The sequence below is a fragment of the Microbulbifer maximicatervae (SeqCode) genome (genome assembly GCF_056231245.1).
This window is the reverse complement of the sequence record NZ_CP174334.1, coordinates 1,576,200-1,633,870: the sequence shown is the minus strand read 5'-3', so window position 1 is coordinate 1,633,870 and position 57,671 is coordinate 1,576,200. Positions and strand designations below refer to the sequence as shown.

Genomic DNA, 57,671 nt, shown 5'->3' with positions numbered 1-57,671 from the left:
GATTCCGGTGAGCGTAAAATTGGCTAACCTGATTCGTCTAGATAAAGCGGTCAGCCAGGTCACCGACCTCTCCCGCACTGATGTAAAGCGCGCCGCTTGGGCGGGGCGCATTACCGTCAATGGTGAGGTGGTCACCAATGCGGCTACCAAAATACAAGTCAGTGATGAGTTGTGCCTGGATGATGAGCCCCTGCACGAGCCGGGGCCCCGCTACATTATGTTGAACAAGCCCCTGGGCTATGTCAGTGCCACCAAAGATGGCGAGCACCCTACAGTGCTGGACCTGATTGATGAGCCTAACAAGGAAAAGCTGCATATTGCCGGGCGCCTGGATATTGATACCACCGGCCTGGTGCTACTTACCGATGACGGCCAGTGGTCCCACAAAGTGACCTCCCCCAACCACCATTGCGACAAGACCTACTACGCTCTGTTGGCCGAGAAAATTGAGGAAGATGCCGTGGCCAAGCTTGCCAAGGGTGTCTGGCTCAATAACGAAAAGAAGAGAACCAAGCCCGCCAAGCTGGAGATCCTCTTTGCCAACGAAGTGCGCATCACCATCGGTGAAGGGCGCTATCATCAGGTGAAGCGTATGTTTGCAGCCCTGGGCAACAAGGTATTGGAGTTGCACCGGGAAAAGATCGGCGAAATCATCTTGGATGAAGAACTTCAGGAAGGTGATTACCGCCTCCTGACCCCTGAAGAAATTGCCTCTATCAATTAAAAAAAGATATGTCAGCCCTTCTACATCAGGAACTTATCCAGGCCCCAGAGGAAACCCTGTGGATCGCCGATGAAAACAGCAAGCCCCTCTTACACCAGGAGGGGTTTCATTTTGCCGGGGATTTAATCAGTAACCGCTGGGATATTGCCGAACTCGCCGAAAATACGGTGAAGCGGAGCTTCTTCAATGATTTCCACTTTGAAGAACTGGACCGCAAATACCGCCGTATTGTCTACGCCGTTTCGAAAGAGAAGGCCGTAGTTCACCATATTATTGATTGCGCACCCCACTTCCTCGGTGAAGGTGGCGAGTTGGTTCTGCTGGGTGAAAAGCAAAGCGGAATCAAAAGCTACGCCGCCAAAGTGGCCGAGCGCCTGGGTACCGCCAAGCACTTGCAAAAAAACGGCAACGACTACCTGAGCAGTAATGTTGTCGCTCACGAGGACACCGGCAATCCAGTCAGTGAGCTTCAGTACGCCCAGTTACAGAAGCTGCCCGAGCTTGGAGACCTCTACTCCAAGCCGGGATTGTTCGGCTGGAACAAAATCGATAAAGGCAGTGCTCTCCTCGCCCAGCAATTAACGACTGAGTTGCCTCAGGACGGTTCTCGTATTGTTGATCTCGGTTGTGGTTATGGCTACCTGAGTATGCAATTAGCCGCTTTGGGTAAATATCATTTTACCGCTACGGATAATAACGCCGCTGCTCTATTGGCCTGCCGCAAGAATTTTACCGAACAGGGAATCGAAGGCATCGTTGTGCCCTCTGATGCAGGCTCTGAACTGGAGAGTGAAATCGCCGATCTGGTGCTGTGCAACCCACCTTTCCACCAGGGCTTTCAGGTGGAGGGAGATTTGACCGATCGCTTTCTGCAACAGAGTGCGCGGATTCTCAAAGATTCCGGCGCTGCGATTTTTGTGGTGAATGAATTTATTCCCCTTGCGAAAAAAGGGCCCCGCTATTTTTCCCAGGTGGATTTGATCACTAAAGAGCAAGGATTTTGCGTATACCGTCTGCGCCCCTAAGAGCTAGGGGCGCAGGCCGGCAGCAGTCGCCTGGAAACTGGATTAAAGGCTAGTAATCGCGCAGATTAAACAAGTTCATCGACAGCGTATGCTCTTCCAACTCTTCGAGTTGTCGCAATCGTTCGAATGCATCTCGTGCCGATGGGGTTTCAGCGCCCTGGGCTAGATCCCGATATTGATCGGCCAGGTAGATCTCGATATCCATGGCCAACTTGGCAATCTGCTCCAAGTCTTCAATATCAATGCCGCGCAAGCGCTGCAAAAATTCTTTCTCTCGCCCTTCCGGGGCAAATTGCACCCAGGTATGTAGGGCTCCAGGGGGCAGGTCTGCATGGAAATTTTCCAGTGAGTGCTTCATGGAATCTTCCCGTCGTCGCAGCTGATCCAACAGCAACTCGACCCGTTCATTGGTGGCAAGCTGCTCATACTCTTCGTATTGCAGCGCCAACTTGGCATGAAAATCCCTTCCTTCCTGAATCACTTCCTCAACAGTTTTGTACCGCATCAATCGATCCCGGCAGAACACTTCGCTCACCTTGAGTATAGTCACGAGGTGACAAAGGGCGCCAATGAATATCACTATTAAAGTGACAGGGATTTTAGGAGCCGGCCTCTGTGGGGGCTATCGAGATCAGCGAAGCTGGCTCATGCGGAAATCCAGGCGCCGATTGGGGTTGGCGGGATTGATCTTTTCTGGGGCCCTGGCCGCCAGCTCACCTTTGCGCAGAGTTCCTCTGCTCACTGCCAGGATATGATTCTCATACTGGGGCATATAGGCCATCCAGGCGCCGCCGAGTCGCTCACGCATAGCTTTGTCGCGCCAAGCGCTGTTCAGTAGCTCGGGCCTATCCCCGAAGTTACTGACCAGCACGCCATCTTTATGAAGCAGGCGCATCAGGCTGGAGCACCAGGATTTATCGGCGGTAACCGCTCGCTGCGCTACGCCGTCGCAGTGCCCAAATAAGTCGTCGATTACCAGGTCGAAAGTGCTGTGAGAGGGTCGCTTCAAGTGGTCGCGCACAAAGTCACAGGCATCCGCACACACCAGCTCAACATCGCGTACGCCAAAGAAGCGACGGGCAATATCCAGGTGCACCGGGTCCAAATCTACGCCGACAATACGCTTAGCGGAGGTGAACGCCTGCAAAAGGCGAATCAGGGCACCACCACCGACGCCGAGTACCAATACCGAATTCAAGCGCTCTTCAGGGAGGAAGAATGCCGGTAGCAGCAATAACTCCCAAAGGGAGCCCTTGAGGGGATCGCGGGGATTCCACTGAGAATGGAAAACCCCATTGCTGTAGAGGCGCACACTGGCGCCATGGTTGCGCACCTGGTAGCAGGTATCGCCAACCTGCTTTTGCCAAAGCAGCGCCATCAGCTCGCCGGGAGGTCTGAGGACTCGAGCAATACCCGGGCAAATTCCTGTAGGCCCGCCAGGTCTTCCTCGCTAAAGCGCGCCACACTGGGGCTATCGATATCCAACACTCCCAGGCAACGACCCGCGTCATCATACAGTGGCACCACCACCTCTGAGGCCGACACAGCATCGCAGGCGATATGGCCGGGGAACTGATGCACATCGTCTACCAATTGGGATTCACCGGTCGAAACAGCAGTGCCGCAAACACCGGCGCCCACTGGAATCCGGGTACAGGCAGGCTTGCCCTGGAAGGGCCCCAAACGCAATTCATCACCGTAGAGGAAATAGAAACCGGCCCAGTTGATATCTTCCAACTCCATAAACAACAGCGCACTGGCATTGGCGGTGTTGGCCAGCCAGTCTCGCTCTCCAGAAAGCAATCCTTCCAGCTGCCCATTTAAGGTGGTGTAAAACTTGTTCAGCGACATACCTAGCGCCCCTTGCCCACTTATAATTTCAAATCGTGTCAGCTAAAACTGGCAAACCCGCAAAACAGTATCCTGCGGGAGGCAGGTATTTTGCGGGCTTTGGCGAGGGAATCAATATGCAGAGTGCAAAATTACTGGTAGGGATCGACCACTGCGGGTTCTTCACCGGTCTCACCACGATACTCATCGGCATCTACAGTTGGGCGAGACCACTCGCTTTCATCATTGTTGCTACGAGTGTTCGACTGGATAGCTGGCGGCGCGCTGGTAACGTCTGACTGCATCAGGTTGCGCGACTTTTCAAAGCGGTCTTCCACTTTCGGCTTGGGCGCAACTTGTGCGGAGTTGCCGCTACCTTCGCGGCGAATGCGGTTAGCCATAGCACTGAGATTAGGGCGGCGGCGCTCCGCAAGCTTCACGGCTTCCAATTCACTGTTCAGGCGGTTGATCTCCGCCTGTAAATCACCCATCTGCGCTTGAAGTTCAGTAATCTGGGTCAACACGCCTTTTACTTTACGGCTTTCCTTCTCGTACATCACGGCGGCGCCGCCAAAGGCCAACGCAAAAATGACCAGGATGGAAAACTGACGCATAGCAAACTCCGGAAACTGCACTTGTTATTCTGAGGGGCATTTTTACAGCATATTTTTTCTATCTTCCGAGAAATTGCGCATAAAAAACAAGTTCAAACGCCCGCCGACACCTTGATAGTCACCATTCCATAAAAACGAACAATTAAAATTTATCGAATAGCGACATATTCACACTAATGTCCCAGCCAACTCCCCAATCTCAACCGCCTCCTGATCCACATAGCGATTGCTGTCTGAAATTGCTGGCAGCAGAGTGCTGTCTGCGTATTGGCAACCAATCGCTTGCACCAGCTTTTGCCCCACCTTTTCCGCCTGCTCCGGAGCATGGGCTTTTCCCGTGCGCAAAAAATGCAGTAACAGATCGTAGCCCGGGCGCCAGCACTGCAAGTCGGGAAAGCTCTTTCTCAGCGCTGCGGCAATCCGCAATCCCTCATAGTCCAGATCCCCCCAGAAAAATGTTGGAACAGTTCGGGATTCCCCATCGTGCCACCAGCTTAGGAATTGTTGCCGGATATTTTCACTAACCACATTAATAGTGCTGAAGCGCACCCTCTCCCCATTGCGAATCCGTTCTGCACCGCCCTGGTAGCCCTCGCTATAAACCAGCGCAGCACGACTGGGTTGCAGCTCCGCCAAGCTAATAAAAGTGTCCTGGTTTTCGATAAAAATGACCTGCTCAAATTGCCTGGGCAGGTAGGCGTGGAGTAAAAGCTGGCGCTCCTGGATTTTACGGCTCAGGTCAGGATAGAGATTGCGCACCAGAGATTGACGGCTGGGTATTTCCAGGTATTTGGAATCCCCTTTAAAGCAGCGTGCAGCTAATTGTCGCCAGGAAATTTTATCGGCAAAGATCAGCTCTTTGCCGACGGAAACCCAGCAAGCAATAATTTCTTCGACGGAATCAAACCCCGGTTGGAGCTCCAAGCCTTCGAGGGGAAAAGCGGCGGGATTTTCAAAGCGATCGACATAGGGTTCCAGCAGGCTGGTCCAGGCGGATTGGCGAACGGTAGGGGATGGGCGATTGAGCCACAGCCGTAGCTGTTCCTCGCTGGCATCCCGAAAAATCAATTGGGCCCCCTGCCACTCGGCAATACCCGGCCGCCTTTTCGGATTCGGTTTTACCGTAAAACACTGGTATTCCCGCGCAAAGTGCTGCAATTCATTCCACAGCTCCTGCTCGTCTTGGTCGGGGTCCCTGAGGGGCTCCAACACTTCCAACCAGCGCTTGCTGCCAGCGCGCAAATCCAACCTGAAACTAATGCGGGCTTCCTTGCCGCGTTCCAGCTGGCTGTCCCGCCGATCCAGAATAAAATTCAGGATGCCGATTAACAGCGGGTTTTCCTCTACCCAATAGGGCAATGTCTTTTCCATCGGTTGCCTCCCTGCCAATGGAGGGGTTTCCCCCGAAAATACCTATCCCTCTACTTCTACCAGGTCCATAAAATCCAGCGATGCCTGTTGGCGAATCGTGCGGCGGTGGTTGGCCCAGAGTTCGGCGATACGCTCCTGGTTGCACACCTTGCGATCGACATACACTCGGGTATTCAGCTGGCCGATGGGCTTGGTACTGGGGCACTTGCTGAATACAAACTGATTCGAGATCAGATCCATAAAAGGCCCGGATTTACTGCTGGGCATAATAAACAGCAGCTGTAGCCCCAGGGTTTCAGTCAGGTAACGGATCACTTCCTTGGAGCGGGACTCATCCATTTTGGAGAAGGCCTCATCCACCAGCACCATTTGCAAATGGCTGCCGCTTTCACCAAAGCGGAAGGCCGAAGTGACCGCTGCGGAGCGGATAATATAAGCCGGCGTTTCCAACTGACCGCCAGAACCGGTGCCGTACTGGCTGAGCGCAATCGGCTCCTTGCCTTCCGGTTCCTTATAGATCTCATAGCTGCGGTAGTTGCGATAGTCGCTGATTCGATCCAGCTCGCGCCGCGCTACCTGCTCGTCTTCACTCAGCAGCATACTCAACAGGCGATCCCGCACCTTGCGGTGCTTGGGCGCCAAGTCCGTGTCGAACAGGCTCTGCTCCTCACCCAGATTCGGCAGTTCAATTACCGCCTTAAAGAAGCTCCAGTACTCCTTGAATTCCGCCACCCACTGGTAGTCGAAACGGAAGCGCTCGCGGTCGGCGCCAAAGCGGTGGTGTTCCAGCTCTTTGTTCAGATCATCCAACACGCGCTTACCATCGTTAATGGACTGGTAAATAGCGTGGCACAAGTGGGTTACAAAAGTGGTGTTAAAGGATTTTTTCAATCCCAGCAGTTGATCGTGGCGCTCCACCAACAGGTTATTCTTCAAGCGGTTGCGCAGGGTCTCTACCTGATCGCCGAGACCGCTGATCAACTTGAACAAACCATCTTTGTGGCCGCCACTCAAGTCTGGCTCAAATACCAGGGTATCGACGCTGGCACAGGTGGCGTTGTACTCCATCACCGCGCGATCCAACTGGCGACTGTATTTCTCCAGCTGCCCCTGCCAACTTTCGATATCCGCTGAGAAGTCGAAGTTGTCAGCTGCGCGCTCTACCTGCTCATCGGCAGTAACCAGTACTTGCTCGGCATCGAAAGTGGGGTCGATGGCGGTAATACGCCTTACCATTTCCTCGCTGTCACTGGCGGCATCGTCCAGGGACTCCAGCTCGCCAGACAGCGCGTATAAGAGTTTGTCGTTGCTTCTTAGCTTGGTCTCCAGAGAGCCATGTTTGCGCTGGAGGTCCGACAGCTGCTTTTGCTGATCTTTGAGCTGGGCCTTGAGTTCATCGACCTGCTGCTCGAACTGCTCGAAGTCCTTCAGGTCCAGGTTTTCCAGAGCCCGCTCGGCGCTGCGCCATTCCCGCTGGGCCGCCAGGGCGGAATCCACAATGGACAACAGCTTGATATTCGCCAGTCCGCGCACCGCGTTGGTGACTCGGCGGTAGAGCTGGTGGCGCTCGTTGACGTGGGCGGCCTCTTCCAGCAACTGCTCCATAGCGCGCTGCTGCGCCGCCAGTGCGCGGGCGCGGGCGCCCTGGCCGAATACCAGCTCGGCATCGTCCATATCGCAGCGCCACATGCTGTAGTTGCCACTGGCCATACCGTCGGCAGTCAGGCCCCGGCGGGTGCCGCGCAGCTCGTGTTCATCCTCCACCTGAACCACGGCACCGTAAGAGGCGCGCAAATAGTGCTCGGCAGTTTTATGGGTGAACTCCATCAGTTCGATAATGGAGCCCGACGGCATATCCAGGCGCTCCGCATCGCGGCGGGCTTTATCCCCCTGGATCACGCGGGCGCGGTTGTTGCGCCCGGGCAGGCTGCGCACGATGCGAATCGCGCGGGCCTCGTGTTCCGGCTCCACAATAATCGAGAAGCGCGCGCCGCCCAAATAGCCTTCAATCGCCATCTGCCAGCGCTCATCCAGCACTTCCACATAATCACACAGGACGCGGGGCTCCGCCTCTGGGCACTGCTCGCGAATTGCGGCCAGGGCCACTTCCACCGATTGGGGGTAGCGCACGCGGTTAGCCTGGAGATGCTGAATGCGGCTCTCCTGGGTGCGCAGCTGCTTTTGCAGTTGCTGCACTTTTTGCTCCCAGCGGGAGGCCTGCTGGGCAATCTGCTCTTTGGGGGAAACCTCATCACTGGCGCCAGCTTTACCACTGCTATCTAGCAGGTCGAAGAGGCGGTTCTGTAGGGCCTCACTGCTGGCGGCACGCTCGCGCAGTGGCTCCAGTGCGGCCAGATCGATCCAGTCCTTGCCCAGCAACTTGTGCAAATCCGGCAGGTCTTCCTCGCGGGCCACCTGCTTAATTGCCTGCACCAGTGCCTTATCGGAGAAGGCGGGAATTTCCAGCTCGGCGGAGGTGGAGTTGAGTAGATTTAATAATTCTTCGGCGGCCTCGCGGTTCTCGCGCCAGCGGGCCTCTTCGGCAGACATGGGGGTGTGCTGCTGGGACAGCAGGCTCAGGGCATTGCTAATGCGCTGTTCCAGTTCGTCCTTATTGCGCAGCGCATCGATACCCAGGCGCTGGGCTTGAAGCTCTACCAGCTGGCCATTGAGTTGCTCGACGCGCTCGGAAGCGACGCGCAGTTCGCGCTCATTGTTGTCCAGATCACTGCGCAGTTTTTTCTGGTCGTTCTTACCGCTCAGATAACTCTTTTGCACCCGCTGCTGGCGGTGGCGTGCGCACAAATATTCCTGCACCCGCAACTGCAACCACTGCTCCCGGTAGAGCTCTACCGACTGGGCGATGGCCTCCAGGGAACTGACCCGCTCCACAATCTGGCGGGCTTCCTGCTCCATGCTGTGAATGGTTTTCATCAGCTCGGATACGGAGCGGATGGCATCACCCAGATCGCGCTTTTCCAACACTTCCTGGGCGACAAAATCATTGATGCTTTTTACCGGCTTGTAGGCCATAAAATTGGCAAAGGTGCGCGCGGCGTGCATGGCCTCGCGATCGGAGACCGCATCGCGGCGTCCGCGCAGGGCACCGTAAAGGCGGCGCAGGTAGGCCTTTTTCTTGTCGTACTGCTCTACTTTTTCGAACTGCTTGCTCAGGACCTGGTTGAATTTATCCAGGGGCAGCAGGTGTTTGCCATCGGTGTAATCCCGGACAAAATCTCCCATCACCAACTGTTCGCCGGGGAATACGAAAAAGCGCAAATCACTTTGGCGAGCCTGGGCGGGTTTGCTGCTGTTATCCAGGTGTGCGCGAATCCCCATCACTGCGGTAAAGGGCTCAGCGTCGTCTTCACCGCTGGTGGGATGAAAAATACCGGCGATGTAACAGTCGGTGGGCTCGACACGGGCGTAACTGCCGTCGTCACAACCCAGTACATAGGAAGCTAGCGTCCGCACCTGCTTGCCACCGCGCCCGCGCTGGGTGGTTTCATCCTGTCCCGGGTTAAACGTAAACAGAGTATCGTGGGCGGCGGTCATCAATGTCTGGATAGCATCGGCCGCAGTAGTTTTACCGGAACCGTTGCCACCGGAAAACAGGTTGATCGGGCCGAAATCATATTCCAACTGCGGGATATTGCCCCAGTTAATCAGGATCAGTTTTTTTAGGAACATAGTCTTTTCAAAAAAACGGTCTTTTCAAAAGCAGGGTCTTTTGGCCGGCGGGAAGCCGACACCCTTCTCCGAGGCTACCGGGCGCGATTTACGCAAACCCGGGCGGTCGAATGTTTTCGATTTTTTATAGCCGCTAGTGCGGCCTCTATTTTCAACTAGGAAGCGGCTTCACTCTCAAACAGGCTGTTATCTTCGACTTCTGGAGTGATGCGTTCGAGCGCTTGCTCTTGTTCCACCTCTTCAACCTCATCAATTTCATCAGTTTGAATGGCCTCCCTCTCCACTACGGGCGGGGCTTCGCTGTCGATCAGCTGGTGCAATACCGACTCGCTGACAAAGTGGGCGATGGTCGGGCGCACGCGCAGCCAGACTTCCGCACTGGTCTCCACTTCTTCACTGCTGAACTGCACCAAACGCAGCTGGCGCAATTTCTTCAGCAGGTTTTTACGCTCGGCGTGCTTATCCGGCAGGGACATTTTCAGCAGGTTGCGCATGCCCAGTTCCAGGGCTTCCATCGATAGCGCGGCACAGCCGCTCTCATCCACCTGCCCTTCCCGCAGCGCTTTATCGTATTCCACGCGCAGGGCGAGAATCGCGGCCACTTCCTGTTGGCTGAGGCGGGCGCGGAAGCCGCCATGGTGCGGCTCTTCCTGATCCGGCAGTCCTGGCACTTCGGCGCCGGGCGGATACACGCGGATAAACTGGAAACGGCTGTCGTGCTGCAAACGCAACCCCAGCGGGGCCAACCACTCGCGCACCAGCTGCTCGCAGCGCTGGAAGCGATCGTAAAGGGTGGTCTCAATTACGCTTTCATCCCGGCAGATAACGCCGTAATCCAACAGGCGCACCAGCAGCTCGGAAAATTCGCTGCGGTTCAGGCGACACTGCGCCAGGGCCTCTTCCAAAGCCTGTTCAATCACTGTTTTTCAGCTCCAGGATATATTCGTCAAATTCGGTGAAATAGTCATTGCTGGCGATTTCACCGGTAAATTCCACCTGCAGGTCGGCGGCGCCGCTCTGGTTCACCGCCGCTGCTTCGATCACATGGCTCATAGCGAGCAGATCACGCGCATCGCGCAATGGCAGGTTGCGGCTGTTGATCTGGCGGCCGGTGCCGAGGGCATCACTCAGATAATCGCGCAGGTTACTGTTGTTGAAATTAAACGCCTGGTCGAGCAGTTGTTGCAGCTCGATCTCGCGGCGGTTTTCTTCACCGATGGGGGTTTCATCTTCGACCCGGGTATTCACCGGCTGGCGGCGATTGCGCTGCCACAGCTGGGTTTGTTTGGGGTCAAACAGGCGCAGCTGGAAGCCACCTAGCTGTTCGCCCAGCTGCTCGAGAATTTGTGTTTTTTGCTGGCTCTCGCCGAGGCGCTGGCACAGGTCCGCAAATTCACCTTCGGCCTGGCTGTGCAGGTAGCTGAGCTGGCGGATAATAATATCGGCACGCTTGGTAAAGCCCTGTAGTGCACGGCGCAAAGCGGGCAACTTCACCTCGCAGGCGCGGCGCATGCGGTCCTCGATGGTATCGAGCATCAGCCACAACAGGGATTGGCCCGGTTGTACCAACTCCGGCAGCAGCTGGCGCAGGCGCTTCTCCCACTCCGCTTTCTGCACATCCTCCTTGCGGCGAATGCAGTCAATCACCCGATTGATGGAATCGCGGTGTTTTTCCACGCTGTCCGCAGACAAACGGATAGCCAGGTCCGGCTGGAAGCGGCTCTCCATAAAGGAGAAAAACTCATCGGTGGCCTGCTGCACCAGCAATTGAGCCTCCACTTCCCGCACCATTTCCCGCTTGCGCTCTTCCAGCTCGGCGATCATATCGGTGAAATCCGCCACGATACGCTCGGAGTATTCCCAGGCATCGATCAAGTCGTGGGTTTCACCTCGGCTGGCAAAGGCTTCCAGGGCATTTAAGGTGTTGCGGGTATTGCGGTGGCGGGTGCGCACGCGAGTGCCGTTCACTTCCACTAGCGGCTGAGTGAAAAGGCGGCCCCGGCGGCTAAACGGATAGGTGGCGGTGAGCGTGGCGCTGTCCACCTGCTTCTCCAGCCAACCGAACTCCACCAGGCTATTCAGTACCCAGACGGCCTGATCGCGCAGGTTGCGGAAGCGGCCCTCGGGGTCCTGCACACCATCTTCACTATCGAGTTGGGGCGCGCGGGTCAGGGCCTCGGCAAAAATTTCCAGGATCTGCTCGCGCAGCAAAGACTCACCGTAGTCGGCCTTGGCGGTGTACAGACGCTCATACAAAAGACGCAAGCACTCAACCACCTGTTCGCGGTATTTACCGGTCAGCGGGCGGAAGAAGTGCTGGTAGGAATCGACGAAGAACAACGACTATAGGCCCGCTTATTCCTCTTCCGGCTTTTGGTTGAAGACACAATATTTTGTGTAGTCGCGGGTATCGTCAAAAGTCCACTGCCCTTTGGGAATGCCATCCATTTTCTCGCACCAAGCATCGGAACCCCGTTTGGGCTCACAGCCGGTCAGTGCGATAAGGGCGATAACAGCGCTGGTCAGGACAAATACTTTTTTCATGGCTCGCTTCTACAAATGAAATTCGAATTTCACTTCCCCGGCGGCCGCAATGTGCCAAGCCGGGGAAAATCTATCGGTGTCTCAAGTCTATCCGTGTCTCGGAGTACGACCGCGCTATTCGCGACGCCACTTGGTCCCTTCACGGCTATCCTCAAGCACCACACCTTTGGATTTTAACTCTTCGCGAATCTCATCGGCGCGGGCAAAGTCACGGTTCTTCTTGCTCTGTGCGCGCTCTTCGATCAGTGCTTCAACTTCTTCGGCAGAAATGCCTTCATCTCCACCACGGGCCTGTTTGAACCAGGCTTCCGGGTCTTGCTGGAGAATGCCCAGCATATCTGCAGCGGCCAGCAGCAAGCCTTTCAGGCGTGCTTTATCCGCCTCATCGGCTTTGTTCAGGTCGCGGGCAATCTGGTGCAACTCGCTGATGGCGATCGGCGTATTCAGATCGTCTTCCAACGCCTTGATAAAGGCGGTGTCGTTAAGATCTACCGCTTCAGCCTCAACCGCTTCCGTTTCACGCAGTGCGCCATAGAGAGTATCCAGGGTGCGCCATGCCTGATCCAGCAAATCAGCACTGAAATTCAGTTCTGAGCGGTAGTGGGCAGACAGCAGTGCAAAACGCAGCACTTCACCGGGGTATTGGCTCAGCAGGTCTTTGACCATGCGGAAGTTGCCCAGGGATTTGGACATCTTTTCGCCATTGATATTTACATAGCCGTTGTGCATCCAGTAGCGCACAAAATCCACACCATTGGCGCAGCAGCTCTGGGCGCGCTCGTTTTCGTGGTGGGGGAAGGTCAGATCGCGACCGCCGCCATGGATATCGATAGTGTCACCCAGGTGCTTCTTGATCATGGCCGAGCACTCCAGGTGCCAACCCGGGCGCCCACGGCCCCAGGGGCTGTCCCAGCCGGGCTCGTCATCGGCGGACGGCTTCCACAGTACGAAGTCGCCAGCGTACTTTTTGTAAGGCGCTACTTCCACCCGCGCACCGGCGAGCATATCGTCGAGGGAGCGCTTGGACAGCTGGCCGTACTCCTGCATGGATTCCACGGCGAACAGCACATGGCCTTCGGCGGCGTAGGCGTGACCTTTCTCCAGCAGGCTTTCGATCATCGCGATCATTTCCGGCAAGTGCTGGGTGGCGTAGGGGACAATATCCGGCTCCAGGTTATTGAGCGCGGCCATATCCTCGTAGTAAGCCTGGGCATAGCGCGCTGACAGCACGCCGATTTCCTCGCCGTTATCCCGCGCGGTCTTCATGATTTTGTCGTCAATATCGGTGATATTGCGCGCGTAAATCACATCGCTGAAATTTCTTTTCAGTACCCGGTACAGGGTGTCGAACACCACCACAGGGCGGGCATTGCCAATATGCACGCGGTTGTACACGGTGGGGCCACACACATACATGCGCACCTGATCTTCCACCAGTGGTACGAAGGGTTCTTTCTTCCCGGAAAACGTGTTGTAGACCTGTAGAGACATCTTTTCTCTCGAATTCTTTTTGCTGTGTGGCTGGGCCAGTCATTGACCCCGCCGCGAAAACTGCCGCTCGGGCAGCCCTCCGCTTTGCTATTTGTTTTGCTCTTTGGCCCAGCTGTCGCGCAGACCAATGGTGCGGTTAAACACCGGCGCTTCCGCGCTGCCGTACTTGCTGTCGCGACAGAAGTAGCCGTTGCGCTCGAACTGGTAACCCTGCTCCGGCTCCGCTTTGGCCAGGCCGATTTCCGCCTTACAGCCTTTTAGGATTTGCAGGTTGTCCGGGTTTACGCAGTCGAGGAAGTTCTTACCGCCGGCATCCGGCGCCGCATCATTGAACAGGCGATCGTATAGACGCACTTCGCAATCGACATTGTTGTCCGCAGATACCCAGTGAATAACGCCCTTTGGCTTAACGCCGTCGGCCGGATCTTTGCCCAGGGTGTCCAGATCAACCGAGCAGATCACCTCAACAATTTCACCGGCATCGTTCTTCACGACTTCTTCAGCAAAGATCACATAGGCGTTGCGCAGGCGAACTTTTTTGCCCAGCACCAGACGCTTGTACTTCTTGTTGGCCTCTTCGCGGAAATCCTCTTTCTCAATATAGAGAGTGCGGCCAAAAGGAAGTTCACGGGCCGGCAGATCATCGCGGACCGGGTGGCCGGGTGCTGACAGCATCTCTTCCTGGCCTTCCGGGTAATTTTTCAGGGTAATCTTCAAAGGCTCCATCACGCACATGGCGCGCGGTGCATTTTTATCCAGATCGTCGCGAATGCTGTATTCCAGCATGCCCACATCGACAACTGAGTCGGAGCGGGTTACACCGATCATCTCGCAGAAGTTGCGAATGGAAGCCGGGGTGAAGCCGCGACGGCGCATACCGGAAAGGGTCGGCATGCGGGGATCATCCCAGCCGTCCACATGGCCTTCGTCTACCAACTGCTTGAGCTTGCGCTTGGACACCACGGTGTAGTTGAGGTGCAGGCGGGCAAATTCGTACTGACGCGGGCGCGAAGGCACCGGCAGGTTCTCGATCAGCCAGTCGTACAGGGGCTTGTGATCTTCAAACTCCAGGGTACAGATGGAGTGGCTGATACCCTCAATCGCATCACACTGGCCGTGAGCGAAATCGTAGCTGGGGTAAATGCACCACTTATCACCGGTCTGGTGGTGAGCCATCTTTTTGATGCGGTAGATGATCGGGTCGCGCAGGTTGATATTCGGTGCGGCCATATCGATCTTGGCGCGCAAACTGCACTGGCCCTCTTCCATTTCACCGTTGCGCATCTTTTCAAACAGCGCCAGGTTTTCCTCGACAGAGCGATCCCGGAAAGGGCTGTTTTTGCCCGGCTCTTTCAGCGTGCCACGGTAGTGACGAGCTTCTTCTGCGGACAGGTCGCAAACGTAGGCCTTGCCATCTTTAATCAGGTGCAGAGCCCACTCGTACAATTGATCAAAATTATCCGAGGAGTACTTCGCCTCGCCATTCCACTCAAAACCGAGCCAGGAGACATCGCGCTTAATCGCATCGACAAACTCTTCCTCTTCCTTGGCCGGGTTGGTGTCGTCAAAGCGTAAATTACAGGTGCCACCGAATTCCTGCGCCAGACCAAAATTCAGACAGATGGACTTGGCGTGGCCAATATGCAGATAGCCGTTGGGCTCCGGCGGGAAGCGGGTCGCGATCTGCGTAACCCGGCCCTCAGTCAGATCTTCACGGATAAGGTTCTGTAAAAAGTGAGCTGGCTTGCTCTCGGATGTCATAGGATTCTCTTAATTTACAGCTGTGCGAACGTAAACGGCGAATTATAACCTACTTGAGAGACAGAATATCGAATTTGAAGGAACGCTTTCCATAGAAATTCACTGCAAGCGTTTGATTTTTGTGCAATTGACACAGATATTCCGACACAGCATTTTACAGCTACAGACTACAAGGTATCATGCCGCCCCAAATCAACCCTCATAGGACATTTTATGATCACCCTTCACACAACCCATGGAGATATAGCCATCGAATTGGATTTCGAAAAGGCACCCAAGACTGCTGCCAACTTTTTGCAGTACTGCCGTGACGATTTCTATACCGGCACTGTCTTCCACCGGGTGATCAACAACTTTATGATCCAAGGTGGCGGCATGACTCCAGACATGCAGCAGAAGGAAACCCGCGACTCCATCGAAAACGAAGCCAACAATGGCTTGAAGAACGACACTGGCACCCTGGCCATGGCCCGCACTATGGACCCGCATTCCGCCAGCTCCCAGTTCTTTATCAATGTTAAGGACAACGATTTCCTGAACTTCCGCAGCGAAGATTCTCAGGGTTGGGGTTACTGCGTATTTGGTAAGGTTGTCGACGGCATGGACGTGGTCAACAAAATCAAAGACGTTAAAACCGGCAGCAAAGGCTTCCACCAGGACGTACCCCTGGAGACTATCGAAATCACCGGTATCAGCATCTCTGACGCCTACGCCGATAAGTAATTCCACGGGTCAGTACCGACTCTAAGGCGGGGACATTGTCTACTTATTTTATTTCTGACTTGCACCTCGACGAAAAACGCCCGGATATTACCCGGGCGTTTTTTGATTTTCTGCACGGGCGAGCTGCCGGTGCTGAGGCGCTATATATTCTCGGCGACTTTTTTGAGGCGTGGGTTGGCGACGACGACGATGCCCCGCTAGCCCGCGAAGTGATTGGCGAGTTAAGTCGCTATAGCGGTACCGGCGTAGAGTTGTACCTGATGCACGGCAATCGGGATTTCCTGTTGGGTACCGACTTCGCCCAGCGCGCGGGAGCCACTTTACTTCAGGACCCCACTGCGTTGTCCCTCGGTAATGAGCGCGTGTTGCTTATGCACGGCGACAGCCTTTGCACCCTCGACAAAGAGTATATGGCGTTCCGCCGCCAGGCCCGGGACCCCAAGTGGCAACAAGAGCTATTGGCCAAGTCCCTACAGGAACGCCACGCTATTGCCGCGCAGATTCGTATGGCATCCAAGAGTATGAACAGCCGCAAGGCCGAAGACATAATGGATGTAACCCAGGAAGAAGTGGAGCGAGTGATGCTTGAGCACAATGTGCTTCGACTGATCCACGGCCACACCCACCGGCCCGCCCGCCACACGTTGACGATCAACGGTGAACCGGCGGAGCGTATTGTGCTGGGAGACTGGGATAAGAATGCCTGGTGCCTGAAAGCGGACAAAGACTCACTGGAGTTGATTCACTGGCCGATCGGCTAGGAGCCGGCGTTTTGGATGAGGCTCTGCTGTTGTTGCACAGCCTCTACCAATTCCTCAAGCGTCTCCCGCAAACACTGCACACCCCCAAATCGAAAACCTATCCCCTGTAAATAAGCGCAATCCATCACTGCTGGCGGTTTCATTTGTGGCTGGGGAGGTAGCGGTCCCTGCTGTCCGGATATCGATCTTAGAATCTTCACCAACTCGCGACTGCTAACCAGGCAATCACTACAGTTTACTGCCCGCCCCCGGGCATCTTCGTGCTCCAGTAAAAGCTCTACCGCCCGCGCCACATCTTCTCCGTGCACTTCCGTTGAAAGCCCGGAATTTAAATAGGCTTCCCCAGATATCACTGCTCGAGCGATGTCATACCACTTGCTACGACTTAGCGGGCTCACCAGCCCGTAAACTCCAGTTAAGCGCAATGAAACTGTATGCCAGCCACGCTGATACGCCCAAGCAGACAGCATGGCTTCCACAGCCGCTTTATAGCCGCCGTAGAAAGTATCCGGCTGAACAACCTGCCCCTCACTTAAAGAACCGCTCAACTTTCCAGTGGCATAAACGGCACGACTGGAAATAAATACAAATTTTTTTACCTTCGCTGCATAGGCGAATTGGATTAATGCCAGGGTTTGACTGAGGTTTACATGTAAAAAACCCTCGAGATCGTCCCCCTCCCCTTTTCGATAGCGCCCGGGAAGATGCTCGAAAGCTGCATGTACCACCACATCCAGATTGCTGGTGAATGTCTGTAATGCTGTATCAGAAGTAATATCCCCGACGCTCCACGTCAATCTGGGTGAAGCAATACTGTGAAAAAGATCTACACTTTCCTCCCTGCGCAGTAATGCTCGCACTTCATAGCCCTGCCGCAAAAAATGCCTAACCAGAAATTGCCCCACATAGCCACTGGCGCCAGTAATCCCTATTCTCACAATTCCCTCTCTCGATTTTATTTTCTAAGCACGGGCCAGCTCATCCAGATCAACGGCAATATCTCGCCCTTCGTAAACAGCCCACCACAAGTCGATCAGGGGTTTGAGCTTTTCAACTTTTGAGTGCTGTTTTTGCCAGGGTTTTTCATATTGGTAGTGAATGACATGAATACTGTCCCACTGCCACAGCTGGGGTAAATTCAGGTAGAGGTATTGCAAGGCGTTATAGATATAAGGCAAACCGTGCCAACGAGGGAAAAAGGACTGCAAAAAAGTCTGGTCTGTGCGCCGCCAGAAAACTCCTGGTCGATCCAGTTGCTCAAGCATTTTTTGGTAAGTCGTTTCACTCGGTACCGCAGTAAACAATCCCGAATTCATGCGATGAAATCCATCCAAGTCTTCGTAAAGATTGGGCGCTGCGCAAAATTCCGGATAATTCATCAAGTGATCAATATTGCGCAAAACCAGGGTGTCTGCATCCAGAAAAACAAGCTTATCGAATTGGGTCAATTGCCACAGTGCCAATTTACAAAAGTTATTCAATGGGTCATGGAAAGCGGGCTTACTACCCTTATCAAAGGGCGCGCGCCGGTGCAAAGAATCGCGTTTATGGCGGTGGATAAACTCATCGGAAAAACGAGGCGTATAAACTTCTTTTATCTTACAGCCCGCCGCTTCCAATGGCGCTGCATCACAGCTGTTCGGTGGCACCATACAAATTAACGGATAGGCACTGGCCGTACGATCCAGTGAGTGTTTCAGTGCCTGCGCACCTATTACATAATCCGGACTATTGACCAGGGTCACAAAGGCACATCTTGACATAACAATTGGCTCTACAGTCCCTATACAGCGTTATTTACAGCGGCGGTAGAATATCTTCAGGCCCGCACAATAATCTGTCACACCAGCGACTTACCATTTCCTCTACTTGTTTTTGTTCGAAGCAATTCTCATTGTAGATAAAGCTAGAGCGCAACTTCTTTCCAAAGACAGTAATAGAAAGATAGATGCCATATGGCGTTAAGCGCGTCGCCAGGGGGACAATGCGAATTTTCAAACTGTCATTCAATTTGACCCAGTCAGAAGTTTCACCGGTATAAACCGCAAAAAAACCTTCCCGGTGCTCCTCTGTTTGCAGGAAAGTCACCAGGTAGCAATGGGATGCATCGAGGTGGTGGCCAATCAGGCCGTGAGGCCCAATTGCATCAGCAGCATAAACCGTGCGCATGGCATACTTTATCTCCGAAGACAGGCGCGAGAGCTTCTCCTCCCAGGACTCATCCCTACGAACCGTCAAATTAACATACCGGCACATGGGGCCAAACACTTCCCGATACTCCCTCTTAAGCCGAAGGGATAAATTGCCATTCATCCAAAAAGAGTGAGGTATGAATTCACATAAAACTTGCTGAAATGCGGCTGCCAGATAGGCGAAGAGGCTCACATTCTCCGAGCTGGCCAATGTCTTTATCTGCTCCAGCTCAATCTCATCTATATGCTGGATTACTTCACTACAAATAACCGAGGTCTCTTCCGATTGAGGCAACTGCTCTATCTCATCTTTTTGGGATTGCAACTTTTTTTGCCAAAGATTTCGCGCCTTATGCCCCCTCGGCGATCTCAGATAGGTATTTTCATAATTTACATAATCAGCAAAGTCTGCAGTTTCCACCCTGGGTTTATAATCCTTACCCTTCGCACTATCCAAATAGTGAGTCAAGGATTCAGACCAGAGCAGTGACAAGCTAATCCCATCGGCAATGATGTGGTGACACTTGGTCAAAAAAATGTATTCATCCTCTCCACTGCGAAGAACACTGAGCCCCAACAATTGATCCTGCGTCAAATCCATTGGCGAGCTGCCAAATTGACGCAAAAAGCTCGTGAAGTGAGTATCACTTAAGTGGCGAATGTCGATGTAGTCCAGCTCAATATCTACAAAGGAGCGGACAGCCGGTTCCCCGCTATAACGACAGCGAAAAATCGGATAGGTGTTTACCACCTCTGAAATGGATTTCTTAAACAGTTCAACATCGAATTTTCCTTTGAAAACCATGGCGCGGGTAATCAGGTCGACCAGATCCTTGCGGTGATGCAAGTCATAAATACGCTGCTCAGTGATCGATAGGGGGACCTGAGTCGATAAACTCCAACCGGTCATTCTGATCTCCAAAAATCATTTGCCCGACATGAGATCACTAATGAGACTGATAAAACTGCACAAGATCATCGGGAACGTTACTTTTAGAATATACAAAACGGTGAAATGACAACGGCGGTATGCTGAAGGCACAGACAAGATTCTCTTGATTTAAGTCACCGGCACGATGCATGATCTCTACAAACTATAAGGGGCAGGAGTTCCATCCAGGTGATCAATAACCTGAATAAACGCGTATTGATTCTCGGAGGCTACGGCAATTTTGGCGCACGTATTGCACAAATGCTGAGTTCTGAGCCCAATATCCAACTGATTATTGCCGGCCATAACAAATCGTTGGCCGACCGTTGCGCCCAATCACTCGGTGGCCTCGCCGAGGGGTTACGACTGGAGCGGGACTCCATCAACTTGGCTGCGCAATTGAAAGCCTTGCACCTGGATTTATTGATCCACTGCGCTGGCCCCTACCAGAGAGAAACCGATTACCGGGTGGCCAAAGCCTGCATTGAAGCCCGTACCCCCTACATCGATATTTCAGATGCGCGCCGCTTTGTATGTGATTTTCACCGTCTCTCCCCGGCCGCCGAGGCCGCCGGTATCGCCATGGTATCCGGTGCCAGCAGTCTACCCGGCCTCAGCTCAGCAGCCATAGCTGAGATCCAAAAAGAGCTGCCGGTCATTCACTCTGTACAAGCGGCAATTGCTCCGGCACACAAGGTAGAACGCGGCCTTGCCACCGTGCGCTCCGGTTTTGAAGCGCTGGGGGAGAGCTTCCCCCAATTGCGGGATGGGCGCTGGAGAGAATCATTTGCCGGCAATCACCTGCACTCGGTAACTCTTGCCCATCCAGTGGGAAAACGCTGGCTGTGCGACTTTGAAGTACCCGACCTGGAGTTGTGCCCAAGACACCTGCCAAATTTAAACACAGCACTATTTTCCACGGGGACAGAGCCCCTGATTCTCCAGGCCGGCCTGTCTTTGTGCGCCCAACTCTCGCGCCTAAATTTGCCCGCCACGAGTTCCCGCATCGCACAGATTGCCCATAAATTGAGTGCCCGCTGGCCTGGTGGCAGCTCTCACGGCGGCATGATTGTCCGCGCACTGGGTGAAGATGCTGAGGGTAGGATAGCTGGTAGGCAGTGGCAAATACTTGGAATGGATGGCGATGGCGTCTGGATTCCTGCAGCACCCGCAGTGGCTTTGGCGAGAAAATTCCTTCGCGGTGAAATTTCAGACAGTGGCGCGCGCGCCTGCTGGCAACTATTAAAGCTGGATGAAATTCTGGATGAACTAAAGGATTACTCTATCGTCACTGCCATCGAGTTTTTACCTGCAAAGCAAAATTCACTGCCTGCATTAGCGGCAAGTTAGGGGAAAAAGCCCTTTAGTTGACCTTATCAAGGCAGAACCCTTACAAATGATCTAGGTTCAGTATCGGAACTTTATGTAACGATGCTGAACCTGATTTTATGAGTAGCTCCAACCCCTGGTGCGCCTATTCCGGCCGGAATGGTATAAAGCGCGCGATTATTCCCATTACCGCTCTTATCCTGACCCCATTCTTCTTGGTGCTCACGTTTACAAACAGCGCCTGGTGGCTGGTGGCTCTACTGATTAGCGTTTCACTGGTACTACTGGGAATCTACGATATGCTCCAACCCCATTGGAGCATTACGCGGAACTTCCCGGTTGCCGGCCGCATTCGCTGGATATTCCTGAACCTGCGTCCCTATTTCCGCGCCTATATGGTCGAGGGTGATGAGGAAGGACGCCCTTACAGCATTGAAGCCCGAAGGCTTGTGTATGCCCGCTCCGAAGGTTTTTCTGATATGCATCCGTTCGGCACTGAAAAAGATGTGCAGAGTGAGGAATATACCTGGCTCACTCACTCGGTGAAGCCCGAAAAACATGCAGACACCTCCTGCCGTACTGAAGTGGGCACGGGCCGCTGCAAACAGCCCTACTCCGCCGCCCTGTTAAATATCTCGGCCATGAGCTTTGGCGCTCTGTCCGCCGCCGCAATAGAAGCTTTGAATAAAGGAGCCTCAATTGGCGGCTTCTATCACGATACCGGTGAGGGGGGTATCAGCCCCTATCACCGCAAACATGGCGGCGATCTAGTGTGGGAATTGGGTACCGGTTATTTCGGTGCGCGCAACGATGACGGCAGCTTTAACCCGGATCTATTCCGCGAGGCCTGTAACGACCAGGTTAAAATGACGGAAATTAAATTGAGCCAAGGAGCGAAACCCGGGCACGGTGGAGTATTACCTGGCACCAAAGTAACTCAGGAGATCGCCTCCACCCGGAAGGTTACGCCCGGCCAGGACTGCGTATCCCCCCGCGCGCACTCCATGTTCTCCACCCCCATTGAAATGCTGGAATTTGCCGAACAAATGCGTGAACTGTCCGGCGGCAAACCGGTAGGCATAAAACTCTGTGTAGGGCATATCTACGAGGTGATGGCCATAATGAAGGCCATGCACGAAACCGGGAAACTGGTGGACTTTATTGTTGTAGACGGCGCCGAAGGCGGTACCGGTGCAGCGCCGCTGGAGCTTTCCAACCACGTGGGTATGCCGCTGCTGGAAGGGTTGATTATCGTACGCAATGCCCTGGTGGGGGCGGGCCTGAAAGATAAGGTGAAGCTGGCTGCCAGCGGCAAGGTTTATTCCGCATCCGGACTAGCGCAATGCTTGGCCATCGGCGCCGACTGGTGCAATGCGGCGCGGGCCTTCATGCTTTCCGTAGGCTGTATTCAATCCCAACGCTGCCACACGGATACCTGCCCAACTGGCGTTACCACCCAAGATCCTCGGCGTCAGCGCGGGCTAGTGGTAGATGTGCAAAGCAAGCGAGCGGCGGCCTTCCAGGCAAAAACCCTCGAAGCATTGGAGGATATTGTGGCCGGCGCGGGGCTTACCGACCCCCGAGACCTAAAACCCTATCACATGATTCACCGAATTAATGGCGCAGAATCCAGGCCGATAGATCGTATCTGGCATTTTCTTGACACCAACTCGCTGATCGACGCACCAGAAGATACGCCCTACTGGCACTGGTGGCTGGCCGCACAGGCAGACAGTTTTCAGCCTGCGATCAAGCTCGAAGAGGGCAAGTACGCGTCGATCCGCCGCGCTATTAACCGCTAGCCTCACCCAATCTGTGGAGATTGCTATGCAAACCGTTTCAGAGATTATTGTCGATACACTGGTCAAGGCCGGCGCCAAACGGTGCTACGGCATTGTCGGCGATACCATCAATCACTTTACATCAGCGGTACGCACTTCCGACTTGGAGTGGATACATGTGCGTCATGAGGAAGTGGGCGCTTTCGCCGCTGGGGGGGAGTCTTACCTTACCGGTGAGCTGAGTGTCTGCGCCGGGACTGCCGGACCCGGCAGCCTGCACTTTATCAACGGCATTTTTGAAAGCCATCGCAATGGCGCCCCGGTGGTACTGATTGCATCCCGCATCGACCGTGCGGAACAGGGGTTCGGCTATCCACAGGAAGTGGACCAGCAAAAACTCTACGAACAGTGTTCGGTCTTCTGTGAAACCATGACCCACCCGGAGCAAGCCCGTCGAATGATTGTGCAGGCGGCACAAACTGCGCTTACTCGCGGTGGTGTCGCGGTGGTGCAAATTAGCGGCGACTTGTTCAAGGAGAAGACCAAAGACAGTCTGCCCTGGTCGGTACATCGCCCTGAATGGCTAGCGCGTCCGTCTGACTCTGAGCTCGACGCCCTGGCAAAGAAAATCAACGCCGCAAAAAATATCACTATTTACGGCGGTATCGGCTGCCGTCACGCTCACGATGAAGTAATAAAACTGGGACAACACCTGGCCGCTCCTATCGCCCACACCACCAAGTCGAAAGAGTTTCTCGAATACGACAACCCCTGCCATGTGGGCATGACCGGGATTCTCGGCAATCCCGCGGGCTACCGGGCCATGGAGACTTGTGACCTGTTACTGTGTCTGGGTACCGATTTTGCCTACACCCAGTTCTACCCGAAAAAAGCCACCATTATTCAAATTGATGCGGAAGCGCCGCACCTGGGGCGACGCGCTCCTGTGGATATGGGCCTGGTAGGACATGTGGGGCCCACCATTGAAGCCCTCTTGCCCCGATTAAAGGCCCGCACCGACAGCACCTTCCTCGATGACCTTCTGGAACGATACAAAAAAGATCGGGAAGAGATGAAGAGCCGCGGCAAAGAGAAAGACCCCAGCCTGATCCACCCTCAATTTGTCGCCCAGACGCTCAACAAGCTGGCCGATGAGGATGCCGTATTCACCGCCGATGGCGGCGCCTGTATGGTTTGGATGCTCCGCGACCTCACTGCCAACGGCAAACGCTCATTTCTCACCAGCCTTTCCCACGGCACCATGGCCAACGCCTACCCCCAAGCCCTGGGCATGGCCAAAGCCTATCCCGGGCGCCAGGTCATCGCTATGTGCGGCGACGGTGGTATGACCATGTTAATGGGAGACCTGTTGACACTGGTGCAAGAAAAAATCCCATTAAAAGTCCTGGTATTTAACAATAACTCCCTCGGCTTCGTAGAGATGGAGCAGCGCATTGAGGGGCTTCTCGACAGCTATACCGACTTACATAACCCGGACTTCGGCCGCGTTGCCGAAGCTTGTGGCATCAGTGGTGCCAGTATCGAGAGTGCGGATCAGCTTGAGGAAAGTATGAAGCGCTGGCTCGCCACTGACGGGCCGGCACTACTCAGCGTACCGACGAACCGCGTGGAGCTGGTGATGCCGCCGGAAGTTACAGCGCAGCAAGTCACCTCCACCGCACTGTTCGGACTTAAGGCAATACTCAACGGCCGCGCCGATGAGGTGGTAGATCTTTTGCGAGACAATTTCCTGCGCTGAGACTTTTTAGCAGGCCACAACAAAAGGTTTGTGCGGCACTCATGCATCATTTCGGACAGCAACGCCATAACAGCATGCTGGCCCTGATCGCCAGCAGTGAAGTCGACGACAACAGCGCTCCCGGCCGCGCCGCCATGAGGCTACAGGCAGAGTTATCAGAGCGAAAAATTGACGTAATAACAACCACCAGTGGTAGTGATGCCTGCGCCATACTGAGTACTAACACCGCGATCCAATGCCTGCTGATTAATTGGACCCTGCCCGGTGAAGCGAAATGCCCCGCCCTGGTTGTATTGGAAGAACTTCGCGCCCGCAATCCCCAAATGCCGGTATTCCTTCTGGCAGATCAGCAGACTGTCAGCACCATGCCGCGACGGGCCCTGGAATTAGCCAACGATTTTATCTGGATGCTAGAAGATACCCCGACCTTTATCGGCGGTCGCATCCAGAGTGCGATTGAAAGATACCGCCACGCCATTCTTCCCCCCATGTTTCGCGCCCTGACCCACTTTGCCCGGGTCCATGAATATTCATGGCACACACCCGGCCACACTGGGGGAACAGCTTTTCTCAAATCCCCTGCGGGTCGCGCTTTTTACGATTTCTTTGGGGAAAATATGTTGCGCTCGGACCTCTCTGTTTCTGTAACAGAGTTGGGATCGCTTTTGGATCACTCGGGCCCCATTGCCAAGGGAGAGCAATATGCAGCAAAAGTATTTGGTGCGGATCGCACTTACTATGTAACCAATGGCTCTTCGACATCGAATAGAGTGATATTGATGGCATCGGTTACCCGGGGGCAATTGGCTCTGTGCGATCGAAACTGCCATAAATCCGTCGAACACGCGATCACCATGTCAGGTGCAGTTCCAACCTACCTGATTCCCCTACGCAACAACTACGGCCTCATAGGCCCTGTCCCTCCCCAACAGTTGACGGCCAGCTCTGTTGCCAATGCTATTCGGCAAAACCCTTTGTCCAAGCACGCCAAAAACTCCCGTGCCGTTCACGCAGTCATTACTAATTCCACCTACGACGGTCTCTGTTACAACGTGCGCAGAGTGGAAGAACTTCTCGGCGAGTCCGTTGATCGCCTGCACTTTGACGAAGCCTGGTACTCATACGCTCGATTTAATCCTATCTATCGAGATCGCTTCGCAATGTACGATTTGGGAGAAGCCGACACGAAAAATGGCCCGAGCAAATTTGCCACTCAGTCAACACATAAATTACTTGCCGCGTTGTCCCAGGCATCGATGATTCACATTCGCGATGGGCGTAAACCCATTGAGCATGGGCGCTTTAATGAAGCCTTTATGATGCATGCCTCAACCTCCCCACTTTATTCCATCATGGCCTCCAATGATGTGAGCGCAGCAATGATGGATGGACCGGGTGGAAAAGCATTAACAGAGGAGTCAATTGCTGAGGCCGTAGCGTTCCGACAAGTATTGGCCCGTTTGCAACAGGAGTATCGCGATAAAGAAGAGTGGTTCTTCGGAGGTTGGCAGCCTGAGCATGTCACCGATCCCAATAACGGGCACAACTACGCTTTTCACAGCGCCCCAGCAGAACTCCTGTGTCATGAGCCCAGCTGCTGGTTATTAGCCCCCGGCGAATCATGGCATGGATTTGGTGATATTGAGCCTGATTACTGCATGTTGGACCCGATTAAAGTATCGATTACCACCCCGGGGATAAACCCTGATGGCAAACTGTCTGCATCTGGAATACCTGCCAACATCGTCAGTAAATACCTGGACAACCTTGGCATTATCGTGGAGAAAACTACCGATTTTACGATTTTGTTCCTGTTTTCTATCGGTATTACCAAGGGTAAGTGGGGCACTCTAATCAATGCTTTACTGGCCTTTAAGCGCGACTTCGATGCCAACCGGCCCTTAAGTGAATGCCTACCAAACCTTATAAAAAAGTCCCCAGCCTATCGCAATATCGGGCTGCGCGACCTTGCAGACAATATGTTTGCTTCCATGAAAAAATTGCAAACCACAGTGCAAATGTCTGCAGGGTTTTCAGCCTTACCTAGAGCTGACTGCAGTCCGGTACAAGCTTATGAAACCCTGGTTCGCGGCGATGTGGAAATGCTTCCGCTAAGCAAGTTACCGGGACGTACCGCAGCCACAGGCGTTGTACCCTACCCTCCAGGTATTCCTCTGCTAATGCCCGGCGAAAATTTTGGCGATGAAGATAGTCCGGCATTGATTTACTTGAGAACTCTGGAAGCCTTCGACCAGCAATTTCCAGGCTTTACCCACGATAACCACGGAGTAGAGGTGCGGGACGGCCACTATCATATTTACGCCCTGCGGGGAGACTCGCCATAGGCTCGCCTATCAAAGAGGAGCATAAAATAGGCCTGGTCCCCGCAACCCTGATGGTTGCAGGCAATATGATGGGCTCCGGGGTTTTTATGCTCCCCGCCAATCTCGCTGCAGTCGGCAGTATTTCTTTGATCGGCTGGTTGATAACCATCGTCGGCGCTATCTCCCTAGCCCTGGTATTTGCCAAGCTCGCCGCTATCTATCCCGCAGCCGGCGGCCCCTATGCCTATGCCCGCCGCGCTTTTGGCGATTACATTGGCTACCAAACCAATCTGGTTTACTGGCTGGCCAATGTAATCGGTAATGTTGCGCTGATTACTGCAGGCCTGGGCTATCTGACCCATTTTTTTCCACCGTTAAAAGACCCACTGACTTTTGCCATGGCCCAGGTTGCCATGGTCTGGCTGCTAACTTACGCCAATGTACTGGGCCCGCGCACCGTCGGTCGCATCCAATCCCTCACCACCGGCCTGGTTTTGCTTCCAATCCTCGGCACCGCTATTTTTGGCTGGTTCTGGTTCGACCAGCAAAACTTTACCAGCAGCTGGAATGTCTCAGGCAAAAGCGACCCCAGTGCTATTATGGCCAGCCTGACCTTCACGCTCTGGGCCTTTATTGGGGTGGAAACCGCCTCTGTATCCGCCGCAGTGGTAAAAGACCCCACCAAGAACGTCCCAATCGCAACGGTTGGGGGAGTTATCCTGGCTTCTATTGCCTATGTACTCAGCTCATCGGTCATTATGGGGATGCTGCCGAACCAGGAATTAATCAGCTCCTCCGCTCCCTTTGCCGATGCTGCTCGCCTGGCACTGGGAAATACTGCGGCCAATGTCGTAGCCCTGTGCGCCGCTATTGGCTGTATCGGTTCATTGGGCGGCTGGATACTGCTGGTGGGGCAGTCTGCCAAGGCGGCGGCAGATGATGGCCTGTTTGCAGCACTATTTGCCCGCACCAATAACAAAGGCGTACCTACCGGCGGATTAACCCTGGTGGCCGTGTTGATGTCTGTATTGATACTCTCCACCATATCGCCAACGGCCAGCCAGCAGTTTGGCAAAATTGCCTCTGTCGCCGTGATTATGACACTGATGCCCTATATCTATTCTGCGGTAGCTTTGCGGGTTTTGGCCTACGGCAAAATGCCGCCTCAGCAGTACGGACTGTTTACTGTGATTTTGCTGATTGCTGCGGTGTACTGCCTTGTGGCCCTGGTGGGATCTGACGGACAACAAACCCGCTGGTCCCTGATCTTTGTGATTGCGACAGTCATTTTTTATGCGCTAATTTTAAATCGCCGTCGCAGCGTTGAAGAAAAGCACTTTCTACCCGGTGGGCCAGAACCAGCCTGGGTTCACTACTTCACTCTCTTTGCCACAATTGCTGCCCTGTGTCTGTTCTTCTGGTTTTCCGTGGGGCAATACCCGGACCTGGAATTGCGCTTGCGCGCACCCAACCCCTCAGGTCATCATCTTGAGGGGCACATTGAACCCTAGACTCAGCGGGTTAGCGCCCTCTCGATGGTTTCCGCGGTAATTTCAGTAATCCCTTGGGAGTTGGATTCACGGTTACCCGCCACATTGAGCGTCTGCGGACGATTCTTGAGGATAAAGTCGCGCACCAGTTGTACTCGATTGGCATCAGTCGGATTGACTACTAAGTGTGGTCTCCCCGATGCCTGGCAGAACTCAATAGTAAACAGAGTGCCATCACTACCGGGATTGGTTGTGAAGATAATAGTGGCATCGGAGTTGCGGATATTCTCCCGGGTGCGCTCTTCCAGATCCGGGGACGTGTTTTCAATCAGCCCAAGCCCTTTCAGAAAATCCGGCCGATCACCGATCTCAGTCCAGTAACCCTGTGGCGCTGTGCCACCGGTGGCAATTCCCAGGCGCTGCCCCGCCAGCAGGCCACCGGTATCCGCCCCCGTCTGACCACCACTAATAATTTTCTCCGGTCGGAATATCACTTTTCTCCCCCATATCGTTCATCGTCCTACTAGCTCGAGCTAGCAGATATCAAACCAGCGATAATTGGCATTGAAATTAACGATCGCAGCCACTAATTTATCTCCAACTTTAGTCTGGCCAGCAGCACTGTGAATTACTATCTGATACTGAAAACACTGCATATCCTCTGCGCCATAATCGTACTCGGCACAGGGACCGGCATCGCTTGGTACACCCTGAGGGGCTGGCAGTCCGGAAATGCCCAAGTTATGCAGTGGGTCAGCCGGGAGACGGTACAGGCAGACTGGATATTTACCGGATCGGCGGTAATTGGTCTATTCGGAAGCGCGGTGGGTATGCTGCTGATTAATCCAAGCTGGATGCAGCAAGCCTGGTTACAATTGGCCGCCGGTCTCAGCGCAACCGTGTTCTTGTTGTGGCTGCCGGTTGTTTACCTTCAGTACCAGCTGCGTAAACATGCCAAAGAAGACGGTAATATAGACAAAATGCGCAAGCTAATGATGGCTTGGGGCCTGCTCGGGGCTATTGCATTTCCCATGACCGTTGCCATTGTCTATCTGATGGTATCCAAACCAGTACTATAAGGAACTTATTCCTGACCCTTACCTCTTCGCCCCCCTAAGAGTCTTATAGCTCGCTCGATGGCCAATATCTTTCCATTGCCGCTTGAAGTCATCCAGGACTACGCCAGATACAATTTCTGCATTACCTTCCGCACTTTTATCCAAACGATGTATCGCTTCTTTCTTACATAGCGGAACAATAATCGCCGAGCGTTCATGCCGGTCCATTCTCAACAGACGACTGCGAATATGCTCTGCCTCACCACCGGTACAACTTGCATCTGTAATCACAAATACATTGGTATCACTGTCTAGATCCGAAGCTATAGTGCCAAAACCGAGATCAAACTGCCGAAATACCACCCCTTTGAACAACCCCTCCCCCACTTCCGAACCCGTTATAAAGGGCCAGGCATGCGCCAGGGTCCACAAATAGGATTTACTTAAGACATATTGCAGGTGCTGATTGCGAACAAGCCCCAACTGGAATTGACGCTCAAAGGTTTCATCATTCAACTTGGCTTTACTGCAAATGGCTTTGGGAATGAGTTCCCCTTTGTAGCTGGTGGTCGGGATAACCACGATAAAATCATCAGCATCCCGCTTTTTCTCCAACGCCTTAAGAATGGTCGCCTGTAGATGTAAGACAAATTCCTCGGTGGTAATTACATCGTGTGGCAGCGCTGCGTTGTCCATTGCCAGGTTCATATAAAGTGTTTCCGCTCTATATGCCTGAATAATCGGCTCCAGCTCTTCTCGACTAAACAACAACTTTTCATCGAGGATCGCCTGCTCATTAATTTTCTTTGCGTAGCAATCTATCAGCAGTTGGTCTGCGGCATAGATACCGAAATTTCCCGAACTGACACAGCGGAAGTATTCCTCATCTTGCATCGACAAAAATCGCTCAACCACAGCCCGGCTTATGTCCCGGCCAAACAACTCATAAAGCGCGTCCTCTTGCCGAGGTAAAAAATATTCTTCCGGGTCAATCAACCGCTGAGATCGTTTAAGAACCACTTAAGCACACCTAATTCTTGATCCACTGCCATTAATCCGTATTAACAAATACGAATTATGTTAAACACAACAATTTACAGAGTTCTGCACACTTCATCGAAATCCAACCGAGGGTTGCGCGGATATAATTTGTCGGTTTCGCCATAGCCAAGATTGCACAAGAAATTGGACTTCATATGACAATCGGGGAAGTGCTCCGGCAGAAAAGCCGGTGCTGAGCATTTGTCACTGAAGAATTCCTCATCAACCAATGCGTTATCAAACCCCGACATTGGGCCGCAATCGAGCCCCAGGGCCCTCGCCGCTAAAATAAAGTAGCCTCCTTGCAAGGAACCATTGCGAAATGCAGTAACCTCCGCGTATTCGGGGCTATCGGCAAACCATTCGCGCGCAGGAGTCTGGGGGTAGAGCCTCGGAAGGTGTTCATAAAAGTGCATATCGTAAGCAACAATGACAGTCACCGGAGCCCGCATAGTTTTTTCAATGTTTCCTTCATTAAGCGCTGGCTTGAGCCGCTCCTTAGCCTCCTTACTTACAACAAACACCAATCGCATAGGGCAACAATTAGCACTGGTGGGTCCGAATTTGACCAAGTCGTAAAGCTGTTTCAAAACCTCTTTTGAAACCGGCTTATCCTGCCAATGACTATGTGTTCGGGCTTTGTTGAATAGCTGGTCGAGCACCTCAGAGGAAACAGGTTGCATAAGAGCTACCCCAAAATATCTTCGCTGGTAACAGTTTAGTTTGCGCCAGGCATTTCAAAGGAGCAGCAGAATCATAAGAAGATGGCAGGCCATCACTAAACAGGTCACAATACTGCGGGTGCGAAAGTACTGATCCCTCCCGGGCAGATTGGGGTTCAACCGGGCCTCGGCCCAGACAACAAAACCGAAAGCAACTAGTAACACCGGTAGCGCCCAAGTGGTGCGAAACATCAGCAGCGCCACCCACCCCACCAACGTCACCAGGTTACTCAGTAGCGCTAAAATCATCCTGTGCGGATGCCCCACTTGATTGAGTGCAGCACCCCACCAAACACCGCAGAGAAAGCTCAGAATCACGGCGCTGTAGGCGGTGAACAGCAGGCGCGGAGTCACTCCCCAAAGAGAAAACCCCAACCACTGCATAATGATTCCTGCGACAAATGGAATCAAACCAAGGTAAGCCAGCCAGTCAAACAGCCGCGTATCTACTGGTGGGTAGTGATGGATGTCAGTGTCCATGTCGTCTAAGCTTCCAAGTCAAAGACAGTTTCGTCTCAAACAACAAGCTTAGCGGCAGGAGCAAGCAGCAATGGATGCCGAACAGAAGATTGACGTCAAACAAGCGCTGCGGGTGTTTGATAGGGCGACAAAGGAGGGGCGCAAGGAAGGTAACGAATGGCATTACCAGGGACTGGCAGTCAGCACTGACTTTGACGGCTATACGGTTTTTATCAACTCCCCCAAAGTAAAACTCACCATATTTTTCCACAATAAATTTTCTGTGGATTCCACCAGCAGCAAAGAGCTCGAAGAGTTTATTCGGCTATTGAAAAAGCTTGATTCAGGATAAGAGAAAAGAACCTAGAAACCTCAAACAGAGGTAAATTTTAAACACCAAAATGAGACACGGTGAGAGCAACTTTTCGACATTCACTAAAAGAACACCGTATGCACAAATGGAGACACTATCCACCACCAAGCTTAAAAACCTCAGAAAACCCAACGCATCCGGTTTAAAATTACAGCCTAATACTACCGCAGCTACCTTCCAGATAAATCGATCATCTTACGGACTTATGCGGGTAGCACAGAATTTTGAAGCCCAGCGAAACATTGACCCATCATTTCACCCAAAGTCCGCTGGGCTAAATCTTAAGCTTCCCCTAGTAGAATTTTAATTATTGCCCCAAGAATATAACCAACACTATCCGTCACTCCACCAGACACATCACTTCCAGCCATTAACATATCTGCTGAAATGGTTTTCCCTTCTTCAGATATCTGAGTGTGAATCACATCCTCATGTATTGATCCAGCAAAACATACACTGACAGTTAAGACCATAAAAAACAATTTATATATAACTTTCATTAATATTCCTCCTAATTGATCAAATTTTCCATCTTTCCTTCTTTCCATCCTCCAAAAATCTCCCTATTTTTGGAATATCCACATTAATGGATATTTGAACAGCCTTCAAACCTATTAGATTAAACTTAAAATTCTCATATGAAACCTTATTAGCTTCCATGAACGAAAAAATACCTGCGAGATCAGCCTGGGTATTACTCCCTGACGGAACAAAGTAACCAGCAAGATTGAACTTGCGGTTGCCAATATCTTCCGCGTCATATTCAATCCCCCCGGAACCTAAAAGGCATCAACACCTCCAAAAGGTTCAGTGTTATCACTGGGAGACGCGCCTAGTACTTTTCTGCCACGTCTAAAAGCAGAGGACCACCACCTGCCAACATGGTAGAATTGTGTTTAAAAAATCCAATAGTTGGTTATCCATAACCAGATACTTCGTCAAACACCAGTCCCAAATAACACCATCTCCCCAGCCTCCCTTTAATATCAACCTTTACATTTCATTGCATGCAAATATTTTTTAACATCCTCAGGAGCCAATAAACAATTACAGTTTTGAAATATCTTGCTCCTAGCAACATCATTGGTCACACAAAAGATCATCTTGAGCATCAATACTGATTCAGAGTTAGCTATGTTGATGTTCAAACGGCAAAATATAACCTTTTTCGCCAGAGTAAAGTTGGAAGCTTGCCATGTCTTTTTTCAGTCCTTCTCGAGGAAGGCCAAATAGCCTTACACCCTAACAGGATTCTTTAATGGCTTTATTGATACAACCTTCTCGCCAAGGATAAATGTAAATCATGGTCATATCTACTGGAGAGCGTCCCAAGATCTTTATATTTTCTGCAAACTAAAACACTACGGCGTCTAAGTGATCAACCCCACCGTGAATACCGTTTTGCTTTATAAGATTTTGTGTAAAATTATTGAGTAAAGCATGGGACAACCTTGCCTTTGTGCTTCTCTCAGCATCTGTATATTTCTTGGAAATGAAAGATAGTTTTTCCATTACTTACTTTTTTTGGGGGAGGAGGGGAGAAATACCGGGCTACCTGGTACAAACTCACCATAACAATCATCCTGGCTGATCATTACGCTCCTCAATCTTCAGTGCTCCAAGATCGCCGGATGCGGCCCCTGCAGTAACACCAATAGGTATACCGCCCCAGGCTTTCCCGTTTTGGTGCATTTCTCAGGCAGCCTAAAAACTTCCTGAAATTAGCCCGTTGCCTAGTATCTCTCTCTTATATGACGTTAAGCAGTTCCATTAGCCCTTAATCCACCACAAAAAAGCATCCAACGAGCCACTTTCGTCTTCCTTGAATCACTCAGACAAAGATGCCCATAAACCACTTATGCTTTCTGATTACAGAATAACTGATTGAAAATAAAAGCTAATTAAGAAACGGCACTTAAACCTTCAAAAGGCGGTACTCAAAAACTGTACTTCCACACATTGGCTCTAAATTATAATTTTTACGGAAGGATGGTCAGTAGAAATCACTGTGCAGTACATATCTTTTTCAAGATTGTGGCCAACAGGGTATTGATGAACAGCCCCTAGTGTACGAGTTTGATCTTCTAGCGAGCCTACGATAGTACAGCTTACAAATACCCTTTAGTATTAGTTTACTACTGCTCACCCAGCTTACTTATAGCGTTCGATCAGTCGATATCGACTTGTAATGGCGAGTTCCCAAAGAGACCTGTGCTGATTTTTAGAGCACTAACGTGGAAGCGGGCAAAGGCAACAGAACTACCAAGCTGTCTCACGATAACCCCATAGCCAACGATTAGAGCTACTGCTGAAATGACCCAATTTAGTGAGCTTAGGCAGCGAGTATTCTGGCGTTTCCTCTAAAGAATCAGGAAGCTTGGAGCCAATAAACGTCAATGCAAAAGCTTCCTGTAAATCTGAGCCACCTTAGCAGGCCAAGCGAGAATTACTGCCCGGCACTCTCCGGCACACCACTGTGAAAGCGGAACTGTCCATCACTGCCTTCCACTAATTCCTTTTCTTTCTCCAGCAGTACCTGAACCCTAGATTGAATATCTTCATCGGAAGCCTTCTGGGCAAGGTGTAGGTAATCGCGGAAGTGACGCGCCTCAGATTTAAGCAGGGAGAGATAAAACTTCTGCAACTCATCATCTAACTGAGGCGCAATCCGTGCAAAGCGCTCGCAGGAGCGCGCCTCGATAATAGCGCCACAAATCAGCGTGTCGATCAGTCGCCCCGGCTCTGCGCTGCGGACTTCGGCACGAAGGCCCGCCGCGTAGCGGGAGGCACTAACGTGGTGGTAGGCGATACCGCGTTTCTCCATAATCGCCAGCACCTGCTCAAAGTGGCGTAGCTCTTCGCGAGCCAGACGCGACATTTTGTTCAGCAGCTCAAAGTCATTCAGATAGCGAAACATCAGGTTCAGGGCAGTACCCGCCGCTTTTTTCTCGCAGTTGGCATGATCAATCAGCATCATTTCCGGCTCCTTCAATGCCGCCTCCACCCAGGCATCGGGCGTGGGACACAGCAGGAATTCATTGATAGCGGACAGATCTGGGATTTGAGCATTCATAGGGCGAACAAACTTAACCGGAGCAAAATAACTTGGCGCGGGATTATAGCGGCCCCAAGCCACAAACGCCCACTTTTAAACCTCTAACGGGCACTACTTCACCGACTGACAGAGCCTGGCAGCAATTACCCAAGAAGGTCCCTAATGATAAATACACTCAACTTGATAACGATTTATTAAGTGCATTAATATAAAAATCACTTTTTATCCGGCATATCTGATGAATGACTACAGAACCCAGGCAAAAGCTATCCCACCGCTACTGGAAAACGTCCATGGCGCCGCCCAAGCCCTGAGAGAATCCCTGGAGTTGCTGCAAAATGCCGAGAAACCCTGGCAGCACTATCTACTTCAGCCCCCTTTCGCACAGGATGCCGCACTCAGTCTCAATCAGAGCTTTGAACGCCCCTATTCACTGTCAGGCGCTCTCTACTCGCAACTCGACTATCTGGAGCCCGTTAGCGCCGAAGGAGATGCCCGCGCTACTTTACAAGTACCAGGTTTATTGGCGGTACCGACCAAAACCCTTGAGCTTGCCCAACAACTCAATAGCCACAAAGAGATCTTTGCCAAGGCTATTGCCGAACTTCGCAGCGCCCTAGCGGAGCGGCCAGTAGCTGAGCAGGATCGCACTGTGCGGGAAACCCTTGCGGATGCTAGGTACCCCCGCGCACATCTACGCCAATGCTACCGGCTAGTGTTGATGTGCCCGAAGCGGCCGGATGCCATCACCCTTTCATGGATCAAGGCGCGTAAATCCATTCGCAAGGTCACGGTGAAATGGTGTGAAAAGAAGTTGGTGCAGCTCGACCCTCAAGGGTCCGATCCCGGTATCCAATATCAGCGCCAGCTACTCGCCGGGCTACACAAAAGCCAGCAGGAGGATTTACGCCAAGTGCAGGTACAGAGTCGCCCTAATCTCCAGGTAGCGGAAATCTTCTATGGGCACGAGCTAGGTGAGGAAGAGGAATATCATCAGGTCGGCTATTCCTCCATGCCGATTCTGGTAGAGGCCAACGAAGCCGGGCAGCTGCCTGAATTCACCCGAGTTGACCACCAACCGAGCTTGAGTCGGCGGCGCCAGCGGCGGGATCTGGCAATCGCCAGTGAGCCCTTTCTACCGGCGCTCAGAGTATTTTTGCGCCAGCAGCGCTAAACCCAGGCTCTCAAATGGAGCTGCCATCAACTTTTGAACCGTCCTAGGTAATACCAGGCGCCACATAGCGCTGGTAATAGGCGACAGACAGTGCGTAAAAATCCTCATCAATAAGGCGGCGAATTTCCACCAGTGGGACGCCGCGCGCCTGTGCAGTGAGTTGCAACCCAAAAGCCTTGAGGTCTGATATTTGGCTGGCCCCTGCCCTCAACAGTTCGAACACCCAACAGTAGGGATTTTGACTTTCATCAAAACGGACCCGCTGGTGATGAAGCTGCTCCAATAGCAGCTCGCGATCCACGATCTCCAACTGGCTGCGCACCGCATTCACCAAATACCCCTCTCGGCGCTCGGCAATTACCCGGCGCTGTTCTTCACTGTAGGCATTCCAATCAATAACCTCATGTGCAAAGCGCTTGCAGCCACGACAAACATCATCGCCAATTCCTGTGGAGCAAACACCGATACAGGGCGTGCGAACCTTCTTGTACATTAACTATCCGACCAACCTATTTATGCCGCCCGCGCGGCCTTCAAATTGCGCGTAGCCTATTTTGTTTCCGCCGCCAAGAAAAGGGGGGAAGTACCAGCTGCCAAACTACTAAAATTCACCTAGCAAATAGTCATAATTCACTTAAATTATTGATTTTTCGATAAACTTAACAGCAGTAGGGCTTTCCTGTAGTATTCGCCCCCCGCCATCAGCGGCCTCGAAAAAAAAATCCCGGCTGACAGTTAATAGACCGGGAATTCCACCCGCTGTAGGTGCCACCCCACACACCAAGAGGGACTTATCAGTGCTTGAAGCCTATCGCAAACACGTCGCCGAGCGCGCCGAACAAGGCATTCCGCCAAAGCCATTGGACGCCGAGCAAGTCGCCGGCCTGGTTGAATTGCTGAAAAATCCGCCAAAAGGCGAAGAACAGGAACTGGTTGACCTGCTCACCCAACGCGTTCCGCCGGGCGTTGACGAAGCCGCTTATGTTAAAGCAGGTTTCCTGTCCGCCATTATCAAAGGTGAAGCAGAATCCCCGCTGATCGATCGCAAACACGCTGTAGAACTGCTGGGCCAAATGCTGGGCGGTTACAACATCTCCACCCTGGTCGAGCTGCTGGACGACAAAGATCTGGCCGAACTGGCTGCCGAGCAGCTGAAAGGCACCCTGCTGATGTTTGACGCCTTCCACGATGTGGAAGAGAAAGCCAAAGCCGGCAACGAATTCGCCAAAGCGGTAATGCAATCCTGGGCAGACGCCGAGTGGTTCACCAAGCGCAACAAAGTACCCGAGAGCATCAAAGTTGCCGTATTCAAGGTAACTGGCGAAACCAACACCGACGACCTGTCTCCGGCACCGGATGCCTGGTCTCGTCCGGACATTCCCCTGCACGCGCTGGCCATGTACAAAATGAAGCGCGACGGCCTGGAGCCAGAAGAAGCAGGCGTTACCGGTCCGCTAAAGCAGATCGAAGAAGTTAAAGCCAAAGGCCTTCCCGTTGCTTTCGTTGGCGACGTAGTAGGTACCGGTTCTTCCCGTAAGTCCGCCACCAACTCCGTGCTGTGGTACTTCGGTGAAGAAATGCCTGGCGTGCCCAACAAGAAAGGTGGCGGTATTTGTATCGGCGGTAAAGTTGCCCCGATCTTCTACAACACCATGGAAGATGCCGGCGCACTGGTATTCGAAGCCCCCGTTGACGAACTGGGCATGGGCGACGTTATCGAGATCCGCCCTTACGACGGCAAGATCCTGGCCGAAGACGGCAAAGTCCTGTCTGAATTCCAACTGAAGTCCGACGTACTGCTGGACGAAGTTCAGGCTGGCGGTCGTATCAACCTAATCATCGGTCGCGGCCTGACCGGCAAAGCCCGTGAAGCCCTGGGCCTGGCGCCTTCCGAGCTGTTCCGCAAGCCTGAGCAACCTGCCGACACCGGCAAGGGTTACACTCTGGCCCAGAAGATGGTTGGTAAAGCCTGTGGCGTTGAAGGTATCCGTCCGGGCACCTACTGCGAGCCGAAAATGACCACTGTGGGCTCCCAGGACACCACTGGCCCCATGACCCGTGACGAACTGAAAGACCTGGCCTGCCTCGGCTTCTCCGCCGACCTGGTAATGCAGTCTTTCTGTCACACTGCGGCCTATCCGAAGCCCGTTGATATCAGCACCCAGCACACCCTGCCGGACTTCATCATGAACCGTGGCGGTGTTTCCCTGCGCCCGGCTGACGGCATCATCCACAGTTGGCTGAACCGCATGCTGCTACCGGACACCGTAGGTACCGGTGGTGACTCCCACACCCGCTTCCCCATGGGTATCTCCTTCCCGGCAGGTTCCGGTCTGGTAGCTTTCGCCGCCGCTACCGGTGTTATGCCGCTGGATATGCCTGAGTCCGTACTGGTGCGCTTCAAGGGCAAAATGCAGCCCGGCATCACCCTGCGCGACCTGGTGCACTCCATACCTCTCTACGCTATCAAGCAGGGCCTGCTGACCGTTGAGAAGAAAGGCAAGAAGAACATCTTCTCCGGCCGCATCCTCGAGATCGAAGGCCTGGAAGACCTGACTGTAGAGCAGGCATTCGAGCTGTCCGACGCCTCCGCCGAGCGCTCCGCTGCTGGCTGTACCATCAAGCTGTCCGAAGACACCATGTCTGAGTACCTGCGCTCCAACGTAACCCTGTTGCGCTGGATGATCGCTGAAGGTTACGGCTCCAAGCGTACCCTGGAGCGCCGCGCGCGCGCCATGGAAAAGTGGCTGGCCAACCCGAAACTGATGGAAGCGGACGCCGACGCTGAGTACCTGGAAGTAATCGAGATCGACCTGGCCGAGATCAAAGAGCCGATCGTATGTGCTCCTAACGATCCGGACGACGCTCGCCTGCTGTCCGACGTTGCTGGCGACAAGGTAGACGAAGTGTTTATCGGCTCCTGTATGACCAACATCGGTCACTTCCGCGCTGCCGGTAAACTGCTGCAAGAACACAAAGGTGGCATCTCCACTCGTATGTGGATTTCCCCGCCCACCAAGATGGACGAGCACCAGTTGATGGAAGAGGGTTACTACAACATCTACGGTTCTGCCGGTGCCCGCACCGAGATGCCCGGATGTTCCCTGTGTATGGGTAACCAGGCACGTGTGGCACCGAACGCCACCGTACTGTCCACCTCTACCCGTAACTTCCCCAACCGTCTGGGCGATGGTGCCAACGTGTACCTGACCTCCGCTGAGCTGGCTTCTGTAGGCGCCATCCTGGGTAAACTGCCGACTCCGGCTGAGTACCAGGAATACGCACAGAACCTGGACTCCATGTCCAGCGAGATCTACCGCTACCTGAACTTCGATCAGATTGAAGACTTCCAGAAGTCTGCCGAAGAAGGCAAGCGCATCGCCGCGACTGAGATCCAGGAAGTGAATGTCTAAGTGACAGCCTGATCCAGACCAAAAGCCCCGCTTTTTAGCGGGGCTTTTTTTATCCAGTGAAAATATCCCTATTTACCTACCCTGTAAAATCAGATTTTCCTGCCACTATATCCCCCCTAATTCCTAAGCAAGTCCCTAAAGTCGCGACCACTATTGGCCCACAAATAGACTTTTGAAATACCCTACTGCGAAAGTGCATACATTCTTCCGACTGAGATTTGGGAGATGAGTCTTAAATTGAAAGACTAAATAATATAAAAACCGCCACTAGGCAAACAATATATTGCCCATTTCATTACCACCGGCTAGATTTGAAGATTGGCATTTATACAGAGTTTACAACGGTAAACCTTAGAGAATTAAATTCGATGATTTATTGGAAAACAACCTCTATTACTCGATAGACTTTCTTTAAATGAAAAAATTATTGATGAAATTTAGCCGACCTACATTTAAAAAGTTTCCTGTAAGACTCGTACCTCCCCCTAAAATCTTCTTTTGCCACATCCCAAAATGTGCAGGTTCCTCCCTGCACTCCGCCATTAGTTCTCAATATTATGAGCCAAATAAATTAGGCAGCTTCAACATTAAACGAGCAGTTAGCAAGCGAGCAGCTGATGTATTAGAAATGCCAATGATGTCTGTACGAGAAACTGTAATGGTTCACAATCTATCTATAAATTCTAATTATTATGGACACGGGCACTCATTCTGCCGCCCGAATGTTGTAAAAAATTTCTCCAACGAATGGAATTTTATAACAGTACTACGAAACCCAATTGATAGATGGATATCTCTCTACACCTATAACACCTACAAGAAGAGTCAATGGGACAAGAACTCTCTCCCTTTGGATAAATATATCGAGTCCCAGATTGGGATCATGACAGGACAAGTTTTCATACGATATTTTTCGGATTTTTCTGACTCAAATCCTTCAGAATACATAGAGCAAGCCTTAAAAAATTTACAGCAGTTCTCAATTGTTGGCACAACCAATCATTTAGACAAGCTAACCCAACAAATCTCTAAAGACTTCGATATAAAACTAGACATCCCCAAGATTAACAAGAGCCCTAATACCAAACTTGCTCAGGAGATAAAAACAGACGCAAAAGCAATCAAGAAAATTGAGAAGATTTGCCAATATGATATGGAAATTTACAAAAGATTTACTGATAAGCATGGACCAATATCTTCTGGAAAGAGTTACAAAGCGATGTAAAAACACTGAAAACATACCAAGTCGTGCGAGCCCCCACTAAGACGATAACCCTGCAAAGGGGGAGAGGACTACGAACGGTACAAGTTACGCTGATTCAAATAAAACGAGCGCAATATTGCTACCCATATACAAATATCAGAAACCCCCTCCAAATATATCACTTAGATCATCCACACCCGTAACGGCGCAAACCTCTCGATTACTGTTTAAAATATAGCCACCCATAAATCTACCCGAGAAGACAAGTGGAATGACGCGAATTGTTATCAGTCATAACCACCTCAATTGGTATCGGCTAATGGAGATACACTTCAATGATGGCGTAATCTACAGCTTTCTTTCCCTCTCAACTCCTAAAATCAGGTCAGCTATAATCATTTACAAGCCATAATGTAAAAGTTCGACCATTAGGAATTTTCCTGAAAACAATAAGATTCGCTTAAATACGCCCCCAAAATATCGAACTATAAGAATATAGATACCAATGCCCAATAAACACCCAGATTTTAAACAAAAACCAACAACTCCCAGTAAAGATACTTTTTTAATACAGTGGCAGAATCGCTGGGCATTCTTCACTCAAAAATTCAAACGGAAGATCCTGAAGTATGCCGGTCGCCTAATCAATGCTATCTTTCACAAGCATCGCCATTTCCCAAACTTCTACTTCCCCAATAGTCGCCCACCCTACCCAAAGACTATACCAAGCAACTCCTATACAAGCACATCAGACAATACCCAGACTTTTATTCTTTATAGAATTATCGGCAACGACCTAATCCCTCGACACAGCGCCGGACAATCCTATACAAACCTTGAATTCATTTTGCAGCATGAGCCTCCACTAGAGGGCTGCAAGAAGGTGTTTATCCTCAACCGAATTGTTGACCCAAGAGAGGAAACTGCCATTATCAAACTGCTTTGCAATTACAAACAAAGTTACTTGAGAATACCCTTTCACTGGGGTGAATACAAAGAAATTGGGTGGAACATCCTGGATTACCCGATTAATTATGCCCCCTATAAACTAAAAGACCTTCGCATGCGACGGGATTTGGAAATACAAGCCGAGCTGGGTCTATACCGTCATAAAAATAACTATGTAATGAATAATAATGGGGCGAGAAATCTCGCTCTAGAAGATGGTAAATCAAAAGCAGATTGGATTTTACCTTGGGATGGAAATTGCTTTGTGACTTCAAAAGCCTGGAACGCAATAAGACAACAAGTTCTCAACCATGCCACCTACCCATACCATATTATCCCAATGGCAAGACTATTAGATAATCAGTCCATACTGTGTGAAGACTTCGAGCCTGCCCCCACAGAGGAGCCACAGGTTCTGTTTCGATCTGATAGCACTGAGATTTTTGATAGCCGCTTCTGTTACGGAAGGCGCCCTAAGGTAGAACTTTTATGGCGGCTAGGAGTATCGGGGAAATGGGATGAGTGGGCGATTTTCCCTTGGGATCTCCCCTGCCCGAATTACTCGGAAGCCGCAGGTCACTATACTCAGGGAGGCTGGGTAGCCAGACTATTTTCCGGAAAGACGCACCTGGAGCGGACAGATCAGCAGTCCAGCCGGGATCGAGGAACAACTCGCTCTGAAGCTATCCTTGCCATGCTGGATCACCTCGATGATTCCAGCTTTTCCGCCGATACAAGCGCCCCTGGCAGCAAGTTGGCCGCAGCAAACAGGTGCGACCTTCCCTACCTAATGCTATTAAGAGAGGCCACGCAAAGATCGGTAAAAGCAAAACAGAGGGCGCGATCCAGTTCGATTAACAGCCTGCTTCAGGATTTGACCATTGTCGCCCTTGCGCAATCCCACTGCTCGAAGCAGGAATTCATTCAATTTATCAACAATAGCCTCATCAAGCTATTCCCCAACAAACATGAAACGAAATACAGCAAACAATTACAATCTGTAAATCCCAACCTACTGGTCTACACCCTCTCCAATTTCAAAAAACTGAAACAAGAACAGCAGATTCGTCTGATAGGAGTTGAGCGATTAGACTACCATCTGGAGCAATACTTTAACTGGTTGATAGATAGTCATCGCGGACAATCAACACGCCCAAAACTTGGGCATCTTGGCACACAGTATGATTTACAAGTTGTAGCTTTAGCGCTCTATCTCAATCAAATACAAACTGCCAGAAAAACTCTCAGGGACTCCCGCTTCCGAATATTAGAGCAGTTTGATCACTCGGATAACCAAGTATCAAAAACCAAGAGTAAAAATAATTTTCATTATGAATGTCTCAATCTTCAATCATGGATTTATCTTGCCAGTCTCGCAGAAACAATTGATGAAAATCTCTGGAACTTCACAGCAAGAAATGGGGCTGGCACCCAGCAGGGAATAGATAATTTTCTACAAGCGTTCGAAAACCACAAGGGCCCCAAGCATTTCGACCGGCAGAGACTGATCCCAATAGCCTATGCCTACAGACAACATTATGGAGAGCTAAAAGTAAAACTTAATGCCGTACCAATCAGCCAATGCAAACCTGTTTTCCCAATCGAAACGGGAATTTCCCCATTTTGGAACCTCGGCAAAGAAGCACAAACTTCACCTTTAAAGGCTGCCGATCAATTAACAACTGAAACGGAAAGATAGACAACGGATAGATTATTAAAATCAAATTTCAGGCTTTTTATCTCCGACAAATAAAATGCAAATAATAAAAGCAAACATGGCCAGATAGGCATTTACAGTAAATGCATATTCAATACCCGATGGCATATCAGTGGCCATCGCCACTATCGTAGTATTCAACCCTAATCCTACGGCACCACCCGCTATTTGAAACATAAAAATGATTGCACCCGCTAAACTTGCCCTACTGCTATCAACAACCGTTATAGCTACAGTTGTAATGGTGGAATTGAACAAACCAATACCAGCACCCAATATCACAAGCCCGGGAACCAAAGACATATATTGAGTATCCTTGTGGATATGAGATAGAAGATACATTCCAAGCGTCATCAATAAAGTAGCTGTCGATACTATCTTCTTTGCTCCAATCACATCATATAGCTTCCCTGCCAGAAAGCCGAAAACGCTAAAGGAGAGCATCATAGGGATCAGCCCCATCCCCGCCCTCATTGCTGAGGTACCACGAACATTGGTTAGGAACTGTGGAATAAAAAATAATCCAGCAAAGAAAAGCGCTGAAATCAATAACGTAGCAACAGAGGCGAAGACAAACCGTTTATTCCCAGCTACATCCGGTGGAATCAACGCCTGAGCCCCAACTCGTTTCTCAACGACACTAAACAAGCAAATAAGTAAGAAAAAGGCGGCGATAAGGCCGAGAACCAATGGGCTTTTGAAACCGACATCAACAACAAGATCGAACGCCAGTAACAAGGCAAATAGAGCCATCGACAGCGAAGTGATTCCGGCATAGTCAATACGTTCATCACAAGCTTCTGGAGAGTCATCAGGAATCACTCTCCAGCAAACATATAAGGCAACTGCTGATACCGGCAGGTTAATAAAGAAAATCCATCTCCAACTGGCATAATCTGCCAGCGCACCACCCAACAGTGGTCCAACTGAATTGGCAATACCGCAAACAGTAATCACCAGCCCTCCAGCAAAACCCGCTCGCTTTTCAGTCATCAGGCCATAGGTCATACCCAGGATCGACGGCCACATCATAGCCCCTCCAATCCCCATCAGTGCCCGGGATATCAATAACATTCCCATATTAACTGCAATCCCACCGATAAGTGAGAACGCCATAAATAGCAGGGTTCCAATAAAGAATACCCTCCTCCTGCCATACATATCGGCAAGGCAACCACCTGAAATAATCAGTACTCCAAAGACTAAGGCGTAACCATTAATGACCCACTGGGTCGTTGTAAGGTCAGAGTGGAACTCGTGCTCCATTGCCGGCAGCGCGGGAGAAAAGGCCGTAAAATCATTGGCGACAAGGAAAATGGCAAGAGACAGAGCCAACATTCCAAGGTATAAATTCTTATCTAAGAGACCCTCTTGTCTTTCCATGGCGTAAACCTGCACTTGCATATACATAAACCAATTGACATACAAAATGACGTTATGATTTTTCTTCCTTAGACCCTATAAATAAAACGCAAATAATAAAAGATAACATCGCCAAGTATGCGTTTAATGTAAATGCCTGACTAATCCCATAAGATATATCACCAGCCAATGCGACTATTGTGGTATTCAGGCCCAACCCCACTGCACCACCCGCTATTTGAATCATAAAGATTATTGCTCCGGCCAAACTTGCTCGGCGCGGATCAACAACCGATATTGCAAACGTGATTATAGTAGAATTGAATAAGCCAATACCCGCCCCCAAAATTAACAACCCGGGAACCAAGCGAATATATTGACCGTCCTGATAGATATGAGACAGCATATATAAACCTAAAGCCATTAATAGTGTTGCTATGGAGACAATTAGCTTGGCTCCCAGCACCTTATAGACATTACCAGCAACAAAACCAAATACACTAAATGCCAACATAAGTGGAACCAATCCCAGACCTGCTATTGTTGCAGAAGCTCCATGGACTTTACTTAAATATTGCGGGATAAAAAAGAACCCCGCATAGAAGAACTGGGCAATTAACAAAGCGACACAGGCTGCAGTGACAAAAGACTTGTTTCCTGCTACATCTGGAGGGATTAATGCCCCCTCAGCTGCTCTCCCCTCAACCAATATAAAGAGGCAAAACAAGAGAAAAAAAGCCATAAACAACCCAAACACTAGATAGTTTTTAAACCCCACATCGACTACAAAGTCGAAAGCAAGCAGAAGAGAGAATAGTGCCGATGACAGTAGAGCAACTCCTCGATAATCTAACTTCTCTATAGGCACATTTAACGAATCTGGTGGAATCACTCTGAAGCAAAGATAAAGAACCACTAGAGAAAGTGGTAAATTAATAAATAGAATCCATCTCCAGCTGATATAGTCAGCCAGGAAACCTCCCACTAATGGCCCTACAGAATTTGCTATACCGCATATCGTAATAATCAGTCCACCGGCCAACCCAGCATTCTTCGGTGTCATCAGACTGTACATCATCCCCAAAACAGACGGCCAAATCAGCGCACTCCCCGCCCCCATAAATGCACGGGAAACCAACAGCATCCCCATACTTCCAGCAATTCCGCCCAAAAACGAGAAAAACATGAAAATTAATAACCCGACAATAAATGTTCGCCTCCTACCATACATATCAGCCAGACGACCTCCTGAAACTATCAACACACCGCAAACCAATGCGTAAGCACTAATTACCCATTGACTCGTAGTCAGATCTGACTGGAACTCTTGTTCAACCACAGGCAGTGCCGGCGAAAATGCAGTGAAATCATTGGCCACAAGAAAGATGGCCAGGGACAGCGCGCCTAGACCAAGATATAGATTACTTTTCACCGAGGGCTTTTTATCAACCACACCTAAAAACTCGGCTTATTCTCAGTGAAAATAGCTGCCATTAACGAATCGTTTTTGTAGAATGACCAGAAAAGAAAATCATGGAAATCAAGAACCCAAGTAGTGCCAGATAAGCATCAACCACAAAGGCCCGCTCAATCCCAACAGCGATGTTGGGAGCCATAGCCAGTAAAGTCGCATTAACTCCCAACCCAAGGGCCCCGCCCACAAATTTAAACATATAGATAATCGACCCTGCCAAACTGGAATCACTGGGCTCAACTACGCTAATTGCCGCTGTAACAATCGTAGGGCTATATATGCCAATACTGCTGCCCACTATCAAAAGCCCGGGAAGGAAGCGAATATAAGATGCCTGGGGCTCAACAGCCGACAGTAGAAACAGCCCTACACACATACCCAAAGCACCAGCACAAATCAAAATCTTAGCGCCCAGACGCTCGTATAATGCGCCAGAAATATAGGCTACAACACCAGAGCTGACCATTAATGGTAGCAACGCCAACCCTGCCCCAAAGGCAGAATAGCCCTTTACCTTGATAAATAGCTGCGGGATATAAACCAGGGTCGCAAAAAATGCGATAGCAACAAAGAACATACTGAGTCCAGCGGCGATAAAGCCTCTGTTCTTTATCAATTCACCTGGAATTAGCGCGTTATTAGGATCAACAGTTTCAACAACAGCAAAAAATATCATGAGAAATATGGACAGTACCAATAGGCCCCACACATAGAAGTGGGACAAGCCATACTGAACCACCAGATCCATAGCAAGGAGGAAACTAAATAAAGACCCACAGAGGGTAATAACACCCCAATAGTCAATTTTCTTATTGCTTTTCTGCGTACTAGCTGGAGGATATTTGCTCCAACACAGAAGAATAACCAGCAAAGCAATAGGAATATTAATAAATAATATCCAGCGCCAGCTGGCAAAATCAGCCAACAGACCACCAATCACTGGGCCACTGGCATTGGCCAACCCCGTTGTAGTGAGAATCAATCCTCCGGCCAGCCCGGCCTTATCCCTGGGCAAGAGGGAGAAAACCATACCCAGGATGGCAACCCAGGCCAAGGCTCCCCCCAAACCCATCCATGCACGGGCGAATAATAGCGTTCCTATATTTCCCGCAAATCCACCTACAAGGGAAGATGCAGTAAAGATATAGATGCCGGTAATAAACATTCGCCGACGACCATAGATATCAGCCATCCTGCCCGTAGACACAATCAAAACACCATACACCAGGGTATAGGCGTTAACGACCCAATGAATGGTGGTGATATCGACATTGAATGTCTTTTGAATTGCAGGGAGTGCCGGCGAAAATGCCGTATAATCATTGGCAAGAAGAAATGCCGCCAGTAGCAGGGCAAAGAGCCCCCAGTAGTGAGTGGGAGTTAAAGAGCTTTCATTGGATGCCATCGATTAAATCTACAGGTACTTTATATCCAGTATGGTGTATTTGTTCCAACACCCACCCCAGCAAAGCCTCAATTCGTAATCAAAAATCAATATAATTCGAGCCACTATCACATTTACATGACAACAGCTAATGATTACCATTAATTAAGCTACATTCCACTTGAAAAAACAGATTTAAACGAGCTTCATCAATAAGTACATGCCTACAAATTATTACAAAGCGCCTAAGGCCAACCTGGAAAGTAAAACCACTCCTTCGCCCCAAACTATATCCTTCCTTATTGCCCTTAAAGCTACTGCGCTAACCTGTGTCGTATTACCAACTATTATTGCGGTTTTTTCCTTGCCAGGTGCTTCCGGAATTCAGATTCTTAATGGTACAGTCCCGATGCTGACATTGTATCTGATGACCACTCTGATATCCTTAATCGCCACACTAACCTACGGGAAGCTTATTGAGTACTTCCTGTTAAAGATGCAGAGATACAACCGAGTTTCTATGATGTTGGGTGGTGCTCTTCCAAGCATTCTCCTTTGCTGCGCAGGAATAGCAACAACAGAATCAGGTTTCTTCGGTCTCGCATTTATTATCGCTTTATACTCAATTCCCATTGCCTTTTTATGCCATTATTTTGTTGAAAAATCTGGCAAGGATGTAAAGAGCGCTTAAAGGAACCTGCCTCTTCCCCCCTCCCTCAGACGAAGAATTAAGAGCCTCCGATCACCTTTGGGAAATTCTTCTCAGAATATTGATAGTTAATTCCCAAGGAAAACACTCTGCCCATAATCAAAAATCGGAGGGTCATCCTATAACGTCATCCAATATCATTTTAACGATAGTGCTTTGGATGTCAGTGGTAGCTTTGGGTGAAAATAATTCAAGTAATTACCCAGGGATTTGAGAGCCGTCTTTGCCTAACCAGCTATTCAGCAGAGTCCCAAATCGACAAACAGGCAGTAATCCGCTTGATAGAACTTAATATGTTGATTTGTAAGGAAATAGATATGAAAACTTACGCCTCCATTGCTGCGGCAGTCGCTATAGCCATCAGTGGGCACGCTGCCGCCAATACAGTTATTCCCATTCAAAACGGTAATGGAAATTCAATAACAGCCAACCAGAATGATCCATCAACATCTGGTAATTTTGCAATACTTACACAAATCGGTGACAACAACTCAATGACCACATCTCAGCTAGTCAACACTACGAATAGTGTTATCAACAGCACCCAACTTGGCGACAACAACACTGTTTCATCGATTGATCAAACCGATGCCACTACATCGACTGTTACCGTACTGCAAAATGGCCAAACCAATTTGTTTAATGCGCTTCAAGTTAGCACTACTTCAAGTACTTCAACAACGACACAAACTGGCACCTCCAATCAATATACCACCGTACAAACTAATTCATCTTTAGATAACACCGTAATCACCCAGAATGGTGACTCAAACATGGGTTCCATGGTTCAGTCATCCTCCTCTGGGAATGGGCTTTTTATTACCCAGCTTGGAACAACTAATACCGCAGGAGCAGCTCAATCAACTGAGACTTCCGGCACCATCACGGTACTTCAAGATGGCACATCAAATATGTCGGGAAGTACACAATCTCTCGGAACAGGGAATACTCAAAGTACAACCCAGGTGGGAACGAGTAACACCTCATTAGTTCTTCAATTTACCAGTGTCGGAGATTCCGCTGAATTAATACAGGAAGGTGATTCAAACGATGCAGATATTGAACAAGATTTAGGCGCGGGCAATAGTCTCTACGCTGAACAGCTAGGCACCACCAATACGGTCATGACCTTTCAAACTGGTGCGGGTAACGATGGTGAAATTCTCCAGGATGGATTAAGTAACTCAGCAGATCTATCACAGGATGGCGACTTGCTCGTAGCCTATATAGAACAAATCCAGACTTCGAATACTGCAACAATTACCCAAACATCAACCAACAATAATGCCAGTACTATGCAGATGGGTTTCGCCAACACCCATGACACCACCCAGGCAACAAGTGGAAACTCAGCAACTGCTACCCAGCTAGGTACCAGTAATACAGGTACCATCTTGCAGTAATTCATCGGCCGGCTCCTGTGAGCCTCAAGCTGGAGCCGGCCATACCTGATGATATAGTGATATTTACTTTGCTATAGTAAATTTTTCAACAATTAAAGCCCCCAGGTTTTTCCCCGCCCCTATTTTAAATGCATAAAAGAAATGACTAACGTAATTAGTCACTTCTTTTTTATACAAGACAAGCTGCGATATCTGCCTGCAACTATCTCTTTAGGGATTTCTTCTCAGTAGATTGATAGTTATTTCCCAAGGAAAACACTCTGCCCATAATCAAAAATCGGAGGGTCATCCTACAACGTCATCCAATATCATTTTAACGATAGCGCTTTGGATGTCAGTGGTAGCTTTGGGTGAAAATAATTCAAGTAATTACCCAGGGATTTGAGGGCCGTCTTTGCCTAACCAGCTATTCAGCAGAGTCCCAAATCGACAAACAGGCAGTAATCCGCTTGATAGAATTTAATATGTTGATTTGTAAGGAAATAGATATGAAAACTTACGCCTCCATTGCTGCGGCAGTTGCTATAGCCATCAGTGGGCATGCAGCCGCCAATACTACCATTGTCATTCAAAACGGTAATGGAAATACAGCAACATCTAACCAGAATGATCCATCAACATCTAGTAACTTTGCAATATTTACTCAAACTGGCGACAACAACTCATCCACCACCGCTCAGACAATCAACTCTACAAACAGTGTTATCAACAGTACACAAATAGGTGACAACAACACTGTCGCCTCCATTGACCAGGAAAATAGTGCAACATCAGTTATTACTGTTGTTCAAAATGGACAAACTAATCTCTTTAATGCCATACAACAAAATACGACAACAAGCACTTCAACAACCACACAAAATGGCACATCGAATCGATTTGCAATTGTGCAAGGTGATTCAAACTTTGATAATATCGTTGTTACCCAGGCGGGAAATTCAAATGGCGGCACAATGATACAAGCCTTTACATCCAACGCATCCCAATTTATTACCCAGCTGGGAACCTCAAATCTTACCGGGGGCTCTCAAAGGAGCGAGACGTCTGGTGTTGTCACGATATTTCAAGATGGCACCACGAATAGGGCATTTTTTGGGAATGGGAGCGGATCTGAAAATGATCAAAACACCACACAGTTAGGCCTTAGCAATACATCAAGCACGAGACAATTCACAACACTCAACAACACCTCCAATCTGTTACAGAATGGAGACTCTAATGTTGCTGATATTGCCCAGGATTTTGGCTCAAATACCTCTATTGAAGTTATGCAGCTCGGCACGACTAACATGGTGATGACATTCCAATCAGGGTCAACTAATGAGGCAGAACTTGAACAAGATGGCCTCAGCAACACCGCAGACCTCTCTCAAGATGGAGACCTACTTGTAGCCTTTATGGAGCAGGTTGGAGATTCTAATGGAGCTACGATTACCCAAACCTCTACGATGAATACCGCTAGCGCCATGCAAATGGGCACGACAAACACCCATGACACTACCCAGGCAACAAGTGGAAGTTCAGCAACTGCAACCCAAGTGGGAACCAGCAACGTAGGTACCATCCTACAGTAATCCAAGGGCCGGCATCCGGGAAATTTCAACCGGAGCCGGCCATCCGAGAATCTCATGAATCTTGATTTTCAATTGAAAATCTACCAACCTGTTATGCTCCAAACCTTTCACTTCCAAATTTCCAACGAGTAAGAAAAGTAGTTAATTCGATTAGCCTCTGCCTATCTTGCTCATACAAAAATTTCAGACCAAACCTGTAGCCGTCTCTCTAAGCATTTATTCTCAGCATTTTGATATTTAATTCCCAAGGAAAATACTGCTCACCTGACTGAAAATCGTGGAGTCATCCTATTACATCACCCAATATCATTTTGACGACAGTGGTTTGTGTGACAGCGGAAACATTGGGTGAAAATAATTCAATTAATTACCCAGGGATTTGAGAGCCGTCTTTGCCTAACCAGATGTTCCGCAGAGTCCCAAATCGACAAACAGGCGGTAATCCGCTTGATGAAGATTAATATGTTGATTTGTAAGGAAATAGATATGAAAGTCTACACTTCCATTGCTGTGGTAGTTGCTATAGCCATCAGTGGGCATGCAGCCGCCAATACTACCATTGTCATTCAAAACGGTAATGAAAATACAACAACATCTAACCAGAATGATCCATCAACATCTGGTAACTTTGTAATATTTACTCAAACTGGCGACAACAACTCATCCACCACCGCTCAGACAGTCAACTCTATAAACAGTGTTATCAACAGTACACAAATAGGTGAGAACAACTCCGTTTCATCAATTAGTCAATTTGACACCACCACTTCAGCCATTAATGTACTGCAAAATGGCCAAACCAATCTCTTTTTTGCCATGCAAAGCAATACGATGACAAGCACATCAATAAGCACACAAAATGGTACATCTAATGAAATGGTAATTACACAATTTGAATCCAACTTAGATAATATGGTTGTTACCCAGACAGGAGATTCAAATATAGGCGTGCTCGGACAAGACCAAACATCTAATACTTCCCAAATCTTAAATCAGCAGGGAATCTCAAACGTAGTCGGAGGCATTCTAGCTAACGAGACGTCTAGTATTGGCATAATATTCCAAGATGGAACCTCGAATATTGCAGACTCTATTTTTGAAAATGGTTCGGGGAATTATCAAAGTACCATACAGCTAGGCCTTAGTAATACATCATTCACTAAGCAATCCTCTGCATTTAACAACACTTTTAATCTGCTACAGGATGGTGACTCTAATGATGCCCATGTTGTCCAGGAGTATGGCTCCGACACCTCCATTGAGGTCATACAGCTTGGCACAACTAACATGGTAATGACGGACCAGACTGGATCAACTAATGAGGCAGGACTTGAACAAGATGGCCTCAGTAACACCGCAGACCTCTCTCAAGATGGAGACCTACTTGTAGCCTTTATGGAGCAGGTTGGAGATTCTAATGGAGCTACGATTACCCAAACCTCTACGATGAATACCGCTAGCACCATGCAAATGGGCACGACAAACACCCATGACACTACCCAGGTAACAAGTGGAAATTCAGCAACTGCAATCCAAGTGGGAACCAGCAACGTAGGTACCATCTTGCAATAGTCCACTAGCCGGCCTCAGGAGACTGTCACCCTATGCCGGCCAACTTGGCCTTTGGCTTTCCGTAGAATTCTTCTCAGTATTTTACGCCGTCTGCGAACCTATCCACCTGTTTACAAGAACTATGGGGCTGCCCTGCAATATAGTGTCCTTAATGCCAACCATGGCTCACCATCTTCAAGTTTATTATCCGTCAATTTGTCACCAGGCTAAGAATTCACACATATGAGTGCACTTATAGAGTTAAGGAGCCTCTGAATAATTCCGTGATGCCTCTGGCTTGCAGAGCGGTTCACAATCAAGGCGCGACTTCGCAGGAATGTCTAGACCTTTCAAGAAGTTTCAACGCGGAGTGTGAATCGCTCTGCAAGCCCCGTAGGGCAGGTCCTGAAGGCTACAGCCATTCTCGGCGAGCTGCGCCTAACATCTGCAGCCCTCAAGGCCCGCAGAGATATTACGGAATTATTCAGAGGCTCCTTAAAGCTACATTTCCGGATTCAACTCTAGGGCCATGGATACTTACCAGTACCCTCCTTCTCAAACTGCTCTAACTTTTCTTTCGCTTGAGGCAAAAGATCATAGATTGGAGGGTTGTTGGATATAAAACCGATCTTGAATTGTGGGGGATACTTAATGAGTTCTTTCATGTAGTCCCCTGCTGTTGTCATCACCGGCACAAGCATTGGCAAATGACGCACACCGATACTGACATCTTCCTTAGGATTGGAATAAAGGTTAAATAATATTGCCCCACCACTCTCGACAAAGATAGGGCCACTAAACCCGCCCCAGTTACCTCTCTGTACAACACCATTCTCGATTTCTGCCGTCCATACATATTTGAATTCATCAATACGCATGGCCGAAAAAATACTGATTCATCGTATAGGGCCGACTACGGCGTGCAGACTGGCCATTATCCGCCAACAGCATTCCCGTTTGATCGATACCATCGATATATCGATCTTCACTAACAAAACTTGCCACCTCCCTACCGGGCTTGCCCGCTATTGAAATGGCTGTGTTAAAGAGATCAGCTAGATCAAACAACCCTTCAGTCCGGCGAGGCTTTATCATCCCCTTCCAATAGGCAAATGTCGGTACCCTCACACCACCTTCCCAGCTAGTACCCTTGCAACCCCGAAAAGGTGTTCGGCCATAGGGGGGAACCTCACACTCGGGACCATTATCCGAGGTGAAGAAAATCAGGGTGTTATCCAGCTGGTTTGTCTCCTGCAAAGCACTAAATATCTGCGCAAGTACATAATCCATATGCACCATACAGTCGCTATATACTGTACGAGCTCGCGATTTCCCTGCCCACTTATAAGATGGATAATTATCAAAGTGGCAACCTCGGGGGGCGTGATACAAAAAGAATGGCTTTTCAGAGCTTTTCATTTGCCTAATGAAATTTACACTGTAATCCATCCACTGGTCATCGAGCACCTTGATAGAGTCCAGGTCAATCAGATGGAGATCTTCACACCGCTCCGTGTCCTGCGGCGTGCAATGAACCTCACTATGACTAAATGGCTCCTTCTGCATCATGGCAAAGCGCTCTGGAGACAGCGCCACTTCTGGATTGAAATAAACGTCCCGCCATTCCGTATACATATCTGATACACCGAGAAACCCTCGGTAATCGTCATAACCAACATTCTGCGGTAGTGAGCCCTTATTCTCTCCCATATGCCATTTACCGACCCCCTGGGTCACGTAGCCTAACTTTTTGAGTACCGCCGGCATGGTTACTGCTCCGTCCAAGCCGCCAGCCTCACCATACATTGGGGGGCGTAGGATTCCATGGTGTAGCGGATTTTGGCCGGCATGAATCGTAGCCCGTGTTGGCGAGCATGAAGGTGTTGAATAGGCAGAGGTTAGAATAAGCCCCTCATTCGCCAATTTATCCATAGTGGGTGTGGCATTGCCGACAGCAATACCTCCACCATTAAAGCCAACATCCATCCAGCCCACATCATCAAGTAAGAAAATCAATATGTTAGGCTTTTTGCCAAACTTCTCCTCCAGAAGAGCCAGCTTCTGTCTAGCTTGCTTTTCCTCTTGCGGATGCTGGATTACGGGATACATATTGTCAGCCAGCTTTACAGGCTTTAAATGCAGAAATTGATCCGGATGGCTGTATCCTGGTGCAGAAGTTGGCCCCGTGGTACTTCCCCGTAAATTCTCTGCCAGAGCAATGGGGCCTGACACCATCAAGATTACAGCAAGAGATACAACAAGAGAATTATCAGCCAAGAACCGCAACCAAGACAATTTCATATCCGAGATCCATTTCGTATAAATTTACTATTAGCAATCTCTAAGAACTCAGCCCTTCCTGAGCCGCCAATATTAAACGGCTAACAACCCATACGAGTTAACATCGCTAATACTTGTTGAAGGATAGCCCCGACCACTCGCCTTATCCCTTGCAGTCAACATTTAGAGAGAATGAAAATAGGAAACACGCTCCTAAATACCGATAAGAAACCGTATTGCCTAAGAGGAATCTAAGCAGCGCGTCAATTACCTTCTCTGGGGCTCCTGAAAGAAGAAAATTGCAATCAAGAACCCTATAAGGACAATAAATCCATCTACCAGTAGTGCCCGGTTCACACCGGTGGCAATATCCGGCGCTGACGCCAATATGGCTGAATTGATCCCCAAACCCACAGCACCACCTAAAAAACGGAACATATAGACAACAGCACCAGATAAACTGGATTTACAGGCCTCCACAGAGGTAATTGCAGCGGTCACAGCGGCAGGGCTAAATATACCCAAGCCACTACCAATCAATAACATACCCGGTATAAAGACTGGGTAGACAATATGATTACCGTGAACCGAAAGCATGAAAAGCCCCAGACTCATCGCCAGGGCGCCTGAACAGAGCAGTAATTTGGGGCCAAACCGCTCATGAATTACTCCAGAAACAAATGCAAAAATGCCAGAAGAGACCATAGCTGGCAACAAAGCCAATCCGGCCTGAAATGCAGAATACTGATGCACGCTAATAAAAAGCAAAGGGATATAGACAAGGGTTGCAAAGAAGGCGATAGCGACAAAAAACACACTAACTCCTGATGTCATAAACACACGATTTCTCACCAAGCTCTCTGGAATAAGAGCATCATCTGCCATTCTAGCTTCAACAAAAGCAAAAGTTATCGCAGCCAATAAAGATATTGCCAGAAGACAGAAAACCAAGAGTCGAGAAATACCTGTCTGAGTTATTAAATCAAGAGCCAACAAAAACAGGAAAAGGGATACGGAGAGAGTTAACACGCCCAAGTAATCAATTCGTTCGTCTTTTTTTTCAAACTGCTCTGACGGGTACTTCAATACGTAAAAAACGACCACAAAGATAGCAATGGGGATATTTATAAATAAAATCCAGCGCCAGCTCAAAAAATCTGACAACACTCCTCCAATAACAGGCCCGCAAGCAGTAGCCACACCTAATGCAGCCAAAACAAAGCCCCCAACAAATCCTGCGCGATCAGATGGCAACAGTGTGTAAGCCATCCCTAGCATTGCCGACCAGGCTAATGCACCTCCCAACCCCATCAATACCCTGGCGATTAACAGTACCCCTACCTCACTCGCAAGCCCTCCCAATAGCGATGAGCAAGAAAAAATACCAACACCAATTAAGAAAACAGTTTCACGCCCATAGATATCCGCCAAACGTCCACTGGTCACAATAATGACTCCATAGGCCAGGGCATAGGCATTCACTACCCAGTGAACGAATGATATGCGGACGGAAAAGTCTTTGGCGATAGCGGGGAGAGCTGGTGAAAAGGCGGTAAAATCGCTGGCGATCAAAAATACTGATAAAAAGAGAACAAACAGTCCCCAGATTTGCCCCTCTGAGATCCCCTTCACTTTTGTCATTTTTACGATGCCAGCTCTCTAAGGTCCTACTTAGTGACACTCTAGTCCATGGGCTCAGAGGAAGAGTCTCACAGCTTGTATAGCTCCATATATTGCATCTGGCGACGATTGAAGTGGATTTGGAGGCTTACTGACTGAGTCCGTCTAGTGACGGCTAATAACGCCATTTACTCTTTACTTAAAAATTGGAGTTAAATAGTGGGATTAAACAACCTGATTCTTTTCCGTTTTAATAACTTCACATTATTGTTTGAAGCTCAAACGAAAGGGATAAGAATTAAGGCCCAGCTTGCACCGGGCCCTAAAATCACAGCTTACCAATAATATTAATAAACACCCCATGACTGTCATAGTCCAGCTGGGTGAGGTCATCAGAGAAGTCGGTAAAGTTGTAGCCCACCCCCAACTTAAGGTGGTCGCCAACATGGCGATACAAGCCGATTAAGGCGCCGCTCTTGCTATCCTGGGCATCGGGTAAATCGAGCAGACGCGCTTCCAAGAGGAGGTCCCAGCGCTTGATAAAATGCCAATCGGCACGCAGTACATAGAGGCTCGCACGGCTATCGAAAAATTCCGGGTCTTCCGTATCCATGCTCAACTGGCCCAGACGATAGGCGTACTTGCCACCCAAAGTCCACTGTCGATTGAGATCGTAACTGGCATCTATCGAAAAGATATGACTCTTCTGGATAAATTCAGTGGAGGTATTTTCAACCGTAACCTGATCCTGAGTCGGCACATTATAGAAATAGGTGTACTTCATCAGGGTGTTCAGGCGGTCATTGTTTA

The 57,671-nt window shown here is 50.2% G+C and carries 48 protein-coding genes (2 of these 48 cut by a window edge); 20 read left to right on the top strand and 28 right to left on the bottom strand.

The genetic code is table 11. From position 1 onward, the window contains the following. The 3 genes in view from folD to ACJJIS_RS07015 are tightly spaced (at most 8 nt apart) and all read left to right on the top strand, a layout consistent with a single transcriptional unit that may run on beyond the window. Positions 1 to 27: the final stretch of a bifunctional methylenetetrahydrofolate dehydrogenase/methenyltetrahydrofolate cyclohydrolase FolD gene (gene folD, locus ACJJIS_RS07025; RefSeq protein WP_445358093.1), read on the top strand. It extends 819 nt beyond the left edge of the window; 27 of the gene's 846 nt are visible here — the last part of the coding sequence; its start codon lies off the left edge, out of view; the stop codon is at positions 25 to 27. Beyond that, positions 20 to 724, top strand: coding sequence for a 16S rRNA pseudouridine(516) synthase RsuA (gene rsuA, locus ACJJIS_RS07020; RefSeq protein WP_282932200.1), 705 nt, complete (start codon positions 20 to 22; stop codon positions 722 to 724). The genes folD and rsuA overlap by 8 nt, the downstream gene beginning before the upstream one ends. 8 nt (positions 725 to 732) lie before the next feature. Further along, positions 733 to 1,749: a class I SAM-dependent methyltransferase gene (locus ACJJIS_RS07015; protein ID WP_475709819.1), complete on the top strand. Its 1,017-nt coding sequence runs from the start codon at positions 733 to 735 to the stop codon at positions 1,747 to 1,749. A gap of 49 nt (positions 1,750 to 1,798) precedes the next feature. Here the strand turns inward: ACJJIS_RS07015 and ACJJIS_RS07010 are convergent, their stop codons facing one another. The 11 genes from ACJJIS_RS07010 to ACJJIS_RS06960 form a co-directional block, all read right to left on the bottom strand. Continuing rightward, entirely contained in the window at positions 1,799 to 2,254 is a 456-nt protein-coding gene (locus tag ACJJIS_RS07010) for a hypothetical protein (RefSeq protein WP_282932198.1), read from the bottom strand. Between the two features lie 126 nt (positions 2,255 to 2,380). Beyond that, entirely contained in the window at positions 2,381 to 3,127 is a 747-nt protein-coding gene (locus ACJJIS_RS07005; protein WP_475709818.1) for a spermidine synthase, read from the bottom strand. Then, positions 3,127 to 3,600, bottom strand: coding sequence for a free L-methionine (R)-S-oxide reductase MsrC (msrC, locus tag ACJJIS_RS07000; RefSeq protein WP_475709817.1), 474 nt, complete (start codon positions 3,598 to 3,600; stop codon positions 3,127 to 3,129). Before msrC ends, ACJJIS_RS07005 begins: the two co-directional genes overlap by 1 nt. Before the next feature lie 131 nt (positions 3,601 to 3,731). Beyond that, positions 3,732 to 4,193, bottom strand: coding sequence for a hypothetical protein (locus tag ACJJIS_RS06995; RefSeq protein WP_108735279.1), 462 nt, complete (start codon positions 4,191 to 4,193; stop codon positions 3,732 to 3,734). A gap of 168 nt (positions 4,194 to 4,361) precedes the next feature. Further along, on the bottom strand, positions 4,362 to 5,564 hold the full coding sequence (locus tag ACJJIS_RS06990; protein WP_413662524.1) for a Wadjet anti-phage system protein JetD domain-containing protein: 1,203 nt from the start codon (positions 5,562 to 5,564) through the stop codon (positions 4,362 to 4,364). A gap of 42 nt (positions 5,565 to 5,606) precedes the next feature. Then, positions 5,607 to 9,254 carry an ATP-binding protein gene (locus ACJJIS_RS06985; RefSeq protein WP_475709816.1) on the bottom strand — a complete coding sequence of 1,216 codons (3,648 nt, stop codon included), beginning with the start codon at positions 9,252 to 9,254 and terminating at the stop codon, positions 5,607 to 5,609. A 155-nt stretch (positions 9,255 to 9,409) separates the two neighbouring features. After that, complete coding sequence (locus ACJJIS_RS06980) at positions 9,410 to 10,174, bottom strand: DUF4194 domain-containing protein (protein WP_475709815.1); 765 nt, start codon at positions 10,172 to 10,174, stop codon at positions 9,410 to 9,412. After that, entirely contained in the window at positions 10,167 to 11,594 is a 1,428-nt protein-coding gene (locus ACJJIS_RS06975) for a Wadjet anti-phage system protein JetA family protein (protein WP_475709814.1), read from the bottom strand. Before ACJJIS_RS06975 ends, ACJJIS_RS06980 begins: the two co-directional genes overlap by 8 nt. 15 nt (positions 11,595 to 11,609) lie before the next feature. Continuing rightward, positions 11,610 to 11,798: a DUF3012 domain-containing protein gene (locus tag ACJJIS_RS06970; RefSeq protein WP_108733723.1), complete on the bottom strand. Its 189-nt coding sequence runs from the start codon at positions 11,796 to 11,798 to the stop codon at positions 11,610 to 11,612. A gap of 114 nt (positions 11,799 to 11,912) precedes the next feature. After that, positions 11,913 to 13,289: a cysteine--tRNA ligase gene (cysS, locus tag ACJJIS_RS06965; RefSeq protein ID WP_475709813.1), complete on the bottom strand. Its 1,377-nt coding sequence runs from the start codon at positions 13,287 to 13,289 to the stop codon at positions 11,913 to 11,915. A gap of 87 nt (positions 13,290 to 13,376) precedes the next feature. After that, positions 13,377 to 15,050 carry a glutamine--tRNA ligase/YqeY domain fusion protein gene (locus ACJJIS_RS06960; protein WP_475709812.1) on the bottom strand — a complete coding sequence of 558 codons (1,674 nt, stop codon included), beginning with the start codon at positions 15,048 to 15,050 and terminating at the stop codon, positions 13,377 to 13,379. Positions 15,051 to 15,263: 213 nt separating this feature from the next. Here ACJJIS_RS06960 and ACJJIS_RS06955 point away from each other — a divergent pair, with 213 nt between their 5' ends. Together ACJJIS_RS06955 and ACJJIS_RS06950 are read left to right on the top strand one after the other, a co-directional pair. Further along, positions 15,264 to 15,773: a peptidylprolyl isomerase gene (locus ACJJIS_RS06955; RefSeq protein ID WP_108733726.1), complete on the top strand. Its 510-nt coding sequence runs from the start codon at positions 15,264 to 15,266 to the stop codon at positions 15,771 to 15,773. 35 nt (positions 15,774 to 15,808) lie between these two features. Further along, the gene (locus tag ACJJIS_RS06950; RefSeq protein WP_475709810.1) at positions 15,809 to 16,534 is read left to right on the top strand and encodes a UDP-2,3-diacylglucosamine diphosphatase; all 726 of its coding nucleotides are present in this window, start codon (positions 15,809 to 15,811) and stop codon (positions 16,532 to 16,534) included. Here the strand turns inward: ACJJIS_RS06950 and ACJJIS_RS06945 are convergent. From ACJJIS_RS06945 to ACJJIS_RS06935, 3 genes are read right to left on the bottom strand one after another with little or no spacing between them, the layout of a single operon-like run. Further along, positions 16,531 to 17,472, bottom strand: coding sequence for an NAD-dependent epimerase/dehydratase family protein (locus ACJJIS_RS06945; RefSeq protein WP_475709809.1), 942 nt, complete (start codon positions 17,470 to 17,472; stop codon positions 16,531 to 16,533). The two genes, ACJJIS_RS06950 and ACJJIS_RS06945, sit on opposite strands and share 4 nt — an antisense overlap. A gap of 24 nt (positions 17,473 to 17,496) precedes the next feature. Continuing rightward, positions 17,497 to 18,297 carry a glycosyltransferase gene (locus ACJJIS_RS06940; protein ID WP_444907847.1) on the bottom strand — a complete coding sequence of 267 codons (801 nt, stop codon included), beginning with the start codon at positions 18,295 to 18,297 and terminating at the stop codon, positions 17,497 to 17,499. A 34-nt stretch (positions 18,298 to 18,331) separates the two neighbouring features. Further along, positions 18,332 to 19,636: a condensation domain-containing protein gene (locus tag ACJJIS_RS06935; RefSeq protein WP_475709808.1), complete on the bottom strand. Its 1,305-nt coding sequence runs from the start codon at positions 19,634 to 19,636 to the stop codon at positions 18,332 to 18,334. Between the two features lie 210 nt (positions 19,637 to 19,846). Between ACJJIS_RS06935 and ACJJIS_RS06930 the strand changes: the two genes are divergently transcribed. The 5 genes from ACJJIS_RS06930 (at position 19,847) to adiC (ending at position 28,361) form a co-directional block, all read left to right on the top strand. Beyond that, positions 19,847 to 21,007: a saccharopine dehydrogenase family protein gene (locus ACJJIS_RS06930; RefSeq protein ID WP_444907845.1), complete on the top strand. Its 1,161-nt coding sequence runs from the start codon at positions 19,847 to 19,849 to the stop codon at positions 21,005 to 21,007. 98 nt (positions 21,008 to 21,105) lie between these two features. After that, the gene (locus ACJJIS_RS06925) at positions 21,106 to 22,788 is read left to right on the top strand and encodes an FMN-binding glutamate synthase family protein (RefSeq protein ID WP_444897783.1); all 1,683 of its coding nucleotides are present in this window, start codon (positions 21,106 to 21,108) and stop codon (positions 22,786 to 22,788) included. Between the two features lie 25 nt (positions 22,789 to 22,813). Next, the gene (locus tag ACJJIS_RS06920) at positions 22,814 to 24,526 is read left to right on the top strand and encodes a thiamine pyrophosphate-dependent enzyme (RefSeq protein WP_475709807.1); all 1,713 of its coding nucleotides are present in this window, start codon (positions 22,814 to 22,816) and stop codon (positions 24,524 to 24,526) included. A gap of 41 nt (positions 24,527 to 24,567) precedes the next feature. Next, positions 24,568 to 26,871 (top strand): Orn/Lys/Arg family decarboxylase, encoded by a 2,304-nt coding sequence (locus tag ACJJIS_RS06915; protein ID WP_475709806.1) that lies wholly within the window; start codon positions 24,568 to 24,570, stop codon positions 26,869 to 26,871. Continuing rightward, positions 26,868 to 28,361 carry an arginine/agmatine antiporter gene (gene adiC / locus ACJJIS_RS06910; protein ID WP_475710339.1) on the top strand — a complete coding sequence of 498 codons (1,494 nt, stop codon included), beginning with the start codon at positions 26,868 to 26,870 and terminating at the stop codon, positions 28,359 to 28,361. The genes ACJJIS_RS06915 and adiC overlap by 4 nt, the downstream gene beginning before the upstream one ends. Before the next feature lie 2 nt (positions 28,362 to 28,363). On the opposite strand, the gene ACJJIS_RS06905 is transcribed toward adiC, so the two are convergent. Beyond that, on the bottom strand, positions 28,364 to 28,834 hold the full coding sequence (locus ACJJIS_RS06905; protein WP_475709805.1) for a YpsA SLOG family protein: 471 nt from the start codon (positions 28,832 to 28,834) through the stop codon (positions 28,364 to 28,366). Between the two features lie 129 nt (positions 28,835 to 28,963). Here ACJJIS_RS06905 and ACJJIS_RS06900 point away from each other — a divergent pair, with 129 nt between their 5' ends. Next, positions 28,964 to 29,419 carry a DUF2269 family protein gene (locus tag ACJJIS_RS06900; RefSeq protein WP_475709803.1) on the top strand — a complete coding sequence of 152 codons (456 nt, stop codon included), beginning with the start codon at positions 28,964 to 28,966 and terminating at the stop codon, positions 29,417 to 29,419. 18 nt (positions 29,420 to 29,437) lie between these two features. Here ACJJIS_RS06900 and ACJJIS_RS06895 read toward each other — a convergent pair whose 3' ends face one another. From ACJJIS_RS06895 to ACJJIS_RS06885, 3 genes are all read right to left on the bottom strand, one after another. Continuing rightward, positions 29,438 to 30,418, bottom strand: a complete 981-nt coding sequence (locus ACJJIS_RS06895; protein ID WP_444907840.1) for a hypothetical protein — start codon at positions 30,416 to 30,418, stop codon at positions 29,438 to 29,440. Positions 30,419 to 30,492: 74 nt separating this feature from the next. Further along, positions 30,493 to 31,122, bottom strand: coding sequence for a malonic semialdehyde reductase (locus ACJJIS_RS06890; RefSeq protein ID WP_475709802.1), 630 nt, complete (start codon positions 31,120 to 31,122; stop codon positions 30,493 to 30,495). A 54-nt stretch (positions 31,123 to 31,176) separates the two neighbouring features. After that, positions 31,177 to 31,641: a DUF3429 domain-containing protein gene (locus ACJJIS_RS06885; RefSeq protein WP_475709801.1), complete on the bottom strand. Its 465-nt coding sequence runs from the start codon at positions 31,639 to 31,641 to the stop codon at positions 31,177 to 31,179. Between the two features lie 70 nt (positions 31,642 to 31,711). On the opposite strand from ACJJIS_RS06885, the gene ACJJIS_RS06880 reads away from it, so the two are divergent. Continuing rightward, on the top strand, positions 31,712 to 31,972 hold the full coding sequence (locus ACJJIS_RS06880; protein WP_413662543.1) for a DUF3081 family protein: 261 nt from the start codon (positions 31,712 to 31,714) through the stop codon (positions 31,970 to 31,972). Positions 31,973 to 32,274: 302 nt separating this feature from the next. On the opposite strand, the gene ACJJIS_RS06875 is transcribed toward ACJJIS_RS06880, so the two are convergent. Together ACJJIS_RS06875 and ACJJIS_RS06870 are read right to left on the bottom strand one after the other, a co-directional pair. Further along, the gene (locus ACJJIS_RS06875) at positions 32,275 to 32,541 is read right to left on the bottom strand and encodes a hypothetical protein (RefSeq protein ID WP_444958134.1); all 267 of its coding nucleotides are present in this window, start codon (positions 32,539 to 32,541) and stop codon (positions 32,275 to 32,277) included. A gap of 1,898 nt (positions 32,542 to 34,439) precedes the next feature. After that, entirely contained in the window at positions 34,440 to 35,066 is a 627-nt protein-coding gene (locus ACJJIS_RS06870; RefSeq protein WP_444933669.1) for a MiaE family protein, read from the bottom strand. A 220-nt stretch (positions 35,067 to 35,286) separates the two neighbouring features. On the opposite strand from ACJJIS_RS06870, the gene ACJJIS_RS06865 reads away from it, so the two are divergent. Then, entirely contained in the window at positions 35,287 to 36,222 is a 936-nt protein-coding gene (locus ACJJIS_RS06865) for a hypothetical protein (protein WP_475709800.1), read from the top strand. A gap of 43 nt (positions 36,223 to 36,265) precedes the next feature. On the opposite strand, the gene ACJJIS_RS06860 is transcribed toward ACJJIS_RS06865, so the two are convergent. Continuing rightward, positions 36,266 to 36,715, bottom strand: a complete 450-nt coding sequence (locus tag ACJJIS_RS06860) for a DUF1289 domain-containing protein (RefSeq protein WP_413662547.1) — start codon at positions 36,713 to 36,715, stop codon at positions 36,266 to 36,268. Positions 36,716 to 37,019: 304 nt separating this feature from the next. On the opposite strand from ACJJIS_RS06860, the gene acnB reads away from it, so the two are divergent. The 3 genes from acnB (at position 37,020) to ACJJIS_RS06845 (ending at position 43,486) form a co-directional block, all read left to right on the top strand. After that, positions 37,020 to 39,635 (top strand): bifunctional aconitate hydratase 2/2-methylisocitrate dehydratase, encoded by a 2,616-nt coding sequence (gene acnB, locus ACJJIS_RS06855; RefSeq protein ID WP_475709799.1) that lies wholly within the window; start codon positions 37,020 to 37,022, stop codon positions 39,633 to 39,635. Between the two features lie 415 nt (positions 39,636 to 40,050). Then, on the top strand, positions 40,051 to 40,860 hold the full coding sequence (locus ACJJIS_RS06850) for a sulfotransferase family 2 domain-containing protein (protein WP_475709798.1): 810 nt from the start codon (positions 40,051 to 40,053) through the stop codon (positions 40,858 to 40,860). 484 nt (positions 40,861 to 41,344) lie between these two features. After that, entirely contained in the window at positions 41,345 to 43,486 is a 2,142-nt protein-coding gene (locus ACJJIS_RS06845) for an alginate lyase family protein (protein ID WP_475709797.1), read from the top strand. 21 nt (positions 43,487 to 43,507) lie between these two features. Here the strand turns inward: ACJJIS_RS06845 and ACJJIS_RS06840 are convergent, their stop codons facing one another. The 3 genes from ACJJIS_RS06840 to ACJJIS_RS06830 are packed head-to-tail and all read right to left on the bottom strand — an operon-like array spanning position 43,508 to position 47,745. Then, on the bottom strand, positions 43,508 to 44,887 hold the full coding sequence (locus ACJJIS_RS06840) for an MFS transporter (RefSeq protein WP_475709796.1): 1,380 nt from the start codon (positions 44,885 to 44,887) through the stop codon (positions 43,508 to 43,510). Positions 44,888 to 44,939: 52 nt separating this feature from the next. Beyond that, complete coding sequence (locus ACJJIS_RS06835) at positions 44,940 to 46,319, bottom strand: MFS transporter (protein WP_475709795.1); 1,380 nt, start codon at positions 46,317 to 46,319, stop codon at positions 44,940 to 44,942. 40 nt (positions 46,320 to 46,359) lie between these two features. Further along, positions 46,360 to 47,745 (bottom strand): MFS transporter, encoded by a 1,386-nt coding sequence (locus ACJJIS_RS06830; RefSeq protein WP_475709794.1) that lies wholly within the window; start codon positions 47,743 to 47,745, stop codon positions 46,360 to 46,362. 199 nt (positions 47,746 to 47,944) lie between these two features. Between ACJJIS_RS06830 and ACJJIS_RS06825 the strand changes: the two genes are divergently transcribed. From ACJJIS_RS06825 to ACJJIS_RS06810, 4 genes are all read left to right on the top strand, one after another. Next, entirely contained in the window at positions 47,945 to 48,415 is a 471-nt protein-coding gene (locus ACJJIS_RS06825) for a hypothetical protein (protein ID WP_444907828.1), read from the top strand. A gap of 197 nt (positions 48,416 to 48,612) precedes the next feature. Next, the gene (locus ACJJIS_RS06820) at positions 48,613 to 49,836 is read left to right on the top strand and encodes a hypothetical protein (protein WP_445361515.1); all 1,224 of its coding nucleotides are present in this window, start codon (positions 48,613 to 48,615) and stop codon (positions 49,834 to 49,836) included. A 350-nt stretch (positions 49,837 to 50,186) separates the two neighbouring features. Further along, positions 50,187 to 51,410, top strand: a complete 1,224-nt coding sequence (locus tag ACJJIS_RS06815) for a hypothetical protein (RefSeq protein ID WP_475709793.1) — start codon at positions 50,187 to 50,189, stop codon at positions 51,408 to 51,410. A gap of 348 nt (positions 51,411 to 51,758) precedes the next feature. Then, the gene (locus ACJJIS_RS06810) at positions 51,759 to 52,982 is read left to right on the top strand and encodes a hypothetical protein (protein ID WP_475709792.1); all 1,224 of its coding nucleotides are present in this window, start codon (positions 51,759 to 51,761) and stop codon (positions 52,980 to 52,982) included. A gap of 500 nt (positions 52,983 to 53,482) precedes the next feature. Here ACJJIS_RS06810 and ACJJIS_RS06805 read toward each other — a convergent pair whose 3' ends face one another. The 4 genes from ACJJIS_RS06805 to ACJJIS_RS06790 all read right to left on the bottom strand — a co-directional run. Further along, entirely contained in the window at positions 53,483 to 53,839 is a 357-nt protein-coding gene (locus ACJJIS_RS06805; protein WP_475709791.1) for a hypothetical protein, read from the bottom strand. Beyond that, complete coding sequence (locus tag ACJJIS_RS06800) at positions 53,829 to 55,262, bottom strand: sulfatase-like hydrolase/transferase (RefSeq protein ID WP_475709790.1); 1,434 nt, start codon at positions 55,260 to 55,262, stop codon at positions 53,829 to 53,831. Before ACJJIS_RS06800 ends, ACJJIS_RS06805 begins: the two co-directional genes overlap by 11 nt. Positions 55,263 to 55,508: 246 nt before the next feature. Further along, a complete protein-coding gene (locus ACJJIS_RS06795; RefSeq protein WP_475709789.1) occupies positions 55,509 to 56,882 on the bottom strand; it encodes an MFS transporter in 1,374 nt (457 codons plus the stop codon). Positions 56,883 to 57,189: 307 nt separating this feature from the next. Then, a protein-coding gene (locus ACJJIS_RS06790; RefSeq protein WP_475709788.1) for an OmpA family protein crosses the window boundary here: on the bottom strand, positions 57,190 to 57,671 show its 3' portion. It continues 4,711 nt past the right edge of the window; the window shows 482 of its 5,193 coding nt (coding positions 4,712-5,193); its start codon lies off the right edge, out of view — the gene reads right to left on this strand; its stop codon occupies positions 57,190 to 57,192.

What these genes read in the sequence shown, in the direction of transcription:
- ACJJIS_RS06990 (WP_413662524.1), bottom strand. Translation starts at nt 5,564, where the DNA reads ATGGAAAAGACATTGCCCTATTGGGTAGAGGAAAACCCGCTGTTAATC.
- ACJJIS_RS07010 (WP_282932198.1), bottom strand. Translation starts at nt 2,254, where the DNA reads ATGCGGTACAAAACTGTTGAGGAAGTGATTCAGGAAGGAAGGGATTTT.
- ACJJIS_RS07005 (WP_475709818.1), bottom strand. Translation starts at nt 3,127, where the DNA reads ATGGCGCTGCTTTGGCAAAAGCAGGTTGGCGATACCTGCTACCAGGTG.
- ACJJIS_RS06955 (WP_108733726.1), top strand. Translation starts at nt 15,264, where the DNA reads ATGATCACCCTTCACACAACCCATGGAGATATAGCCATCGAATTGGAT.
- ACJJIS_RS06935 (WP_475709808.1), bottom strand. Translation starts at nt 19,636, where the DNA reads ATGACCGGTTGGAGTTTATCGACTCAGGTCCCCCTATCGATCACTGAG.
- ACJJIS_RS06940 (WP_444907847.1), bottom strand. Translation starts at nt 18,297, where the DNA reads ATGTCAAGATGTGCCTTTGTGACCCTGGTCAATAGTCCGGATTATGTA.
- ACJJIS_RS06995 (WP_108735279.1), bottom strand. Translation starts at nt 4,193, where the DNA reads ATGCGTCAGTTTTCCATCCTGGTCATTTTTGCGTTGGCCTTTGGCGGC.
- ACJJIS_RS06845 (WP_475709797.1), top strand. Translation starts at nt 41,345, where the DNA reads ATGCCCAATAAACACCCAGATTTTAAACAAAAACCAACAACTCCCAGT.
- ACJJIS_RS06860 (WP_413662547.1), bottom strand. Translation starts at nt 36,715, where the DNA reads ATGTACAAGAAGGTTCGCACGCCCTGTATCGGTGTTTGCTCCACAGGA.
- ACJJIS_RS06830 (WP_475709794.1), bottom strand. Translation starts at nt 47,745, where the DNA reads ATGGCATCCAATGAAAGCTCTTTAACTCCCACTCACTACTGGGGGCTC.
- ACJJIS_RS06865 (WP_475709800.1), top strand. Translation starts at nt 35,287, where the DNA reads ATGAATGACTACAGAACCCAGGCAAAAGCTATCCCACCGCTACTGGAA.
- ACJJIS_RS06890 (WP_475709802.1), bottom strand. Translation starts at nt 31,122, where the DNA reads ATGCAACCTGTTTCCTCTGAGGTGCTCGACCAGCTATTCAACAAAGCC.
- ACJJIS_RS06925 (WP_444897783.1), top strand. Translation starts at nt 21,106, where the DNA reads ATGAGTAGCTCCAACCCCTGGTGCGCCTATTCCGGCCGGAATGGTATA.
- ACJJIS_RS06970 (WP_108733723.1), bottom strand. Translation starts at nt 11,798, where the DNA reads ATGAAAAAAGTATTTGTCCTGACCAGCGCTGTTATCGCCCTTATCGCA.
- ACJJIS_RS06920 (WP_475709807.1), top strand. Translation starts at nt 22,814, where the DNA reads ATGCAAACCGTTTCAGAGATTATTGTCGATACACTGGTCAAGGCCGGC.
- msrC (WP_475709817.1), bottom strand. Translation starts at nt 3,600, where the DNA reads ATGTCGCTGAACAAGTTTTACACCACCTTAAATGGGCAGCTGGAAGGA.
- ACJJIS_RS06885 (WP_475709801.1), bottom strand. Translation starts at nt 31,641, where the DNA reads ATGGACACTGACATCCATCACTACCCACCAGTAGATACGCGGCTGTTT.
- ACJJIS_RS06840 (WP_475709796.1), bottom strand. Translation starts at nt 44,887, where the DNA reads ATGGAAAGACAAGAGGGTCTCTTAGATAAGAATTTATACCTTGGAATG.
- ACJJIS_RS06825 (WP_444907828.1), top strand. Translation starts at nt 47,945, where the DNA reads ATGCCTACAAATTATTACAAAGCGCCTAAGGCCAACCTGGAAAGTAAA.
- ACJJIS_RS06915 (WP_475709806.1), top strand. Translation starts at nt 24,568, where the DNA reads ATGCATCATTTCGGACAGCAACGCCATAACAGCATGCTGGCCCTGATC.
- ACJJIS_RS06960 (WP_475709812.1), bottom strand. Translation starts at nt 15,050, where the DNA reads ATGACATCCGAGAGCAAGCCAGCTCACTTTTTACAGAACCTTATCCGT.
- ACJJIS_RS07015 (WP_475709819.1), top strand. Translation starts at nt 733, where the DNA reads ATGTCAGCCCTTCTACATCAGGAACTTATCCAGGCCCCAGAGGAAACC.
- cysS (WP_475709813.1), bottom strand. Translation starts at nt 13,289, where the DNA reads ATGTCTCTACAGGTCTACAACACGTTTTCCGGGAAGAAAGAACCCTTC.
- ACJJIS_RS06870 (WP_444933669.1), bottom strand. Translation starts at nt 35,066, where the DNA reads ATGAATGCTCAAATCCCAGATCTGTCCGCTATCAATGAATTCCTGCTG.
- ACJJIS_RS06875 (WP_444958134.1), bottom strand. Translation starts at nt 32,541, where the DNA reads ATGGAAAGAAGGAAAGATGGAAAATTTGATCAATTAGGAGGAATATTA.
- ACJJIS_RS06880 (WP_413662543.1), top strand. Translation starts at nt 31,712, where the DNA reads ATGGATGCCGAACAGAAGATTGACGTCAAACAAGCGCTGCGGGTGTTT.
- ACJJIS_RS06800 (WP_475709790.1), bottom strand. Translation starts at nt 55,262, where the DNA reads ATGAAATTGTCTTGGTTGCGGTTCTTGGCTGATAATTCTCTTGTTGTA.
- ACJJIS_RS06805 (WP_475709791.1), bottom strand. Translation starts at nt 53,839, where the DNA reads ATGCGTATTGATGAATTCAAATATGTATGGACGGCAGAAATCGAGAAT.
- ACJJIS_RS06985 (WP_475709816.1), bottom strand. Translation starts at nt 9,254, where the DNA reads ATGTTCCTAAAAAAACTGATCCTGATTAACTGGGGCAATATCCCGCAG.
- ACJJIS_RS06795 (WP_475709789.1), bottom strand. Translation starts at nt 56,882, where the DNA reads ATGACAAAAGTGAAGGGGATCTCAGAGGGGCAAATCTGGGGACTGTTT.
- ACJJIS_RS06850 (WP_475709798.1), top strand. Translation starts at nt 40,051, where the DNA reads ATGAAAAAATTATTGATGAAATTTAGCCGACCTACATTTAAAAAGTTT.